At 66.6% G+C, this 56,659-nt stretch carries 50 protein-coding genes and 1 pseudogene (2 of these 51 cut by a window edge); 31 read left to right on the top strand and 20 right to left on the bottom strand.

The window, feature by feature from the left end; all coding sequences use genetic code 11:
* Window positions 1-594, top strand: partial view of a pyrroloquinoline quinone biosynthesis protein PqqE gene (gene pqqE, locus HWX76_RS22530; protein ID WP_124638880.1) — the 3' portion only. 546 nt of this gene lie to the left of the window's left edge; only the last 594 of its 1,140 coding nucleotides appear in the window; the start codon falls outside the window, past its left edge; its stop codon occupies window positions 592-594.
* A 260-nt stretch (window positions 595-854) separates the two neighbouring features.
* Here the strand turns inward: pqqE and HWX76_RS22525 are convergent, their stop codons facing one another.
* A complete protein-coding gene (locus HWX76_RS22525; protein ID WP_050012264.1) occupies window positions 855-1,193 on the bottom strand; it encodes a helix-turn-helix transcriptional regulator in 339 nt (112 codons plus the stop codon).
* A gap of 79 nt (window positions 1,194-1,272) precedes the next feature.
* On the opposite strand from HWX76_RS22525, the gene HWX76_RS22520 reads away from it, so the two are divergent.
* Together HWX76_RS22520 and HWX76_RS22515 are read left to right on the top strand one after the other, a co-directional pair.
* Window positions 1,273-2,172, top strand: a complete 900-nt coding sequence (locus HWX76_RS22520; RefSeq protein ID WP_050012265.1) for a hypothetical protein — start codon at window positions 1,273-1,275, stop codon at window positions 2,170-2,172.
* A 207-nt stretch (window positions 2,173-2,379) separates the two neighbouring features.
* Window positions 2,380-2,610: a hypothetical protein gene (locus tag HWX76_RS22515; RefSeq protein WP_050012266.1), complete on the top strand. Its 231-nt coding sequence runs from the start codon at window positions 2,380-2,382 to the stop codon at window positions 2,608-2,610.
* A 28-nt stretch (window positions 2,611-2,638) separates the two neighbouring features.
* On the opposite strand, the gene HWX76_RS22510 is transcribed toward HWX76_RS22515, so the two are convergent.
* The 4 genes and pseudogenes from HWX76_RS22510 to HWX76_RS22500 all read right to left on the bottom strand — a co-directional run bounded on the left by HWX76_RS22510 (window position 2,639) and on the right by HWX76_RS22500 (window position 5,103).
* On the bottom strand, window positions 2,639-3,514 hold the full coding sequence (locus tag HWX76_RS22510; RefSeq protein WP_176016393.1) for an alpha/beta hydrolase family protein: 876 nt from the start codon (window positions 3,512-3,514) through the stop codon (window positions 2,639-2,641).
* Window positions 3,515-3,646: 132 nt separating this feature from the next.
* Window positions 3,647-3,757 (bottom strand): annotated as a pseudogene (locus HWX76_RS36730) (alpha/beta hydrolase); the annotation flags it as partial.
* On the bottom strand, window positions 3,754-4,560 hold the full coding sequence (locus HWX76_RS22505) for a DinB family protein (protein ID WP_089489646.1): 807 nt from the start codon (window positions 4,558-4,560) through the stop codon (window positions 3,754-3,756). The gene HWX76_RS22505 and the pseudogene HWX76_RS36730, both read right to left, overlap by 4 nt.
* Window positions 4,561-4,671: 111 nt before the next feature.
* Window positions 4,672-5,103 carry a YciI family protein gene (locus tag HWX76_RS22500; RefSeq protein WP_176016354.1) on the bottom strand — a complete coding sequence of 144 codons (432 nt, stop codon included), beginning with the start codon at window positions 5,101-5,103 and terminating at the stop codon, window positions 4,672-4,674.
* A 215-nt stretch (window positions 5,104-5,318) separates the two neighbouring features.
* Between HWX76_RS22500 and HWX76_RS22495 the strand changes: the two genes are divergently transcribed.
* Window positions 5,319-5,549 carry a hypothetical protein gene (locus HWX76_RS22495; protein WP_050012270.1) on the top strand — a complete coding sequence of 77 codons (231 nt, stop codon included), beginning with the start codon at window positions 5,319-5,321 and terminating at the stop codon, window positions 5,547-5,549.
* Between the two features lie 191 nt (window positions 5,550-5,740).
* On the opposite strand, the gene HWX76_RS22490 is transcribed toward HWX76_RS22495, so the two are convergent.
* The 3 genes from HWX76_RS22490 to HWX76_RS22480 form a co-directional block, all read right to left on the bottom strand.
* Entirely contained in the window at window positions 5,741-7,165 is a 1,425-nt protein-coding gene (locus tag HWX76_RS22490; protein WP_176016353.1) for an MFS transporter, read from the bottom strand.
* A gap of 161 nt (window positions 7,166-7,326) precedes the next feature.
* Window positions 7,327-8,088 (bottom strand): ABC transporter permease, encoded by a 762-nt coding sequence (locus HWX76_RS22485; protein ID WP_050012272.1) that lies wholly within the window; start codon window positions 8,086-8,088, stop codon window positions 7,327-7,329.
* Window positions 8,089-8,091: 3 nt separating this feature from the next.
* Window positions 8,092-9,036 carry an ABC transporter ATP-binding protein gene (locus HWX76_RS22480; RefSeq protein ID WP_050012273.1) on the bottom strand — a complete coding sequence of 315 codons (945 nt, stop codon included), beginning with the start codon at window positions 9,034-9,036 and terminating at the stop codon, window positions 8,092-8,094.
* A gap of 424 nt (window positions 9,037-9,460) precedes the next feature.
* On the opposite strand from HWX76_RS22480, the gene HWX76_RS22475 reads away from it, so the two are divergent.
* The 6 genes from HWX76_RS22475 to HWX76_RS22450 all read left to right on the top strand — a co-directional run bounded on the left by HWX76_RS22475 (window position 9,461) and on the right by HWX76_RS22450 (window position 16,195).
* On the top strand, window positions 9,461-9,757 hold the full coding sequence (locus HWX76_RS22475) for a cupin domain-containing protein (protein ID WP_050012274.1): 297 nt from the start codon (window positions 9,461-9,463) through the stop codon (window positions 9,755-9,757).
* 642 nt (window positions 9,758-10,399) lie between these two features.
* Window positions 10,400-12,004, top strand: a complete 1,605-nt coding sequence (locus HWX76_RS22470; RefSeq protein ID WP_050012275.1) for a DUF2957 domain-containing protein — start codon at window positions 10,400-10,402, stop codon at window positions 12,002-12,004.
* Window positions 12,005-12,075: 71 nt separating this feature from the next.
* Window positions 12,076-13,329, top strand: coding sequence for a DUF2957 domain-containing protein (locus HWX76_RS22465; RefSeq protein WP_124555524.1), 1,254 nt, complete (start codon window positions 12,076-12,078; stop codon window positions 13,327-13,329).
* Window positions 13,330-13,401: 72 nt separating this feature from the next.
* Window positions 13,402-14,226, top strand: coding sequence for an OmpW family outer membrane protein (locus HWX76_RS22460; RefSeq protein WP_050012277.1), 825 nt, complete (start codon window positions 13,402-13,404; stop codon window positions 14,224-14,226).
* Window positions 14,227-14,347: 121 nt separating this feature from the next.
* A complete protein-coding gene (locus tag HWX76_RS22455; protein ID WP_050012278.1) occupies window positions 14,348-14,851 on the top strand; it encodes a hypothetical protein in 504 nt (167 codons plus the stop codon).
* A gap of 240 nt (window positions 14,852-15,091) precedes the next feature.
* Entirely contained in the window at window positions 15,092-16,195 is a 1,104-nt protein-coding gene (locus tag HWX76_RS22450) for a hypothetical protein (RefSeq protein WP_050012279.1), read from the top strand.
* Window positions 16,196-16,269: 74 nt separating this feature from the next.
* Here HWX76_RS22450 and betA read toward each other — a convergent pair whose 3' ends face one another.
* The 3 genes from betA to betI are packed head-to-tail and all read right to left on the bottom strand — an operon-like array spanning window position 16,270 to window position 20,073.
* The gene (gene betA / locus HWX76_RS22445; RefSeq protein WP_050012280.1) at window positions 16,270-17,970 is read right to left on the bottom strand and encodes a choline dehydrogenase; all 1,701 of its coding nucleotides are present in this window, start codon (window positions 17,968-17,970) and stop codon (window positions 16,270-16,272) included.
* A 16-nt stretch (window positions 17,971-17,986) separates the two neighbouring features.
* Window positions 17,987-19,456 (bottom strand): betaine-aldehyde dehydrogenase, encoded by a 1,470-nt coding sequence (gene betB, locus HWX76_RS22440; RefSeq protein WP_050012281.1) that lies wholly within the window; start codon window positions 19,454-19,456, stop codon window positions 17,987-17,989.
* Window positions 19,457-19,488: 32 nt separating this feature from the next.
* Entirely contained in the window at window positions 19,489-20,073 is a 585-nt protein-coding gene (gene betI, locus HWX76_RS22435) for a transcriptional regulator BetI (RefSeq protein ID WP_050012282.1), read from the bottom strand.
* Between the two features lie 719 nt (window positions 20,074-20,792).
* Between betI and HWX76_RS22430 the strand changes: the two genes are divergently transcribed.
* The 8 genes from HWX76_RS22430 (at window position 20,793) to fdhA (ending at window position 30,656) form a co-directional block, all read left to right on the top strand.
* Window positions 20,793-21,695: an alpha/beta hydrolase gene (locus tag HWX76_RS22430; protein ID WP_050012283.1), complete on the top strand. Its 903-nt coding sequence runs from the start codon at window positions 20,793-20,795 to the stop codon at window positions 21,693-21,695.
* A 67-nt stretch (window positions 21,696-21,762) separates the two neighbouring features.
* Window positions 21,763-22,332, top strand: a complete 570-nt coding sequence (locus HWX76_RS22425; protein ID WP_050012284.1) for an isoprenylcysteine carboxylmethyltransferase family protein — start codon at window positions 21,763-21,765, stop codon at window positions 22,330-22,332.
* A 17-nt stretch (window positions 22,333-22,349) separates the two neighbouring features.
* Entirely contained in the window at window positions 22,350-23,633 is a 1,284-nt protein-coding gene (locus HWX76_RS22420; RefSeq protein WP_124631568.1) for a glycosyltransferase, read from the top strand.
* A complete protein-coding gene (locus HWX76_RS22415) occupies window positions 23,630-25,225 on the top strand; it encodes a DHA2 family efflux MFS transporter permease subunit (RefSeq protein WP_050012286.1) in 1,596 nt (531 codons plus the stop codon). The genes HWX76_RS22420 and HWX76_RS22415 overlap by 4 nt, the downstream gene beginning before the upstream one ends.
* A 10-nt stretch (window positions 25,226-25,235) precedes the next feature.
* Complete coding sequence (locus tag HWX76_RS22410; RefSeq protein ID WP_124631567.1) at window positions 25,236-26,174, top strand: glycosyltransferase family 2 protein; 939 nt, start codon at window positions 25,236-25,238, stop codon at window positions 26,172-26,174.
* A gap of 2 nt (window positions 26,175-26,176) precedes the next feature.
* Window positions 26,177-28,027 (top strand): efflux transporter outer membrane subunit, encoded by a 1,851-nt coding sequence (locus tag HWX76_RS22405; protein ID WP_176016352.1) that lies wholly within the window; start codon window positions 26,177-26,179, stop codon window positions 28,025-28,027.
* The gene (locus tag HWX76_RS22400; RefSeq protein WP_176016351.1) at window positions 28,027-29,217 is read left to right on the top strand and encodes an efflux RND transporter periplasmic adaptor subunit; all 1,191 of its coding nucleotides are present in this window, start codon (window positions 28,027-28,029) and stop codon (window positions 29,215-29,217) included. The genes HWX76_RS22405 and HWX76_RS22400 overlap by 1 nt, the downstream gene beginning before the upstream one ends.
* 242 nt (window positions 29,218-29,459) lie before the next feature.
* Window positions 29,460-30,656, top strand: a complete 1,197-nt coding sequence (fdhA, locus tag HWX76_RS22395; protein ID WP_011547090.1) for a formaldehyde dehydrogenase, glutathione-independent — start codon at window positions 29,460-29,462, stop codon at window positions 30,654-30,656.
* 129 nt (window positions 30,657-30,785) lie between these two features.
* Here fdhA and HWX76_RS22390 read toward each other — a convergent pair whose 3' ends face one another.
* On the bottom strand, window positions 30,786-31,544 hold the full coding sequence (locus HWX76_RS22390; RefSeq protein ID WP_176016350.1) for a hypothetical protein: 759 nt from the start codon (window positions 31,542-31,544) through the stop codon (window positions 30,786-30,788).
* A 188-nt stretch (window positions 31,545-31,732) separates the two neighbouring features.
* Window positions 31,733-33,169: a PLP-dependent aminotransferase family protein gene (locus HWX76_RS22385; protein WP_050012291.1), complete on the bottom strand. Its 1,437-nt coding sequence runs from the start codon at window positions 33,167-33,169 to the stop codon at window positions 31,733-31,735.
* A gap of 266 nt (window positions 33,170-33,435) precedes the next feature.
* On the opposite strand from HWX76_RS22385, the gene HWX76_RS22380 reads away from it, so the two are divergent.
* Window positions 33,436-34,845, top strand: coding sequence for a discoidin domain-containing protein (locus HWX76_RS22380; protein ID WP_050012292.1), 1,410 nt, complete (start codon window positions 33,436-33,438; stop codon window positions 34,843-34,845).
* A 75-nt stretch (window positions 34,846-34,920) separates the two neighbouring features.
* Here HWX76_RS22380 and HWX76_RS22375 read toward each other — a convergent pair whose 3' ends face one another.
* The 5 genes from HWX76_RS22375 to HWX76_RS22355 all read right to left on the bottom strand — a co-directional run bounded on the left by HWX76_RS22375 (window position 34,921) and on the right by HWX76_RS22355 (window position 38,865).
* Window positions 34,921-35,385, bottom strand: coding sequence for a hypothetical protein (locus HWX76_RS22375; protein WP_244137996.1), 465 nt, complete (start codon window positions 35,383-35,385; stop codon window positions 34,921-34,923).
* The gene (locus tag HWX76_RS22370; protein ID WP_060734308.1) at window positions 35,372-36,019 is read right to left on the bottom strand and encodes a M35 family metallo-endopeptidase; all 648 of its coding nucleotides are present in this window, start codon (window positions 36,017-36,019) and stop codon (window positions 35,372-35,374) included. Before HWX76_RS22370 ends, HWX76_RS22375 begins: the two co-directional genes overlap by 14 nt.
* 4 nt (window positions 36,020-36,023) lie before the next feature.
* Window positions 36,024-36,560, bottom strand: coding sequence for a PAAR domain-containing protein (locus HWX76_RS22365; RefSeq protein ID WP_060734309.1), 537 nt, complete (start codon window positions 36,558-36,560; stop codon window positions 36,024-36,026).
* A gap of 10 nt (window positions 36,561-36,570) precedes the next feature.
* Window positions 36,571-37,233, bottom strand: a complete 663-nt coding sequence (locus tag HWX76_RS22360; protein ID WP_244137995.1) for a hypothetical protein — start codon at window positions 37,231-37,233, stop codon at window positions 36,571-36,573.
* A gap of 516 nt (window positions 37,234-37,749) precedes the next feature.
* Window positions 37,750-38,865, bottom strand: coding sequence for a GlxA family transcriptional regulator (locus HWX76_RS22355; RefSeq protein WP_124594757.1), 1,116 nt, complete (start codon window positions 38,863-38,865; stop codon window positions 37,750-37,752).
* A 355-nt stretch (window positions 38,866-39,220) separates the two neighbouring features.
* Here HWX76_RS22355 and HWX76_RS22350 point away from each other — a divergent pair, with 355 nt between their 5' ends.
* The 11 genes from HWX76_RS22350 (at window position 39,221) to HWX76_RS22300 (ending at window position 53,554) form a co-directional block, all read left to right on the top strand.
* Entirely contained in the window at window positions 39,221-40,495 is a 1,275-nt protein-coding gene (locus tag HWX76_RS22350) for a serine hydroxymethyltransferase (RefSeq protein ID WP_176016348.1), read from the top strand.
* A 38-nt stretch (window positions 40,496-40,533) separates the two neighbouring features.
* Complete coding sequence (locus tag HWX76_RS22345) at window positions 40,534-41,505, top strand: dipeptidase (RefSeq protein ID WP_050012295.1); 972 nt, start codon at window positions 40,534-40,536, stop codon at window positions 41,503-41,505.
* Between the two features lie 138 nt (window positions 41,506-41,643).
* Window positions 41,644-42,177, top strand: a complete 534-nt coding sequence (locus tag HWX76_RS22340; protein WP_050012296.1) for a DUF5943 domain-containing protein — start codon at window positions 41,644-41,646, stop codon at window positions 42,175-42,177.
* 76 nt (window positions 42,178-42,253) lie between these two features.
* Complete coding sequence (locus tag HWX76_RS22335; protein WP_006488987.1) at window positions 42,254-44,317, top strand: NADH:flavin oxidoreductase; 2,064 nt, start codon at window positions 42,254-42,256, stop codon at window positions 44,315-44,317.
* A 3-nt stretch (window positions 44,318-44,320) separates the two neighbouring features.
* The gene (locus tag HWX76_RS22330; protein ID WP_050012297.1) at window positions 44,321-46,246 is read left to right on the top strand and encodes a (Fe-S)-binding protein; all 1,926 of its coding nucleotides are present in this window, start codon (window positions 44,321-44,323) and stop codon (window positions 46,244-46,246) included.
* Window positions 46,247-46,250: 4 nt separating this feature from the next.
* Window positions 46,251-47,420, top strand: coding sequence for an electron transfer flavoprotein subunit alpha/FixB family protein (locus HWX76_RS22325; RefSeq protein ID WP_176016347.1), 1,170 nt, complete (start codon window positions 46,251-46,253; stop codon window positions 47,418-47,420).
* Window positions 47,417-48,202, top strand: coding sequence for an electron transfer flavoprotein subunit beta/FixA family protein (locus HWX76_RS22320; protein WP_124555534.1), 786 nt, complete (start codon window positions 47,417-47,419; stop codon window positions 48,200-48,202). The genes HWX76_RS22325 and HWX76_RS22320 overlap by 4 nt, the downstream gene beginning before the upstream one ends.
* A 53-nt stretch (window positions 48,203-48,255) precedes the next feature.
* Complete coding sequence (locus HWX76_RS22315) at window positions 48,256-49,497, top strand: aromatic ring-hydroxylating dioxygenase subunit alpha (RefSeq protein WP_050012300.1); 1,242 nt, start codon at window positions 48,256-48,258, stop codon at window positions 49,495-49,497.
* A 29-nt stretch (window positions 49,498-49,526) separates the two neighbouring features.
* Window positions 49,527-50,675, top strand: a complete 1,149-nt coding sequence (locus tag HWX76_RS22310; RefSeq protein ID WP_050012301.1) for a hybrid-cluster NAD(P)-dependent oxidoreductase — start codon at window positions 49,527-49,529, stop codon at window positions 50,673-50,675.
* A gap of 134 nt (window positions 50,676-50,809) precedes the next feature.
* Window positions 50,810-51,673 carry a glycine betaine ABC transporter substrate-binding protein gene (locus HWX76_RS22305; RefSeq protein WP_050012302.1) on the top strand — a complete coding sequence of 288 codons (864 nt, stop codon included), beginning with the start codon at window positions 50,810-50,812 and terminating at the stop codon, window positions 51,671-51,673.
* A gap of 225 nt (window positions 51,674-51,898) precedes the next feature.
* Window positions 51,899-53,554: an APC family permease gene (locus tag HWX76_RS22300; protein ID WP_050012303.1), complete on the top strand. Its 1,656-nt coding sequence runs from the start codon at window positions 51,899-51,901 to the stop codon at window positions 53,552-53,554.
* Window positions 53,555-53,717: 163 nt separating this feature from the next.
* Here HWX76_RS22300 and purU read toward each other — a convergent pair whose 3' ends face one another.
* Window positions 53,718-54,602 (bottom strand): formyltetrahydrofolate deformylase, encoded by an 885-nt coding sequence (purU, locus tag HWX76_RS22295; protein WP_050012304.1) that lies wholly within the window; start codon window positions 54,600-54,602, stop codon window positions 53,718-53,720.
* 202 nt (window positions 54,603-54,804) lie between these two features.
* Entirely contained in the window at window positions 54,805-55,710 is a 906-nt protein-coding gene (locus tag HWX76_RS22290) for a LysR family transcriptional regulator (protein ID WP_050012305.1), read from the bottom strand.
* 240 nt (window positions 55,711-55,950) lie between these two features.
* Between HWX76_RS22290 and betC the strand changes: the two genes are divergently transcribed.
* Window positions 55,951-56,659 carry the 5' portion of a choline-sulfatase gene (betC, locus tag HWX76_RS22285; protein WP_050012306.1) on the top strand. Its footprint extends 827 nt past the window's final position, so 709 of the gene's 1,536 nt are visible here — the first part of the coding sequence; its start codon is at window positions 55,951-55,953; its stop codon lies off the right edge, out of view.

Genomic DNA, 56,659 nt, shown 5'->3' with positions numbered 1-56,659 from the left:
CTCGCGAACACGCAGTACTACGGCTGGGCGATGCTCAATCGCGACCAGTTGATGCCGACCGTCGAGCAGGTGCGCGAGGCCGAGGACACGGTCAACCGCTATCGGAAGCTGATCGGCGAGCGCTGCAAGATCCTGTTCGTCGTGCCCGACTATTTCGAGCGCCGCCCGAAGGCGTGCATGAACGGCTGGGGCTCGGTGTTCCTCGGCGTCGCGCCGGACGGCACCGCGCTGCCGTGCCATGCCGCGCGGTCGCTGCCGGGGCTTGCGCTGCCGAACGTGCGCGATCGCTCGCTGAGGGACATCTGGTACGACAGCGATGCGTTCAACGCGTTTCGCGGCGACGACTGGATGCGCGAGCCGTGTCGTACGTGCGACGAGCGGCATGCGGATCACGGTGGCTGCCGGTGTCAGGCCTACCTGCTGGCCGGCGATCCGAAGGAAGCCGATCCGGTGTGTGCGAAGTCGGCTCATCACGGTCAGATCGAACAGGCAGTGCAGTTCGCGCGACGTCGCGCGCCGCGTGACGAGCAGCCGCTGGTTTTTCGCAGCAAGGAGAATTCGCTCGCGCAATGCAGCGCGGCGTGCGACGGCTGACGGCTGACGCGGCGCCGCCAGGACGACGGCAGGGGCGAACACGGCACCGCGCTCGTCGAACTGGAAACCGATGCGCGGGCCGAATCGTCGCCGCGCATGTCATGACTGGCACCGGCTATCCGCGCCTCGATGCCGCGGCGCGCGATGTGATGCTCGCGAGCCGCTGCGCTGCGCATGGAGAAAACGGCGCGCCTGCGCCGATGCGGGCGCGCGCGCCGATCCCGTTCAATCCCGATGAATGACCGGGCACGTTGGCGACATCACCCGTCGTCCGCCTTCGCCTGCAAACCCTTCAGCCCCTGAATCACGACCAGCAGCGCGCGCCCGTGCTCGTCCGACCCGTCCCACGCGTCGACGATCGCGTCGCGCAGCAGGTCGTTGTACCGGCGCCGCGACGGCTCGGTATCGACGCCATAGAAACTGCATAGCTTGTTGAATGGCGCGCTGCGGCGCAGCCGGCGCCCGTTCGACAGCCGAAGGCGCGACACGGTTGGCTGGCTGACCCCGGAAAGTCGCGCAATTTCGCTGGACGAGCGTGTGTCTGCCATCAAGCGGCGCAACAGGTCTTGAACGGGAAAATCTTGGTCCGGGGCTTCCATGCGATGCATTATACCTATACAGTTACGGCTGTTGAATGGGCTTGCTGTCAGCAGCGAGGCTGTATCCCCGAGAAAGTTGATGACACTGAAACACCTCCCACCCACGTTCTGCTGGACCAAGATCGGCGCCGAGTCCGGCGAGGAATTGCCGACCGTCGTGCTCCGCAAGGAATGGGAGCGCCGGCTCGGCGGCGGGCGTTTTCTGTGGGGCATCAACCAGCCGCTCGGCAGCAGCGCGCAAGTCGCCGCGCATCGCACGGGTTCGCTGCTCGCATTGTTTTCGCCGGTCGCGTCGCGTCCGCGCGCGGGCGAGCGCAAGGACGCGCTGCTGTGGAATGCGTGGGTCGACGCAAGCGGTCAGGTGCGGCCGTTGCCGCCGCACACGTTCATCGCCAGCCGCTCGACGTTGCCGTCGGGCCGGCGTCGCGAGCAGCATTACGCGCTCGTGTGCGCGTCGTCCACCGCGCTGACGGTCGGTACGCAGTTGCGCGTGTTTCCCGACCATCTGCGCAGCGTGAGCACGGGCAGGCCGCTGGGCGCCGCGCAGGGCGCGGCCGTGGTTGACTGCATCGGGCGTGCGAAGGAGCAGACGGGCAAGAGCTATCCGCTCGCGCTGTCGGTCGAGCTCGAGGCACCGTATTTCGTGCGGCTCGCGCAGCCATGCGTGCTGAAGGCGCGCGATCTCGCGGAAGTGAACAAGGCCACGCGCGCGGGCGATTTCGATCGCTTCGTCGAGCTGGTCGCGCGCTTGCGCGGCCGTTCGCCGACCGACGCCGTGCGCGGCGTCACGCGCGATCTGTTCGACGTGCCGCCGCTCGAAACGGCGGCCGCGTACGTGGCGCCCACGCATGTCGCGCGCCTGCGCAACCGGCCGGCGGCCGAGCATCCGCGCGATCTCACCGGCGATCTGTTCGACCTGTCGCCGGGCGAGGCGGCCGCGTTCGCCGGGCTCGCGCATCCGCGCATCGGGCGCGCGTGACGCCGGGCGCGACGCCGTTCGCGCAAGAATTTGTTGCAATCTCGCCGTAGCGGATCGACGAGCGCGGAGCGACAATCGGCACGAAGCGCGCGGTGCGGCGGCCGATGCGTCGACACGCGACGGGTCGTGGTTCACGTCGCCGACATGCGTACCACGCACACTGGGCGTCGGCGTGCTTCACACTGCAATCCTGACGGAGGAGTGTCGATGTCGACCCACATCTGTTCGCCGGAAGCCCGGGCCGCACAACGCTTCGTCGAAGCGACGCGCAACGTCGATCAGGCGTTTCGCGCGGTGCGCGGCGAAAGCGACGACGACGGCTCGTCGGCCGAATACGCACGCGCGATGTCGCGTCTCGATCGCGCGCTCGACGAGCTGGCGCGTGCGCAGGAATTCTTCGATCGCGTCGTCGGCGCGGACACCACGCACGGCAACTGACGGCTTCGTCGTTTCTCTTTTTCGTGCGTCAGCCCGCGCGCGTCATACCCGGTGCAGGCGGCGCGGCACGGTACGCATAGCCGCGATGCTGGAACGACGTCGCGAAGAACCGCATCTGGTAGCGGATCGCATTCGCCCAGTAGTCCCACGTATGGCCGCCCGGCCGCTCCGCATAGTCGTGCGGCACGCCGAGCGCGACGAGCCGTTCGTGCAGCGTGCGGTTCGAGTCGACGAATGCGTCGTCGCGGCCGCAATCGATCGTCAGGTCGAGATGGGCGCGCACGAATGCCCGCGCGTTTTCGACGATCACGTTTCGGTTCCAGAACGACGGATGGCGATCGGGATCGCCGAACACGTGTGCGATCCCCGGCTCGTCCGTGCAGCAGCGCGGATCGACCGCGCCGCTGATGCTGCCCACCGCGCCGAACGTGTCGGGCCGGTCGAGCGCGATGCGCAGGGCGCCGAAGCCGCCCATGCTGAGCCCGGTGATCGCGCGCGCGTGCTGGGCGGCGATCGTGCGGAAATGCAGGTCGACATAGGACACGACTTCATCGCCGACGAAGGTCTCGTAGCGGCTGCCCGAATCGAACGGGCTGTCGATGTACCAGCTTTCATGTCCGCCGTCGGGCATCACGAGGATCACGCGATAGCGGTCGGCCAGCGCGGCGATGTGCGTGTTCGACGTCCAGTCGGTATGGTCGCCGCCCGAGCCGTGCAGCAGATAGACGACGGGGTAGCGCTCGCCGTGGTTGTCGCGTGCGTAATCGTCGGGCAGCACGATGGTGGCCTTCAGCGTTTCGCTCATCGCGGCGCTTGGAATCGCGACGACCCGCGCATGAAAGGCGAACGCAGGGCTCGTGACGGCGAGCAGCAGTAGCAGCCAGAAAGTACGTGCCAGGTTCATCGATCCTTGCATGTGTCGTTCCAGTCCGGGGCGGGAGGCCGGGAAAACCCTGTTGCGACGACTTTAGCAATCGCGCCTTTCAACCATATTTCGGCGAACCCTACGGGTTGTCAGGCGGACGGTTTGCATAGGATGCGCGCCGTAGCCGAGCAGGTCGGGGCAAAGAGGCGGGCCGTGCCAGCCGTGCACGTCGAACGTGCCGATGAAACCGTGAATGGAGACGACGGGCGCGGGCGCGATCATGCGGCCGCCGCTGCAGGCAGGGGCGGCAATTCGAGTTCGGCGAGGAGTTCGTCGAGTTCGAGCACGTGCGTGCGGTCGTGATCGAGCAGTTCGCGCACGAGTTCGTCGAGCGACATGCGGCGGATGCCGTCGCGCAGCCCGCACCGTTGGAGTTGCGCTGGCTCCAGCGCGGCCGCGGTGGCGCACAGCGCGGCGCGGCCACTGCCGAATGCCGCGACGGCGAGATCGAGCGGCTGCGCGAGATAGTCGCGTTGCGCGGCGAGCGCGGTGCCGTCGACGGATTCGATCGCGGGAAGCTCGGCCGTGCGCACGGCGTCGATGCGCGCGGCGAACACCGCATCGAGATCGCGCAGGTGGCACGCATGTTCGACCAGCGAGAAGCCGGTGCCGGCCGGGCGGCGCGTCGCCAGCGCGGCCGGTACGTGCGCGGCGTAAGCGGCGAGCCGGGCCGGCATGCGCGCCAGCGCGGCGACGATGTCGGCGAACGGCAGCCGGTGCGGGGATGCGCTGAACACCGCGCCATAGCTGAACAGCGCACCGCCGAGCCGCCCGCGCGCCTGCACGACCTCGTGGCCGTGGCGGCGCATGACGTCGGCGACCATCGCGCCGCAGAATTGGCGGGCCGTCGTGTCGGCTTCGATTTCGGGGAATTTGTGCGCGATCTCGTCCTGGATCGCGCCGATCGCGGCGACGCCGACGCGCGACAGCGCCGCGAACTCGAGATAGCGCTCGGGCTGTTCGATCAGCGCTTCGAGCTGGGCGCCGAGCGCGGTCAAGCGGAAACGGTCGAAACGGGAATGCATGACGAAGCCCCGGTCAGTAACGTGACAAAACGATACGTTACTGACCGGGGGTTCGTCAACCGGCTCATTGGGGTACACGCGGACCGCTCCCGCGCCGCCCGCTTGCCCCGCTCAGCGCTTCTGCCGCGTGCCGATTTCCGCGAGGATGTGCGCTTCCTGCTCCTGAAGCTCGGGCGTAAACGCGTCGCCGAATTCCTCGAGTTCGTACAGCGGGCGGATCTCGATGTCCGAGTCGCCGGGCATCGGGTTCGGGCAGCGCTTCACCCATTCGACGGCTTCCTCCATCGATTTCACCTGCCACAGCCAGTAGCCGGCGACGAGCTCCTTCGTTTCGGAGAACGGGCCGTCGACGACCGTGCGGTTCTTGCCGGAAAAGTGCACGCGCTTGCCGCGGCTGCTCGGGTGCAACCCGTCGGCGGCGAGCAGGATGCCGGCTTTCACGAGTGCCTCGTTGAACTGGCCCATCGCGGCCAGCATGTCGGTGTCGGGCAGCCGACCGGATTCGGAATCGGCGGTGGCTTTGACGATGACCATGACGCGCATTGTCGTCTCTCCTTGAAAGGGAACAGGGCGCTTGCCGACGGTGCGACGGCAAAACGATCGGTTACGACAACACGACGCGCGACGGCGACGCGAATCGACATCGCGGGCGAGAAATTTTCACGCGCGATGGAGTCGGTGCGCCGCGCGGCCGCTGTCACGGAGCGCATCGGCAAAACTGGTATGCTGGTCCGCATCACGTGTACGCGGAGGGCGCCATGGCTGCTAAGGAAGTCTCGAAGAAGAAGTATCTGAAAATCCTGAACAAACGCCTGCGCGCGGAGCCGGCGGCCCCGGCCGGCGCGTCGTTCGTCTTTTTCCCGCTGGGCGCGAAGGCGAAGCACGCGACGGGCGTCGTGTCCGGCGACACGCGCAGCAAGCGCGAGTTGGCCGTGATGGCCGCGGTCCAGCGCAAGGCGGCCGAAGAGTTCGTCGTCGCCGACGCCTGACGGGCGCCGCTGTACGCGTGCCGGATGACCGCCGCCGCGGCTTACGCGGCGGCGGCCTCGCACTGGACGATCGCGCGGCGAGCACGCGCGGAATGTCATGCGCGATCGCCGCGCCGTGCATCGGCAGGATGAGGTCGAGATCGAGGAGCACCTGGATTCGGCTCGAAACGGCCTGAAAACCCACCCGGCGATCAGGACGCCTCGTCCGCCGCCGCCGCCGGATACCGGCCGCTGCCGCCCGCGTCGTCGCCTGCCGCCAGTTGCTCCAGCGCGAGCCCCTTCGTCTCGATCCCGAGCGTCCACACGGCGATGGCCGCCGCGATGAACGACAGCGCGCCAAGCGTGAACACGCCGCCCTGGCCGAACACCGGCAACACCACGCCGACCACGTAAGGCCCGATCAGCGAGCCGATCCGGCCGATCGCCGACGCGAAGCCCGAACCCGTCGCGCGGGCGCCGGTGCCGTACAGCTCGGGCGTGTACGTGTACAGCGCCGCCCACATCCCGAACAGGAAGAACTGCATCGCGAGGCCCGTGACGATCAGCAGCGTCGTGCTGCCGCCGTACAGCGCGCTCTGGCCGTACGCGTACGCCATCGCGCCGCCGCCGATCAGCGACGCGATGCAGGTCGGCTTGCGGCCCCAACGCTCGACGAGCCACGCGGCGCACAGGAAGCCCGGCACGCCGCCGAGCGAGATCAGCACCGTGTAGAACACCGATTTCGTGACTTCGAAGCCGGCCTGCTGCAGCAGCGCGCCGAGCCACGACGTGAGGCCGTAGAAGCCGAGCAGCGCGAAGAACCACAGCAGCCACACCATCACCGTGCGGCGGCGGTACACGCCGCTCCAGATCTCGCGCAGCGCGCCGTGGCCGCGCGCGGCGGCCGGCTCGGCGAGCCGCGACGGCGGCGGCAGCGTCGTGACGCCGGCCGAGCGCATCACCTTCGCCTCGATCGTCTGCATCACCGTGTCGGCTTGCGCGTGCCGGCCCGCATGTTCGAGCCAGCGCGGCGATTCCGGCACGATGCGGCGCACGACCAGCACGAACACGGCCGGAATCGCGAGCAGCGCGAACACGGTGCGCCAGCCGAATTGCGGCAGCACGAAATACGCGACGATGCCGGCCGTGATGAAGCCGAGCGGCCAGAAGCCGTCCATCAGCGCGATCAGGCGGCCGCGCTTCTCGGTCGGCACGAATTCGGACAGCAGCGTCTGCGCGACCGGAAACTCCATCCCCATCCCGATGCCGAGCAGCACGCGGTAGACGATCAGCGCGTCGACGCTCTGCGCGGTCGAGCACAGGTACGACGCGGCGCCCCACAGCACCATGCTCCACTGGAACACGGGCCGGCGGCCGAAGCGGTCGGCGAGCAGGCCGGCCACGGCCGCGCCGAGCACCATCCCGAAGAAGCTCGCGCTCGCGACGAGGCCGGCGGCGGCCGTCGACAGCCCGAACTCCTTGCGGATCGAGCCGAGCACGAACGTCATCGTGCCGAGATCGACCGAGTCGAAGAAGAACGCGATCGCGATGATGAAGAAGATGCGCTTGTGATAGCCGGAGAACGGCAGGCGTTCGAGCCGGGCGGCGGCGGAGGCGGGAGCGGTGGCGGTGGGCATGGCGTCCTCTGAAATGAAAAAGGGGCCGCGCAGCGCATGCTCGACGGCCCCGATGCTTCGTATTCAGTAGACGCGACCACAAACTGCCGCATCGGAGGAAAAGCGCCGCCTGCTTGCCCAAATGCGTCATCGTCGGGCGGCGCGCGCGACGCTCGCCGGCGTCAATTCTTCAGTTTGTAGCCGGTGCGGAACATCCACGCGACGATCGCGAGCAGGATCACGAGGAACAGCGCGGTCGCGGCGAGGCTGATCCACACGTGCACGTCGGCGATCCCGTAGAACGACCAGCGAAAGCCGCTGATCAGGTAGACGATCGGATTGAACAGTGTGACGACGCGCCATGCGGGCGGCAGCATGTCGACCGAGTAGAAGCTGCCGCCGAGGAACGTGAGCGGCGTGATGATCAGCAGCGGCACGAGCTGCAGCTTCTCGAAGCTGTCGGCCCAGATGCCGATCACGAAGCCGAACAGGCTGAACGTGACAGCCGTCAGCACCAGGAACAGCACCATCCAGACCGGATGCAGAATGTGCAGCGGCACGAACAGGCCGGCCGTGGCGAGGATGATCACGCCGAGCAGGATCGACTTCGACGCGGCCGCGCCGACGTACGCGATCACGATCTCCCAATACGACACGGGCGCGGACAGGATCTCGTAGATCGTGCCGGTGAAGCGCGGGAAGTAGATGCCGAACGACGCATTCGAGATGCTCTGCGACAGCAGCGACAGCATCACGAGGCCCGGCACGATGAACGACCCGTAGCCGATGCCGTTCACGTCGCTGATGCGTGAGCCGATCGCGGAGCCGAACACGACGAAATACAGCGACGTCGAGATCACCGGCGCGATGATGCTCTGCATCAGCGTGCGGCGCGTGCGAGCCATTTCTGCGCGGTAGATCGCGCGGATTCCATGCCAGTTCATACGTCAGGCTCCTTGCACGCCGTTGCGGCGGTTGTCGATCAGGCTGACGAAAATGTCCTCGAGCGAACTCTGCGTCGTGTGCAGGTCGCGAAAGCCGATGCCGGCCGAGCCGAGCGCGTTGATCAGCTTCGCGATGCTCGCGTCGTCGCGCTGCGAGTCGTACGTATAGACGAGCGCGGCGCCGTCTTCCGCGCGTTCGAGCCCGAACGGCGCGAGCGCGGGCGGCACGTCCGCGAGCGGCTGCTCGAGCTGCACGGTGAGCTGTTTCTTGCCGAGCTTGCGCATCAGTTCGCGCTTTTCCTCGACGAGCACGAGCTCGCCGCCGAGGATGATGCCGATCCGGTCGGCCATTTCCTCCGCTTCCTCGATGTAGTGCGTGGTCAGCAGGATCGTCACGCCGCTTTCGCGCAGCGAATCGACGAGCTTCCACATGTCGCGGCGCAGCTCGACGTCGACGCCGGCCGTCGGTTCGTCGAGGAACAGGATGCGCGGCTCGTGCGACAGCGCCTTCGCGATCATCACGCGGCGCTTCATGCCACCCGACAGCGTCATCAGCTTGTTGTCGCGCTTGTCCCACAGCGACAGCGCCTTCAGCGTCTTCTCGATGTACGCGGGATCGGGCGCCTTGCCGAACAGGCCGCGGCTGAACGATACGGTGGCCCAGACGGATTCGAACGCGTCGGTGGTCAGCTCCTGCGGCACGAGGCCGATCATTTCGCGGGCCGCGCGGTATTGATCGCGGATGTCGTGGCCGCCGACCGTCACGCGGCCTTCGGTCGGCGTGACGATGCCGCAGATCGAGCCGATCAGCGTCGTCTTGCCGGCGCCGTTCGGCCCGAGCAGCGCGAAGATCTCGCCGGGGCGGATGTCGAGGGTCACGTGCTTCAGCGCCTGGAAGCCGGACGCGTAAGTCTTGGAGAGGTCGGAGACGGAAAGGATCGGTTGCATGCTCACGGATGGCACGGCCGGCCGGCGCGACGGCGGGCGCCGCGCGTGCCCGGCGCCGCCGCCGCTGCGAAGCGGCCGGGACCGGGGACGGCATGGCGAACGGGCGTCATGTCGAACGGCAGGGTAGTGCGGGATCGCGGGACCGCCATATTAGCAATCGGCAGATCGAAATGCATTCTGATGGAAAGGCCGGGTCGTGCCGGTGCCGAATTTGGCTGGATTGCGGTGATATTGCTCAATGATTCGGTGTTTTATTTGAGTGGCGCGAACAATTCCGGTCGTTTTCCGTCAATCGGCCCGCGCTCGCGTGGCCACCCGGCCGGCTGGCCGACTGTGCCGCCCGCCGGCCCTCGCGCCGTACCGGGACGACACGCGTGGCGCTCGCGATAATGCGTTCCTTTCCCGGCGATACGGAGCGGCGCGCATGTCTTTGATCGATTTGAAATCCGTGGCAAACGCGCAGGCCTGCGCATGGCAATCCACGATCGTCGGCGAAGTGGGTCCGGCCCGGATCAAGGTGCTGCGCATGGATGCCCAGCCTTACGAAGCGGAAGTGCACGACTACAACGAGGGGCTGCTGGTGCTCGACGGCACGTTGATGCTCGAGGTCGAAGCGGAAACGGTCGTGGTCGGCGCCGGGCAGATGTATCTCGCGCGCGCCGGCACGCGCCACGCGGTGCTGCCCGGCAGTCACGGCACGCTCGCGATCATCGACGTGTGAGGGTGCGCCGCAGCATGCATGCTGGCCGCGGAAGGCCGGCCGGCTTGGCCCGGCACGGATTCGCAGGGCCGTTCAAACGCGTGTTCCACGCGGCGTTTATTTGTCTGAGCAAATAAAATGAAGGCCGTTTGAAAATCTGTTAAATACCGTATAAACGCTAGGATCGCGCGGCGTCCGTCGTTTGGAACTCTGCATCCATTTACTTGCGGGAATGGTCCGATCATAGTCTCGACACACGACGCATCACGAAAACGAATCAAGCGTACGTATGGAGACCAACATCATGAGACGCCTATCCGCCGGGCCGGCGGGACTGCCGCTTCCCGATTTTTCGCTGAATGCAGGCGCGACGCAGGTCGCATGCCTGCGCCGTCACCTCGCCGTGTAGCGGCAGGCCGTAGCGGCGAGCCGTAGCGGCAAGCCACTTTCCGTTTCGATCGTTCCGACGGCGCCGTGCCGCATGACGGCGCCGCGGGAGCGCGTTTGTCCGCCGCCGCCGCGTGTGCCGCCTATGCCCGACCGGTTCGCGGCGGTCCCGCGTGCAGCGTCATGCGCCGCGCATTCGTGCGGCGGCGCGATACCAACCGGCAGGCCATGCAGCCCGGCCGGACGAGACTTGTCGTACCTGAAAAGGAGGGGTTGATGATTTGCATTCCTGAATGGCGGAAGGCGATCCTGTCGTGCGCGGTGCTGGTGCTGCCGTTCGTCGCCGGTTGCGGCGGCGGCGACGATCCGGGGCCGATCACCGTGCCGCAGTGCTCGGGCAGCGCATGCGGGCCGAGCGGCGCCGAAACGACGCCGCCCGTCGTGACGAAGCTGTGTCCGGACGCGCTCGATTACACGACGACGTATACGGGCGGCGCCGGCAGCGGCGAATACGTGAAGGTGAAGTTCGACACGACGAAGCTGACTTACCAGATGCAATTCATCGACTCGTCGGTGCCGACCTCGGCAGGGCAGATCAACGACACGCGCGCGGGCCTGACGATCAGCGGCGCGTTCCATCATCCGACCAACCTCCCGACGGCCGAGCAGAATCGTTGCGCGTTCGTGCTCGACAGCGGCGCGACGAGCGACGGCGCATATTCGGTGACGATCAATCGCGCCGATCCGCCGATGCTGTTCGTCGGCAACGGCGTGGTCGGCGGCGGCATTCCGGGCGCGACGATCGCGTTCCAGGGCATCGAACTCGCGCCGGGCTTCTTCCTCGGCTCGGTGCCGTCGCGCACGTTCGACTTCTATCCGTTCATCGGCTTTACCGATACCGAAACGGACTTCACGAAGGTGGCCGGCGTGTACAACGAAGTCGGCATTCATCTGTCGCCGACCGGCACCACCTATCAGACCACCACGCCGCAAGGCTGGCAGCCGGACGTCGTGAACTGGAACCAGACGCTCAATGCGGACGGCTCCTGCACGATCACGCAAGGCAGCGACTACTCGTGTCAGACGACCGGTTCGCCGTGGACCTTGCGCAAGAATGCGGACGGTACGCCTGACAACGTATTCGTCAGCCATGCGCAATCGGGGCAGGCCTATCCGTCGGCAGGCCAGGGACAGCCGCTCGTGATCCTCGTACCGAGCCAGGCGCACGGCGTGATGATCGTCGGCAAGCTGAACGGTGCGCTGGTGCCGGTCGTGATCCGCGTTGGGTATGCGTTTGCCGCACCGGGCAATCCGCTGGGCTCGGTGGCCGATGCGGAGGTCGGCATCTCGATGCTCGCGCCCGCCAAAGCCGTCGCGCCCAACGTGCTGAAGGGCGGGTTCATCGGGGCGACGAGCGCATCCGCATGCGGCGTGGTGACCAACAACGGGCCGTCGGGCAGCGCGGCAGGCCAGGGCCCGAGCTTCAATCCGTTCGTTCCGCATCCGGACCTGCCCGGCACGTTCAACACGACTTTCAATTACTTCACGCCGTCTGCCGGCAACTGCAGCGACGGCACCGCCGTGTCGACCATCGCGGCGAACTACACGTCGACGCTGTTCCAGGGCAATACCGCGGCGTTCATCGATCCGCAAACGTCGTCGCCGACCGCGCAGTTCGGGCTCGACTACACGCAGGCATCGCCCGGCAAGGTCAAGGTCACGGCCAACAGCGACTTCAACGCGAAGGGCGCGGCCGGCAACGTGGCGATCTTCAAGAAGGGCGATACGGGGTGGATCGTGACGGCCGGGAATGTCTACGCGATGGTCGTCAACAACAGCCAGGTCAACCCGTTCTTCACGGTCGGCGCGTTCGTCCAGTAACCCGGCATCGAACACGTCACACCGGCGGCGCATGCGCTGCCGCCGGTGAATCGAATTTCAAGAGGATTCCTATGAATTTTAAGCATTGGATGGCCGCGGCATCGGTCGCACCCGTGCTGGCCGCATGCGGCGGCGACGGCGACCCGCCGCCCGCGCCGGTGGTCCGGCTGTGCCCGCAGACGATCGACTACAACACGGTGTTCGTCGGAGGCTCCGGGTCGGGCGAGCTCGTGAAGGTGCAGCTCGACACGACGAAGATGACGTACCGGATGACCTACCTCGCGTCGCCGGTGCCGACCACCGCGGGCACCGTGCAGCCGACGCGCGACACCGCGCCCGCGAACGTGGTCGACGGCACGCTGGCCGACGAAACGGGGCTGCCCACGGTGAAGCTGAACCAGTGCACGTTCCGGATGCAGAACGCGAGCCTCGACCCGAGCCGGCCCGCGCGGCTGTTTCTCGGCGAAGGCGTGCTGGGCGGCGCGATCCCCGGCGCGACGATCCAGTTCGACGGCGTGATCGGCGTCGGCAAGATCCCGAAGACGACGTTCCCGTACTACCCGTTCATCAGCTTCTCGTCGCTCGAAACCGACCTGACGAAGATCGCCGGCACGTACAACCAGCTCGGCTATCACCAGGTGCCTTCGCAGAACTTCCAGCCGGTGGCGCTCGACCAGAAGGTGACGATCAACGCGGACGGCAGCTATACGGAAACCGACAACTTCGGCAAGAAGAACGGCGGGCAGCCGCTGGCGTCGAGCGCGACCGTGAACCAGCCGTTCACGCTGCGCCCGGATGCGCCGGCATTCCAGTCGCTCAACTACCAGCCGCAGATTCCGCCGACGCTCGCGGCGCTCGATCCGGCGAAGGCCGGCAAGGGGATCCTGATCGTCGGCAAGCTGCGCAACCAGCTCGTGCCGATCTTCATCCGCACCGGCGCCGCGAATGCGGACCTCACGCAAGGGGCGCCGAGCGCGGACGACGAATCGGGCATCTCGTTCCTGAGCCCGCAGACGGCGGTCTCCCAGGGCTCGCAGAACGGCGAGTACACGGGCGTCGACAGCGCGTTCAACTACCGCGCGACCGCGCTCGTCGGCGCGCAGGCCACGCTGCTCGATCCGTTCAATGCGTCGCAGGCCGCGCTCACGCGCGCGCTGAACCTCGACTACACGCAGACAGTGCCGGGCGTCGTGACGACCGTGCACGCGGACGCGGCGTCGGGGCCGGCGACCGGCAAGTTCGTGTTCACCGGCGGCGTGTTCGGGTTCCTCGACATGGCCGATACGAGCAATCCGTACTTCACGGTCGGCGCGTTCGTGCAGTGACCGCGTGTGGATGGAGACACGGCGGCGCCGCGCGCGAATGCGCGGCGCCCGACAGAATGAGGGGGAGACTTCATGAAGAAGCTGATTGTCGCGGGTGTCGTCGCAGGCGTGTCGACGCTCGCATCGGCCCAGCAGGCGGGCGACAACGTCGCGACGCTGGGCTGGCTGCACATCATGCCGCAGGATTCGACCAACGGGCTGACGACGAATCTTGCAAGCATGCCGATCAACGGGCCGCTGCGCCTGCCCGGTTCGTTCACGTCGCCGGGCACGAGCCTGACGGTCAACAACGCCGACACGGTCGGCCTCACGCTCACGCACTTCTTCACCGATCACATCGCGGTGACGTCGGTGCTCGGCGTGCCGCCGGAATTCACGCTGACCGGACACGGCGTGATCAGGCCGCCCGGCCCGGCCGGCGCGCTCGGCAACGTCGACATGGACAAGTCGGCGAACCAGCCGGCCGTGAAGAACGCGCGGCAGTGGAGCCCGACGGTCATTCTGCAGTACTACTTCAATTCGCCGACGGCGAAGTTCCGTCCGTTCGTCGGGATCGGCGTGGCCTACAGCTGGTTCAGCAACATCGAACTGAACGGCAACTTCGCGAAGGACATCAACGAGAACCTCGGCAGCGTGCTCGCGGCGGGCGCCGGCAAGCCGGGCGCGACGTCGGTCGAGGGCAAGGCGTCGTCGTCGTTCACGCCGGTCTACAACGTCGGCGCGAGCTATGCGATCGACAAGCACTGGGGGCTCACGGCGACGCTGACGTACATGCCGCTGAAGACCTACTCGTCGCTGGTGATCAAGGCGGCCGACGGTTCGACGCTCGCGACCACGCGCACGCGACTGAAGGCCGACCCGTTGATCACGTTCGTCGGGATTTCCTACAAGTTCTGAGCCGACCGGCGCGCATGACGCGTGCCGGCGGCTTCCTGCGACCGGCTGGCCGGAGGGTTCCGGCCGGAAGATCGCGTTCCTGGCGGCGTGCCGCCATTTGTGAAGAGAGGGGGCAGTTCAAATGAGCATTCGCAAAATCGTATCGCTTGTTGCTGCAGTGGCTTTCACCGCGGTTTCGGCCGCGCCTGCTTTCGCGGTCACCGTTTCGCGCGCGGACGGTCAGCCGATGAACCCGAACGGCGAGCCGTTCTCCGCATCGGGTCTCACGAACCTGAGCAAGGGGTCGATCACGGCGGCCTGTACCGCGACCTTCAACGGCACGATCACGTCGACCGGCATCGTCAACATCACGTCGACGACGTTCACGGGCGGCGCGACGTGCTCGCTGATCAGCGGCAGCGCGAGCAGCACGTCGCCGTGGACCGGGCAGGCCGACAGCACGACGCAGCTGTCAATCAACAACGTGAAGGTGAACGTTACGCTGCTCGGCGCGTGCGGGCCAAGCAAGGTCGTGACGGCGTGGAGCGATGCGAACTCGTCGCTGACGTTCAACAACGCGACGCTGACGCCGGACTGCACGGTGGGCGGCACGGTGCTGACGTCGCCGAAGTTCCACGTGCAGTAAGCGTCGCGCGATCGAAGCGGAACCCGCCGCGCGCGAGGGCCGTGCGGCAAGCGCGGCGGGTTTTCGCGGCTTCGATGCTTCGACGGGGTCGAGCCGTCGCGCGTATCGGCGCGGCGGCCGGTTGACCGCCCGTGTCGCGATCCGGCACGGGCGGCGTGGCAGGGCGGCGTCGCGTACTGCGCCGCCCGATTCGATTGAAACAAAACCAGGTCAATTAGCCAGAACCATCCCGGACGACCCATGCTTACCGATCCAGCAAAGTATGGCGACGCCCGCGGCGCGACGCCCGACCGGCTGCGCACGGCCGCGTGGCTGCAGTACCTGATCGAACATCTCGACGGGGCGGCTTGCGCCGGCGACCCGGTTGTCGTCCCGTCGCACGCGATACATGTGGGCGCTGGCGCGAGCCTGTCCCGCGAAGCGAGGGCCGTGCTTCACCGGCTGGTCCCGTGGATCGCGACGGACGGCAGCGGTTGCGCGTGCGATCCGGCCGATTCGCCCGGCGCATGCTCGCACGTGCCTTCCGCGCAGCAACTCGCGCAAGCCGAACGTTGCTGTCCGGGCTCGCGTGCCGTATTCGACACCGCGCACGGCGTGATCGATGCGTGCGCATTCGATGATCCCGAACTCGGCTGGGCCGCGCTCGAACGGATTGCCGGCGGCGTCGAACGCAGCGGCGACGACGCGGGCGCATGCATCGCGAACGAACACGACGGGCCGCGCGAGACGCCGCCTGCGAAGAACCTGAGAGAAAATCCGACGGCGGTCGCGACAACGGACACGGAAACGCCGGCCCGTCCCGGCGCCGTGATCGACGCGATCGTGCTGCGCGCCTGTGGCCCGCGCGACGACGCCGCGCGTATCGACGAGATGGCTGCGCTCGCGACGTTCTCCGCGGAGCTTGCGGCTGGCCACGGCGTTTCCGTTCAGGCGTACGGCGGTCAGCACAATCTCGTCGCGCGCGCGATCCGCGCGCATCGCGCCGATCTCGCATCGACGGACGGGCTGCTTGCCGCGCTCGCCGTGTGTCGGCTCGATCGGCTCGTCGGTGCGGGCAGCTTCTGGGCCTATTACCTGTTGGCGGGCATCGCGATCGCCGCACCGGATACGGTGCGGGAAATCGGCCGCAGGTTTCATGGCGACATCTGGCAGACGTGTGTCGACCACGTGCTCGCGTGGCCGGCGGTCAGCCGCTTCGGGCCGACGGAGGATGCCGCGTTCGAGCGCCTGCGTGACGCGATGAGCCTGACGTCGCGCTGGAACCCGATCGTCCGCGCCAAGCGGATGCGGACGCGGAGCGTGTCGGCCGCCCGGCCGCGCAGCGCAAACGAGCCGGCCCAATGAAACGCGGCTCGCGGCGAGAACGCCGCGAGCCGCAGGAGTGGTATCGCGGCGCCCGGTGCGGGCGGCCGCCTTCGTCAGACCGTCTCGGGCTGCCGCACGGCCTTCGCGACGTTGCGCGCCGGTGCGCCGTTCGCGACGAAGTACGGCACGTCGACACGCGCGAGCGGCGTGCGGCCGCGGATCTTGTCGGCGATCTTCTCGGCGATCATGATCGTCGGCGCGTTCAGGTTGCCGGTCGTGATGATCGGCATGATCGACGCATCGACGACACGCAGCCCGTCGAGCCCGTGCACGCGGCCTTCCTCGTCGACCACCGCCATGTCGTCGTAACCCATCTTGCACGAGCACGACGGATGGAACGCGGTTTCCGCGCGGGCGCGCACGAACGCGTCGAGTTCCTTGTCGCTCTTGCAATCGGCGCCCGGATTCAGCTCGCGGCCGCGATAGCGGTCGAGCGCCGGCTGCCGCATGATCTCGCGCGTCGCGCGGATCGCATCGCGGAACTCGCGCCAGTCGAGCGCTTCGGCCATGTAGTTGAACAGGATGCTCGGATGGTCGTTCGGGTCGCGCGAGCGCAGCTTCACGCGGCCGCGGCTCGGCGAGCGCATCGAGCCGACATGCGCCTGGAAGCCGTGCATCTCGATCGCGTTCGAGCCGTTGTAGTTGATCGCCACCGGCAGGAAGTGATACTGGATGTTCGGCCAGAGGTCGTCGTCGCGCGTGCGGATGAAGCCGCCCGCTTCGAAGTGGTTGCTCGCGCCGAGGCCCGTGCCGTTCAGCATCCATTCGAGGCCGATCTTCGGCTGGTTCCACCACTTGAGCGCCGGGTACAGCGACACCGGCTCCTTGCACTCGTACTGGATGTACATCTCCAGGTGGTCCTGCAGGTTCTGGCCGACGCCGGGCAGGTCTAGCACGACCGGAATGTCGAGTGCCTTCAGCCATGCGCCGGGGCCGACGCCCGAGCGCTGCAGCAGTTGCGGCGACGCGATCGCGCCGCTGCACACGAGCACTTCGCGGCGCGCATGCGCGGTCGCGCGCTCGCTGCCGCGCAGGTACGTGACGCCCGACGCGCGCTTGCCGTCGAACAGGATGCGATCGGCGAGCGCGTGCGTGACGATCTCGAGGTTCGGCCGCACCTTCGCCTGATCCAGATAGCCGCGCGCGGTGCTCGCACGGCGGCCCTTCGGCGTGACGGTGCGATCCATCGGGCCGAAGCCTTCCTGCTGATAGCCGTTCAGGTCGTCGGTGCGCGGATAGCCGGCCTGCACGCCCGCGTCGACCATCGCCTCGAACAGCGGGTTCGCGCCCGGCTTGCTGGTCGTGACCGACACGGGGCCGCTGCCGCCGTGATAGTCGTTCGGGCCGACGTCGCGCGTCTCGGCTTTCTTGAAGTACGGCAGGCAGTCGAGATACGTCCAGTTCTCGAGGCCCTTGTGCGTCGACCAGTTGTCGTAGTCGAGCGCGTTGCCGCGGATGTAGCACATCCCGTTGATCAGCGACGAGCCGCCGAGCCCCTTGCCGCGCCCGCACTCCATCCGGCGGTTGTCCATGTGCGGCTCGGGATCGGTTTCGTACGCCCAGTTGTAGCGGCGGCCCTGCAGCGGATAGGCGAGGGCGGCCGGCATCTGCGTGCGGAAGTCGAAGCGGTAGTCGGGACCGCCCGCTTCGAGCAGCAGCACCGTGACGTCCGGATCTTCCGTCAGGCGCGTTGCGAGCACGTTGCCCGCGGAACCCGCGCCGCAGATGATGTAATCGTATTCGCGTGTCGTCATGACGGATCTCCTTGTCTTAGAACACCGGGTTGTAGCGGCCGAGCTCGACCTGCACCGACTTGATTCGAGTGTAGTGCTCGAGCGTCGTGATGCCGTTCTCGCGCCCGACACCGGATTGCTTGTATCCGCCAACCGGCATTTCGGCCGGCGATTCGCCCCACGTGTTGATCCAGCAGATGCCGGCTTCGAGGCGATGGATCGTGCGGTGCGCGCGCGACAGGTTCTCGGTCACGACGCCGGCCGCGAGCCCGTAGTGCGTGTCGTTCGCACGCGCGATCACTTCGTCCTCCGATTCGAAATCGAGGATGCTCATCACCGGCCCGAAGATTTCCTCGCGCACGATCTTCATGTCGTCGCGGCAGTCGCCGAACACGGTCGGCGCGACGTACTGGCCGTTCGCGAAGTGGCCGTCGGTCAGGCGCGTGCCGCCCGCGAGCAGCTTCGCGCCTTCGGCCTTGCCGCTCTCGATGAAGCCGAGCACCTTGTCGAGTTGCGCGGCGGAGACGAGCGGACCGAAGTTGGTGTCGGCATCGGTCGGCTTGCCGACGCGGATGCGCTTCACGCGTTCGAGCACCTTCTGCGTGAACATGTCCTTGATCGAGCGGTGCACGAACACGCGCGTGCCGTTCGTGCAGACCTGGCCCGAGCTGAAGAAGTTGGCGGTGACCGCGATGTCGGCCGCGCGATCGAGATCCGCATCGTCGAACACGATCAGCGGCGACTTGCCGCCGAGTTCCATCGTCACTTCCTTCAGCGACGATGCGCCGGCGAGCGACATCACCTTCTTGCCGGTTTCGACGCCGCCGGTGAACGACACCTTCGCGATGTCCGGATGGCCGGTGAGCAGCGCGCCGACCGAGCCGTCGCCCTGCACGACGTTGAACACGCCGGCCGGCACGCCGGCTTCCGTATAGATTTCCGCGAGCTTGAGCGCGGTCAGCGGCGTGACTTCGCTCGGCTTGAACACCATCGCGTTGCCGGCCGCGAGCGCGGGCGCGGTCTTCCAGCACGCGATCTGGATCGGGTAGTTCCACGCGCCGATGCCCGCGCACACGCCGAGCGGCTCGCGGCGCGTGTAGACGAACGACTCGGCACGCAGCGGCACCTGCAGCCCTTCGATCGCAGTCGCGAGGCCCGCGTAGTACTCGATCACGTCCGCGCCGGTGACGATGTCGACCGCGAGCGTCTCGCCGATCGGCTTGCCGGTGTCGCGCGTTTCGATCGCTGCGAGTTCGTCGTTGCGCTCGCGCAGCAGGTCGACCGCGCGGCGCAGGATGCGCGAGCGCTGCATCGCGGTCATCGCGGCCCATTCGCGCTGGCCTTCCTGCGCGGACGCAACGGCGCGGTCGACGTCGGCCGCGCTCGCCTGCTGCACCTGCGCAAGCAGTTCGCCGGTGGCCGGATCGAAGGTGTCGAAAGTCTTGCCGCTGGTGGCATCGACGTAACCGCCGCCGATGTAGAGGCGCTGCAAACCGTATACGGACATGAGGATCTCCTTGAGGGCGACTGCGTCGCGCGTCAGTCGGACGCGAGCAGCAGGTCGATGTAATCGTGGGCGAGCTTCAAAGCAGCTCGGGTGTCGATCGGGCCGCCGGCGAGTGCGCCGCGCAGCCACAGGCCGTCGATCAGCGCGGCGAGGCCGCTGGCGGCTTCGCGCGCCTTCGCGAGCGGCAACGCCTTCGCGAATTCGGCGCACAGGTTCGAATGCAGGCGCCGCGTGTTCACGTGCTGCAGGCGCTTGAGCATCGGGTCGTGCATGCTCTGCGACCAGAACGCGAGCCACGTCTTCATCACGGGCGCGCTCACCTGCGTGACGTCGAAGTTCGCGGCGACGACCGCGCGCAACCGCGAACGCGGGTCTTTTCGTGCGGCGACGCGGCGGCGCGTGGTGGCCGACCACAGGTCGCGCAGTACGTGCCGCATCGTCGCTTCGAGCAGGCCGTCCTTGTCGCCGAAGTAATGGCTGACGATGCCCGTCGAGATGTTCGCGCGTTGCGCGACCGACGCGAGCGTCGTGCCGGGCAGGCCCGCTTCGTCGATCGAGCGCAGCGTGGCGTCGATCAACTGCGCGCGGCGTATTTCCCGCATTCCGACTTTCGGCATCGCGACTCCCTTCGCCCGGGCGGGCCGTCCATGGAAGTCGACAGCTTAGCGGTTTTTTATTGATCGTTCAATCAACAAAAAATCGGGGCCGAACGGCGGGCGGCGTTCCAAACGGGAAGGATCGTCGCCGCCGGAGCCATGTGCAGGTGCGGAAAAACGAGTTGAAAGAAGGTTAATTAAGTTTGAATCTGTTTAAAACGATTCGTGAAAACATGATGCAATTCGGAGGACCGTTTCCATGCTCGATTTCATTACAAATGGAAAGAATGTCGAAATCTGAAAAATAATTCACGATATGAAATCGTAAAATCGGATGGTGAAGGTGGGTGGTTTTGCGGAAACCGTTTTAATCCGCCGATTTAAACTTCATAACTCATTGATATTAATGAATAAGTATGGTTTTTTTAACGCTGAGGAGGATTGCTCGCAAACGATTGCCATCGTCTTTTTTGAGATTCTGCATACCATAGAAATCGACAAATAAATTTGAATCTGGCGGATTTCCGGGCCGAGTAGAGGGATTTTTGGAATGACTTGAGTGTGCAATATCGACCGTATTAGTATGGCGCCGCACCACGAGGAATGAATGGCGCCGCCGGCAATTGCCGCGGTGCGTCGGCAATCGGCGCGTCCATCGATCGCGCACGGGCCCGACGTCAGCCATTGCGCAGCTGCAGCATGCCGCGACGTCGAGACGCCGCATTCACCGGAGAACGACGATGCCGACCGAAAAACACGTGGTCCCGCTGCCGAATGGTCTGAAGGTTTATGTCGAACGGAACGTGTTCGATCCGGCCTTCGACACGGCGATGCTCGTCAACGGCGCGCTCGCGACGACCGCGTCGTTCGGCCAGACCGTCCAGTATCTCGGCGAGCGGATCAACACGATCTGCTTCGACCTGCCGTATGCGGGGCAGTCGCGCCAGCACAACCCCGGCTGCTCGATCCTGACCAAGGACGACGAAGCCGCGATCCTCCAGTACCTGGTCGAACACTTCGCGCCGGCGTTCCTCGTGTCGGTGTCGTGGGGCGGCGTCGCGTCGCTGTTCGCGCTCGCGCGCGGCTGCCCGAGCGTGCGGCGCGCGGCGATCTGTTCGTTCTCGCCGTTCCTGAACGACGCGATGATCGACTACGTGACGCGGGCCCGCGACCACATCGCGGCCGGCGAGAACCTGAAGGCCGCGCAGCTGCTGAACGACACGGTCGGCCGCTATCTGCCGCGCATCATGAAGCTGTACAACTACCGCTATCTCACGCGCCTGCCGCGCGACGAGCAGGACCAGGTCGCGTTCCACGTCGACCAGATCCTGTCGCTGCAGCCCGAGCGCTACTTCAGCGAGTTCTCGAACATCGGCTGCGAACTGCTGTTCCTGAACGGCGAGCGCGACGAATACACGACGCCGGCCGACGTGCGGCAGCTTGGCGCGCATGTGGCGCGCGCACGGTTCGCGACGGTGCCCGACGCAGGCCATTTCCTCGACATCGAAGGCCGCGCGCAGCGCGAAGCCACCCGTACCGCGCTGCTCGATTTCTTCTGCGGCGAAGCGCCCGCCGCGGCCGGCATCGCACGTGCCGCCGCGCACGCATGCGTGCCCGCGCCGATGCACGCGCTGTCGTCGTGACGCCGTCCGTCGAGCAGCGGGCACGTCCCGCGCATCCGAATTCCCATCCCAACGAGGCAGGCCAGCCGTGAATATCGTTCAGACCATCGCCATCGTCGTTCCGTGGGCCGCGTGGCTCGCTTACTGGATCGCCACGTCGCAGCGCGTCAAGACGACCGTACGCAAGGAGGCATCGCGCTCGCGCACGCTCCAGTCGATTCCGCTGATCGTCGGCGGCGCGCTGATCATCCTGCCCGATCCGTCGTGGCAGGCGCTCGCGCCCGACTGGCAGCGCTTCGGCCTGCAGGCGCAGTGCGGGCTCGCGGTGCTGGTGGCCGGCCTGCTGTTCTCGGTATGGGCGCGGCTGCATCTCGGCACGAACTGGAGCGTGTCGGTCACGCTGAAGGAAGACCACGAACTCGTGCGCACGGGGCCGTATGCGTTCGTACGTCACCCGATCTACACCGGCTGCCTGATCGCGCTGGTCGGCGCCGCGCTGATCGGCGGCGAATGGCGCGGCGCGCTCGGCGTGCTGCTCGTGTTCGCGTCGCTCGCGTACAAGGTGCGCGTCGAGGAGAGCTGGCTGACCGGGTATTTCGGGCCGGCCTATGCGCAGTACCGCCGCGAGGTCGCGGCGCTGATCCCCGGCTTCTACTGACCCCCGCGAGGCGCGCGATGGCGAAGATGATCGTGACCGCGATCGGTTCGGCGGGCGACGTGCATCCGTTGCTCGGCGTCGCGCGCACGCTCGCCGCGCGCGGTCACGACGTCGTGTTCTGCACGCACGCGCCGTTCGAGGCGGCCGTGCGCCGCTGCGGGTTCGCGTTCGTGCCGGTCGGCACCGCGGCCGACTACGACGCGGCGATGGCGAACCCCGCGCTGTGGGATCCGCGTACGTCGTTCCGCACGCTGTGGCAGGTGATCGCGCCGACGCTGCGCCCGCATTACGACGCGCTGCGCGCGCTGACCGATGCCGACACGGTGCTGGTCGGCACGCTATGGGCGTTCTCCGCGCGCTTCATGCAGGAATTGCACGGCACGCCGTACGTGTCGGTGCAGGTATCGCCGTCGACGCTGCTGTCCGCGCATGCGCCGCCGACTCATCCGCGCCTGACGATTCCGGCGCGCTGGCCGTTGCCGGTGAAGTCGGCGCTGATGACGCTGATCGAGCGGCAGGTGCTCGACCGCGTGTGCGGCCCGGCGCTCGACGCGGTGCGCCGCGAACTCGGGCTCGCGCCCGCGCGGCGCGTGCTCGGCCGCTGGCTGCATTCGACCGACGGCGTGCTGTGCCTGTTTCCCCAGTGGTTCGCGCCGCCGCAGCCGGACTGGCCGTCGAACCATCTGCAAAGCGGTTTTCCGCTGTTCAACGATATTTCGACCTCCGACGATGATGGGGCACTCGATGCGTTTCTCGCGGCAGGCGAAGCCCCGGTCGTGTTCACGGCCGGTTCGACCCTCGTCGATCACGCGGCGTATGCGCGTGCGGTGGCGGACACGCTGCGCGCGACCGGCGCGCGCGGCATCCTGCTGACGCCGCACGATGCGGCGCAGGATGGCGACCGGCTGCTCGTGCGCCGCTTCGTGCCGATGCGCACGCTGCTGCCGCGTTGCCGCGCGCTCGTGCATCACGGCGGGATCGGCACGGCGGCGCTCGCGTGCGAAGCCGGGATCGTGCAGGTCGTCACGCCGTTCGCGCACGATCAGTTCGACAACGCGCAACGCGTCGTCGCGAACGGTTGCGGCGTGCGGGTCGACGGGCCGCTCGACGGCGCGCGGCTCGGCGCGGCGCTCGCGCGCGTGCTCGACGAACCCGCGTTCGCGGTGCATGCGGCGCGTACGCGTGCGCTGCTCGCGGCCGCGCCGGACGGCTGCGGCGCGGCCGCCGATTTCATCGAACGCTTCGTGCCGAAGCGCGGGCGGGTGGCCGCGCGGGCCGATGTCGCGGTGGCCGGCACATGAGCACCGCATCGCCGCTGCACGACGGGCCCGTCGCGCCGTCCGCGCTCGACGTGTCGGCGCCGGTGCCCGCCGCGCAGCCGGTGCGCGGCATCCGGCTCGCGCTGCTGACGTTCGCGCTGTCGCTCGCGACCTTCATCGAAGTGCTCGACTCGACCGTGACCAACGTCGCGGTGCCGGCGATCTCCGGCAGTCTCGGCGTGTCGAACAGCCAGGGCACGTGGGTGATCAGCTCGTATTCGGTCGCGGCCGCGATCGCGGTGCCGCTCACCGGCTGGCTTGCGCGCCGCGTCGGCGAGTTGCGGCTGTTCGTCGGCGCGGTGCTGCTGTTTACGCTGACGTCGCTGCTGTGCGGGCTCGCGCGCGACTTGCACGTGCTCGTGATCTGCCGCGCGCTGCAGGGGTTGTGCTCGGGGCCGATGGTGCCGCTGTCGCAGACGATCCTGCTGCGCACCTTTCCTCCAACCCAACGCACGATCGCGCTCGCGCTGTGGGCGATGACGGTGCTGCTCGCGCCGATCTTCGGGCCGGTGGTCGGCGGGTGGATCGTCGACAACTTCTCGTGGCCGTGGATCTTCCTGATCAATTTGCCGATCGGGCTGTTCTCGTTCGCGGTGTGCACCGCGATGCTGCGCCCCGACGCGCAGCGCGGCGCGGCCGGTCCGATCGACGTGCCGGGCATCGTGCTGCTCGTGATCGGCGTCGGCTCGCTGCAGGCGATGCTCGATCTCGGCCACGACCGCGGCTGGTTCGATTCGCCGCTGATCGTCACGCTCGCGGTGGTCGCGGCGCTCGCGATCGTGTCGCTGCTGATCTGGGAAGCAGGCGAAGCGCATCCGGTGGTCGATCTGAGCCTGTTTCGCGACCGCACGTTCTCGTTCTGCGTGCTGATCATCTCGCTCGGGATGATGAGCTTCTCCGTGGTCGGCGTGGTGTTCCCGCTGTGGATGCAGGCCGTGATGGGCTACAACGCGTTTCATGCGGGGCTCGCGACCGCGTCGCTCGGCGTGCTCGCGCTCGTGTTCTCGATCCTCGTCGGGCTGCATGCGCACCGCTTCGACGCGCGCGTGCTCGCGACGTTCGGCTTCCTCGTGTTCGCGGCCGTGCTCGCCTGGGACGCCCATTTCACGCTGAAGATGACGTTCGCGCAGATCGCCGCACCCGGGCTGATCCAGGGGATCGGGCTGCCGTGCTTCTTCATTCCGCTGACCGCCGCGACGCTGTCGCGCATTCCGGACGACCGGCTCGCCGCCGCGTCGAGTCTGTCGAATTTCCTGCGCACGCTGTCGGCCGCGTTCGGCACCGCGATGAGCGTGACGCTGTGGGACAACCGCGCGACCTATCACTACGACGTCGTGTCGCAATCGGTCACGCACGCGTCGGCGAACACGCAACGCTTCGTGCATGCGCTGAACGCGATGGGCGTGGACGGCGTGCGCGAGCTGACGACGCTGCATCACGTCGTGATGCAGCAGGCCTACATGATGGCGACCAACGACATGTTCTGGATGGCGAGCATGACGTGTGTCGCACTCGCCGCGATGATGTGGCTGACGCGGCCGAAACGCGGCGCGGCCGCATCGTTCGGACATTGAGGAGCAGACCATGACGACACTCGGCGCACTCGTGATCCTGTATCACCCGAGCGACGCGCAGCTCGACGCGTTGCGCGGATGGCGGCACGCGTGCGACGTGCTGCTCGTCGTCGACAACACGCCGCAGCCCGATGCGCGGGCCCGTGAACTGTGCACACGCGAAGGCATCGCGCTGCTGCATCACGGCAATCGCGGCGGCATCGCGGGCGCGTACAACGCGGGGCTCGCGGCGCTGTTTCGCGACCGCATCGACGCGGTCGCGCTGTTCGACCAGGATTCGTCGGTGCCGGCTGCCTATTTTCCGACGATGCGCGACGTCTGCGCGGGGCTTGCCGGGCGTGCGTTCCTGGCCGGCCCGCGCATCTTCGACGAGAACGCACGCAGCTTCCTGCCCGAACTCGCGACGAACGGCATCGGCGTGCGCCGCCTGCACATCGACCCGGGCACGCCGATGCAGCGCTGCGCGTTCCTGATTTCGTCGGGCTGCGTCGTGTCGCGCGACGCGTTCGACGTGCTCGGCCGTTTCGACGAAACGCTGTTCATCGATCACGTCGATACCGAATACAGCTTCCGCGCGCTGTCGCGCAACGTGCCGCTCTATGTCGTGCCGTCGCTGGTGCTGACGCATCGGATCGGCGCAAAGCAGCGGCACGCGATCGGCCCTTTTGAAATGACGTCGATGAATCACTCGTGGCAACGGCGCTACTACAGCGCGCGCAATGCGGTGCAGCTCGGGATGCAGTACGGGCTGCGTTTTCCGGTGGCGCTCGTGCCGAACCTGCTGACCCTGTGGCAGGTCGTGCAGATCGCGCTGGTCGAGCGCGACAAGCGCGCGAAGCTGGCCGGCATCCTGTTCGGCGTCGCGGACGGCCTGTTCGGCCGGCTCGGCCCGCTCGAGCGCACGCGGCCGCGTCTGGCTGCGCGGGCGCAGCGCGTTCGGCAGGGGTGACGATGCGGCGTTCGACGAAAGCGGCAGGTTCGGCGCGTGGCGCGAAGGGCGGCTCGATGGTCGCGGCGGCGGCCATGCTGTTCGCGTTGGGCGGATGCGTGCCGTCGGGCTTCCTGCCGTCGCTGTCGCTGCGCGCGCCGGCCGACGATGCGCTCGCACGGACGGCCGGCCCCGGCGCGAACGGCGCGTGGCCGGCGCCCGACTGGGTGAAGCAGCTGCAGGACCCGCAGCTCGACGACCTGGTCGCGGAGGCGTCGCAGCACAGCCCCGATCTGCAGGTCGCACAGGCGCGGCTGCGGATCGCGCAGGCGCAGCTTCAGCAGTTCGATTCGCTGACCGGTTTGACCGGCACGGCCGGCGCGACGATCAGCCGGGCGCGGATGCCGAAACCCGGTGACATCGCCGACGTCACGGCCGGCGGCTATCGCGTGCCGGTGCAGATCTTCGGCGATCCGAACGTATCGCCGTCGTCGATCTTCGTCGGGCTGAACTACCAGCTCGACCTGTGGGGCAAGAACCGCGCGGCGACGAAGAGCCTGATGTCGCTGCGCGACGCGGCCGGCGTCGAGGCCGAACAGGTACGGCTCACGCTCGCCGTCGCGATCGTCACCGTGTATTGCCAGCTCGACCAGGCGTACGCGGTGCGCGACCTGTTGCAGCAGAAGCTGAAGATCAGCCAGCGCGTGACGGCGGTGCTGCGCGAGCGTACCGCGCGCGGCCTCGACAACGCGTACGATGCGAGCGACGCGTCGATCAAGCGCAGTCGACTGCTCGAGCAGATCGCGTTGAACGACGAGCAGATCAAGCTCGCGCAACTGCAACTCGGCGTGCTGTCGGGCCGTGGCCCGGAGCGCGGGCTCGCGCTGCAGCGGCCGCGCGTCGGCGCGTTCGCGGGCGGCGCGGTGCCCGCCCGGCTGCCGGCCGACCTGCTGGGCCGCCGGCCCGATATCGTCGCCGCGCGGCTGCGGGTCGAGGCCGCGTTCGCGAATGCCGACTCGACGCGTGCGCAGTTCTATCCGGACGTGAACCTCGTCGCGCTCGGCGGCGTGTTCGCGTTGACGCCCGCGTCGCTGTTCTCGCGCGATTCGCTCGCGGGCTCCGTCGGCCCCGCGATCTCGCTGCCGATCTTCGACCGCGGCCGGCTGAAGGCGAAGCTCGGCGCGGACGTCGCGCAGGCCGACGTCGCGATCGGGCTGTACAACAAGACCGTCGACGACGCGCTCGGGCAGGTCGCGCAGCTCGTCACGTCGCTGCAGACGTCGCAGACGCTCGTCGCGCAGCAGCAGGATGCGGTCGCGGCCGCGCAGAAGATCGTGCAGATCGCGACCGATCGGCATCGACGCGGCGTGCTGATGCAGAAGGACGTCGATGTCGCGGATCTCACGCTGATCGACGAGCGCGCGCAGATGATCGCGCTGCTCGGCAAGCAGCGGACATTGCGCGTCGGGTTGATCGGCGCGCTGGGCGGCGGGTTCGATGCGGGCGCAACGGTCGCGCAGGCGCAGGCGTCGGCCGTGCAGCGGGCGCGTAGCGGGGCGGCCCGGCGCGGGGCGGCCGTTGCCATGGCCGCGAACCGGGCTGCGGTGGCGGGCCCGTCGAACGACTCGCAAGCGGGGCGCACGGCAATGTCGCCGGCCGCTGCCACGACGCGGGCCGCGTCCGCGCCCGAATCCGTCCGACGCGACGACCCCGCGCGCCCGTCCACGGTCGGTGCCTCCCGCCCCGACACGATGCCGCGCAGCACGCCCGTTCTCGCGCGCACGGCCTCGGCGAGCCCGATGCCGGGCTCGGCGTCGACGCCCGCGATTCCCGTCTTCCAGCACGATCGTCTGATCGTTACGCAAAGCGACTGATGCACCACGACAACCTTCATTCCGCCGCGCCGCCGGCCGCGCTGAACGATCCGGCCCTCGACGCGCGCCGCGCGACGCGCCGCAAGCGCTTCACCGTGTTCTTCGCGATCGTGCTGCTGGCTGCGATTGCGTGGATCGCGTACTGGCTGTTGAGCGACCGGTACTACGAAGACACCGACGACGCATACCTCGCGGGCAGCATCGTTCAGGTCGCCGCGCAGATCCCGGGCGCGGTGACCGACGTGGTGGTTGCCGACACGCAGGCCGTGCGCGCGGGGCAGACGCTCGTGAAGCTCGACGACACCGAGGCGTCCGTCGCGTTCGCGCAGGCGAAGGCGCAGCTCGCGCAGGCCGTGCGCCAGGTCGCGAACGCGAGGATTTCGAACACGATGTACGTCGAGGCCGTGAATGCGCGGCGAGCCGACCTGTCGCTCGCGCAGCGCGCGCTCGCCGCGCGTTCGGGCGCATCGGTCGAGATCGTCGCGCCGGAAGAACTGGCGCGGGCGCGCGCGGCGGTGGCCGGCGCGCAGGCGAACCTCGCGGCCGCGCAGGCACAGCTCGATGCGGCGCGCGCGCTCGGCAGCAAGCTGCCCGTCGACGAAAGCCCGGCCGTCATGCAGGCGGCCGCGCAGTTCAAGCTCGCGTACCGAAACCTGAAGCGCACGACGATCGTCGCGCCCGTCGACGGCACGATCGGGCAGCGCTCGGTGCAGGTCGGCCAGCAGGTCGGGCCCGGCGTGCCGCTGATGTCGATCGTGCAGCTCAACCGGCTGTGGGTCGACGCGAATTTCAAGGAAGGGCAGATCCGCCACATGCGCGTCGGGCAGCCGGTCGAGGTCGTGTCGGATCTCTACGGCTCGCGCATCGCCTATCGCGGCCGCGTGCAGGGCTTCTCGGCCGGCACGGGCAGCGCGTTCTCGATGCTGCCGTCGCAGAACGCGGCCGGCAACTGGATCAAGGTCGTGCAGCGCGTGCCGGTCGTGATCGCGCTCGATCCGCGCGATCTCGCCGCGCATCCGCTGCGCGTCGGGCTGTCGATGCGCGCGACGGTCGACACGCACGACCGCAACGGCCACGCGCTCGACAGCGAGCCGCCGACGCCGGCCGTCAGCACGCGCGTGCACGACGGCGTCGCGGGCGACGCGGAAGCGGCCGCCGCCGCGATCATCCGCGAGAATCAGGGCGGATAGCGGCTGCCGGTCGGGGCGCGGCCGGCAGCAACGGCCGGTCCGGCCCCTGTGTGTCTCGCGCCCGGTAGATTCCCGCCCGACTTTCGTATTTCCGCCATCGATGTCGGCGCCGATCAAACGCATGTCGCGTTTGAGACATCGGCGCCCCTGCCTCCCGGACTACTCTCGAACAGCACGTTGCGCGTGCGCCGCATGGCGCCGGCGCGCCGCGGCGCCATCCAACGAGACATGGAGACAATACGATGAGCAGCAATCGAGGTGTCGTCTATCTTGGGCCGGGCCAGGTCGAAGTCCAGAAAATCGATTATCCGAAGATGGTCGACCCGAGCGGCCGCGCGATCGGCCACGGCGTAATCCTGAAAGTGGTCAGCACGAACATCTGCGGCTCCGACCAGCACATGGTGCGCGGCCGGACGACCGCGCCGGTCGGCCTCGTGCTCGGTCACGAGATCACCGGCGAAGTGGTCGAAGTGGGCCGCGACGTCGAGACGCTGAAGCTCGGCGATCTCGTGTCGGTGCCGTTCAACGTTGCGTGCGGCCGCTGCGCGATGTGCAAGGACACGCATACGGGCGTGTGCCTGAACGTGAATCCGTCGCGTGCGGGCGGCGCGTACGGCTATGTCGACATGGGCGGCTGGATCGGCGGCCAGGCCGAGTACGTGCTCGTGCCGTATGCCGATTTCAACCTGCTGAAATTCCCGGATCGCGACCAGGCGATGGCGAAGATCCGCGACCTGACCTGCCTGTCCGACATTCTGCCGACCGGTTATCACGGTGCGGTGAGCGCGGGCGTGAAGCCCGGCTCGACGGTCTACATCGCGGGCGCGGGCCCGGTCGGGATGGCGGCGGCCGCCTCGGCGCGCCTGCTCGGCGCGGCCGTGACGATCGTCGGCGACATGAACGCGGAACGCCTCGCGCATGCGCGGGCGATGGGCTTCGAGACGGTCGACCTGTCGAAGGACGCGTCGCTCGGCGAGCAGATCGAGCAGATTCTCGGCGTGCCCGAGATCGATTGCGCGGTCGACTGCGTCGGCTTCGAGGCGCACGGCCACGGCTCGTCGGGCCATTCGGAGGAAGCGCCCGCGACGGTACTGAACTCGCTGATGGAAATCACGCGCCCGGCCGGCGCGATCGGCATCCCGGGCCTGTACGTGACGGACGATCCGGGCGCGAAGGACAAGGCCGCGCAGCACGGCAGCCTGAGCATCCGCTTCGGCCTCGGCTGGGCGAAGTCGCATTCGTTCTTCACGGGCCAGACGCCGGTGCTGAAGTACAACCGCAACCTGATGCAGGCGATCCTGTTCGACCGGCTGCCGATCGCGAAGATCGTCAACGTCGAAGTGATCTCGCTCGACCAGGCGCCGGAAGGCTACAAGAAGTTCGACGGCGGCGCGCCGCGCAAATTCGTCATCGACCCGCACGGGTTGCTGGCGGCGTGATGCGCTAGCGTTCGACGCGCACCACGCGAAGCGGGCGGTTCCGGAAACGGGCCGCCCGTTTTTTCGTTGCGGGAGCGACGGTGACGGCAGTGCAACGCGACGACCGCTGAGCCCGAGCCCGGGTCACGCTCAGTGGCCGCGATAGAGCTTCGCGAGTTCGGCGTTGCTGGCCGCGGCGCGACGTGTGCGCCCGGTGTGCACGCTGACGCGGCGGATCGCACGCGTGCGATGGGCGGTGTCGCGGCTGCCTTTCCAGTCGGCCATGCGGACCGCGCCGGCGCGCGTCCGGTCAGGCGGGCGCAACGATGGCGCGGCTTGTGCAATGGCCATCTTGCGAGCAGGTTGGGCTACGAGTGGGGCGCCTGGTGGCAGACTGGCCGCCACTTGCGTTTCATCGGGCGAATGAAACGGGTAGACGGGTGCCGGCACGACCGGCAGCAACGGATCGTTCGACGCGGGCAGCATGGTTTCGGTCGCGACGGCGGCCGGCGCACCGGATCCGCGACAAACGGGATCGGCCTTGCAGGTCTGGTCGACCGCCACGTAGCCGCCGACCAGCAGCACGAGCGTAAGGATGCTCAGGATCGGCGCGCTCGACGCGCGCGGCCGCTGGAAAGCCGCGTTGCGCATCGCGCGGGCGATGCGTGACGACCACGTGTGAAACGATCGCGGCGCATGGGCGGCGTGCGCATCGGCCGACGTGTGTCGGATCGGTTCGAACGGCCCGTTCCATTGACCGCAGACGGGGCAGTGCTCGAGCGCGCGGAACGCCACGAAGCCGCATTCGCGGCAGCGGCAGCACGTCGCGTGCCGCGATTCGGCGCGCGCATTCAGCACGGCACGCCAGGCATCGCGCGCGCGGACGCTGCGGCTAGGCAGGACACGCATGTCAGCGACCGACGGGCGCGATCGTCGGGCTAGAGATCGGCGGTCGTTCGCATGCGGTGCTCATGGGATTCTCCATAACATCGGACGGGTGGAACCCGTTCGTCCACGTCTGCCTGCTGCTTCATTCTTGGTCGTTCGCGCACGAAACGCAAGGCGCATGTCGCGCATTCCGCTCCGTACGTTTCGTCCTAGCTGCCGTGCCGCTGTCGGGCCGCGAGCGTGCCGAGCGTCTCCAGCGCGCGCTCGACCGCCGGTGTCCACGGCCGACCGTAATTGAGTCGCAAATAGCGGCGGAAGCCGCCGGTCGTGGAGAAGATCGGTCCGGGTGCAATGCTCACGCCGTTCTCCATCGCATCGTCGAACAGGTGCATCGCATCCATGTGCGGCGGCAGTTCAATCCATAGAAAATATCCGCCGCGTGGCGCGAACACTTCGGTGTCAGCCGGAAAGTACGCGCGTACGGCCGACAGCATCTGCGCCTGGTGCGCGGCGAGATTGCGGCGCAGCTTGCGCAGGAAGCGGTCGTATGCGCCGTCGCGCAGGTAGCTCGAAATCGCCATCTGCGCGGGTACGTCGGCGGCCGGCGCGCTCGCGCCTTTGGCCTTGCGGATCTGCCGGACGAAGCGGCCTGCCGCGACCCAGCCGATCCGGAATCCGGGCGCGAGACATTTCGAGAACGACCCGCAATGCAGGACGAGCCCGCTGTCGTCATACAGTTTCGCGGGGCGCGTGGGCGCCGTGCCGAACTGCAATTCGCCATACACGTCGTCCTCGATCAGCGGCACGCCGCGGGACGCGAGCAGGTCGATCAGCGCGCGCTTGCGCTCGTCGGTCAGCGTCGCGCCGGTCGGGTTGTGGAACGACGTCATGAACCAGCACGCGCGCACCGGATGCGTGTCGAGCGCCTCGGCGAGCGCGTCGAGGTCGAGGCCCGTGCGCGGGTCGACCGGAATCTCGACCGCTTTCAGATGCAGGCTCTGAACGGCCTGCAGCACCGCGTGGAAGGCCGGCCGTTCGATCGCGACGATGTCGCCCGGGCGCGTCAGCGCCTGCAGGCTGAGCGTCAGCGCTTCGGTCGCGCCCGTCGTGATGACGATTTCCTCGAGCGGCAGCGACGCGCCCGCGTTCAGGTAGCGCAACGCGATCTGACGGCGCAGCGCTTCGTTGCCGGGCGGCAAGCCTTCGAGCAGTTTCGTGCGGTCCATGTGGCGCGCGGCCGACGCGACCTGGCGCCACAGGCTGCTCATCGGGAACAGCGAATAGCTCGCGAATGCCGAGCCGAGCGGCACGATGTCGTCGCATTTGAGCGAGTCGAGCAGACGGAACAGCGCATCGTCGTCGCCGGGTTGCGCGGCGTCGTTTTGCGCGGCGCCCGGCTTGCGCGGCGGATCGCGCGCGAACCGCACGTGCTTGTCCGCGACGTTCGCAACGAAATAGCCGGAGCGCGCCCGCGCGACGATCAGGCCCTCGCTTTCGAGCGCGTAGTACGCACGAAACACCGTGGAAGGACTCACGCGATGCGCGCGGCATGCGGCCCGCACGGTGGGGATGCGCGCGCCGGGCGCCAGATCGCCGCGCCGGATCGCGTCGGCGATCGTCTGTGCCAGCACCGCATAGCGCTTCATGCGCGTTCTCCCGGCCATCGACCTCGATGACAAAGAGTAGTACGGCAGCCGTCACGTGCAAGCGCGCCCCACATCGCTGATCCGTATGTTTTATCGGCGCTCTGATCCTGTTCTTTCGTCTGACAAACGGGCATCCTCTCGCAAGCTTTGTTCCCGCTGTCCGACCGATACGGAATTTACGCTGCCCGACCGCGAATCCGTGACGCCCGCGCGTGTCGCGCGAGTCATTTTCTGCGGCGTCCTTACCTTACCCGGAAGTATCCAGCGTGACATTGAAGACCCTCGTCGCGGGCCTCGCGGCCGGCATTGCCCTCAATCTGTTCAGCGGCGTGGCCGCCGCAGCCTGCGTCAACAATCCCGCCGCCCAGCCGAACGCGACGTTCCCCGCCGCGCTGACCGGCAAACTCGTCTATCACAGCTACGTCAAGTACGGCGACGGCACGAGCCAGTTGTTCCTCTACGATTTCTCGGCCCGTACGCTGACGCAACTCAGCAAGAGCGCGTGGGGCATCACCGATCCGATGAACGGCGTGTTCAGCCCCGACGGCAAGTGGCTCGCGTTCATGGGCATCCGCAACGGCGCATGGAACGTGTTCATGCTGCAGCTCGGCGCCGGCACGCCGCCCGTCAACATGACGAACAGCACGGGCGCCACGCGCAACGAAGACCCGAAGTTCAGCACGGACGGCAAGACGCTCGTGTTCAAGCAGAACGGCGACGTCAAGCAGGCGACGCTGTCGTACACGAGCGCGGGCCCGGTGTTCACGTCGGTCGTGAGCCTGACGAACGCGCCGGCCGGCGCCGAATACTCGATGCCGTTCCTCGCGCCGGACGCGAGCGCCGTGTACTACGCGACCGGCACCGGCTCGAACATGGGGCTGATGAAGCGCACGATCGCGACCGGCGCGACCGCCGTGTTCGATCGTCCGGCCGGGCTGCAGACGTACTACCCGACCGTGCGCGCGGACGGCATGGTGTACTACGCGCGCTGGAAGGACAGCGGCGGGGCCGACCAGATCTATGCGAAGACGGCGGACCCGGCCTCGACGCCGAGCGCGCTGGCGCTCAACGACTGCATGAGCAACAACTCGGACCCGGCGCCCGTCAGTGGTACGAACTACCTGTTCTTCTCGTCGACGACGGCCGGTGGTTATCAGCTCTACGTCGGCGACGTGACGACCGGCCAGCGGTGGAGCCTGTCGCAGTTCGGCGTGAATGCCGATGCGACGAAGGCGAAGCTCGGCGCGAACTACTACGGCGGCGCGGCCGCGGCACGCACGCTGCTGTCGCAGGGGCGGCCGGCCGCGGCATCGGCAAGCTACAACGCCTCGCTCACGCCGGACAAGGCATTCGACGGCAACACGACGAGCACGCGCTGGGATTCGCCGGAAGGCACTGGCGTCGATCCGCAATGGATCTCCGTCGATCTCGGCGCGACGAAGACCATCAGCAGCATCGATCTGTATTGGGATGCGGGCGCACTCGTCTACCAGATCCAGACGTCGAACGACAACGCGAACTGGACGACGATCTATTCGACGAGCAATGGCGTGTCGTATGGGCACGTGACGTTGCCGAACCTGAACGGGCAGGGCCGTTACGTACGGATGGTTGGCACGAAGCGGGCGACGCAGTGGGGGTATTCGCTCGATGAAATGCAGGTGTGGGGATCGTAAGCGGTAGCCGAAAGCCGTGAAGGGCAGGGGAAAGACGGCCCGCATTGTGCGGGCCGGTAAATTCACCGTGTCGTGTCAGTGCGTCTTGGGTATCGGGTTCAGGTTCGGGCAGCAGTGGTCAGGGCATCCCGGGCCGAACGTGATCTCGACGCGACGCCCCGTATCGTCGAACTCGCTCGCGGGAAACGGCAACTTATAGATCCGCGCGATGATGGAATTTCGTTCGCCATAAATCGAAAATTGATCCAACGCGGCCTTGACGTTCGCGGCACGTCGTTGAGCTAGAGCCTTCGGATCTTGCTCCGTCGATTCCGCCAGTCCGACAATCGACACCGCATCGATAATCGAAAAGCGGTTGCGCATGTCGGTCGACCATACTGACAGTTTCGCCAGTTCGGCGATGGATAGGTCGCTCGAATCCTTGCTGAATCGAACATCAAAATCCCAACCCGGCAAGTTCGACGGACCTTCACATGCCAATACCGATTGTGTGCAGCTCAACGCGAGCGCGAGCGCTGTTAGGAATTTAGTCAATGTCAACGACGTACCCCGCGATGCTGTCGGCGTTGTTGATTGATAACTTGGGATGTGATCGTCCCCACCCAGGGAGCAACGGGGTAATCGTGTATTGGTCATCGGTTGACGACATAGTGTCGTGGAAATGAGTCGCTTCGTGAATGATAGTTGATACGTGCGAATCGGCATTCGCGGTCCACGGGCGCATCGTGCAGAATCGCTCGCCAATCGCGATCGTATGCGTCGTTGTGTCAGGCGCACACACGTGAGCGGCCTCGTTAATCGTTCCGCGCGGATGAGGAGTGCAACCCGTCGCTAGATCGCCGGCGCTACCGCTCCGAACGACGTTGTTTTCATTGAATGCCCGAACTACGCCAAGTACCTTCGTTAAACCCGTGAGCAAATGCATTCGAGTTTTGTCGTCGTCTCGACCGAACCACTTGAACACGCGATCTTTGTCTTGCTTTGACCACTTTTTCAAGTCGGCGATGCGAATCGTCAATCGATCGACTGCGCGCCCCTGTGCTACCGCAAACATCTTGCGAAATTCCGAGTTCGTCATGTTTTCGCAGATCGGACGCAAGTCGACGTCTGCGAATCGCTGTGAGCCCTCAATGGTGTTTGTCGTTGTCTCGGCAACGGTAGTTTGGTTTCCCATCTTCTCAGTCCTCGATGACCAGCTTCAAAATTTGCGCGTCTTCGGTTTGCACGCGTGCGGTACAACCATGCCGATCGCTCACGCCCGTTGCAAGTACGTTTCCGGCTCGATCCTTGATCCAATAGCGCACGTTGCTTAATCGCTGCTTTGTCCGCACGTCGCGGATCACGAATTGGTCGTCGTGGATACCGGGTGCCGCCATGTGCCGCGTGGGCGCCACTGCCGAACCCGCAGCGAACCGGTTCGCTGCATTTCCGCTACCGCTGTCGCTATAGAAAATCGTGCTGTCGCTCCCCGCGATCAGTCGGTTTCGACCGCATGGGCACAATACGGCGTCACCCTCCAGCGCAACACATCGCCCGTGGTGAATCATGCGCTGTGCGCCGCCCACTATCGGGAACGCCCCTTCGCAATTTCCGCATGTCGCCTTGTCGCCATCCAAGGCTACCTGTTTGCCGTGATTGAACATCGTGGACGTCACCGCGATGACGACACCGCCCGTTGTCGTCGGATCCCCATTTCTTGCTGCTCGTCGACTCATGGTCGTTTCCTCAATCGAAGTTGGTAAAGATCCAGTCGACCGAATCGAGATCGTAAATCGCGTATTGATCGATCTCCGCGCCTTCAATGACGACGGTCGGTGGCATAGGTGCCAATGCTTCGGCCTCTGCATCGGCGATTTGCTCGGCGGTCCATGTATCCATCATGTCGAGCGTCTTGATGAACTCGGATAGTCCGGCTCGTGAATAGGCGGTTTCAATCCGATCGACCACGCTGTCGGGGAAGCGGATGGTGAAGTGGTCGCGATGCTCGACCGGCACGTCGAAGGATGCAAACGTGTAGGTCATCAACGGATAGCCTGCATCGGAAACCACCAGACGGCCTCCGGTCGCCGCATACGCATAGTTCACGGCGATCAACAGTCGGCCATGCTGTTCCATGAAATGACGGGTGTCGACCTGCCGGAAATCGATGGGCCAGAAGTGGTCATCGCCGCGCGCAAGCGTCCGCGAACCTATGACTGCATCAACGGGTGAAAGGTAGGTGCAAATGAACGGATCACTCGTGCAGATCATTTGCATGTTGCCGCTATATGCTGAATCGATCGTGCCGGGCGCATAGGGCCGCGTGGTGTTCAGGTGCTGAACCATCGCGTAAAGCTGGATCGACGAGTGAAGAAAATATGGGCAATCGGCTTGTTCTTCTTCTGTCATAGGCTCGGATACTTCATGCATGAACGAGCTATGAACGTTCGCCGGGAATTGTCGCCGTGTCTATCGGACGAGTATGATTTTAGTTTGGATTCCGACTGAAAAGAGTCGCCGTGACAATCGGCAATATTGAGTAGGCGTCAATTACTCGATTCCGAAGCGTGCTGTGCTTTGAATAAGCGACTCGCGAAAGCTTCCCGCCAACTTCGAACGCGTGATCGCGCTTATCGTCGCGCCGGACGACAGCGGGCGCGATTGCGCGATGGAATCGGAATATCCGCTAGCGGGAATTCCCAAGCGCGGACGGGCGGCGTGTTCAGTGCGCCCTCCGCCGATTTCCGGCGAACGCCTTCTTGTGGCAGGAGCGCACCGGGAAGAGGAAAGTCGGCGATTACAACGGTAATGCCGTCAGTTGAAGCGGCGCGAAAGCATCGCGCCGAAAGGATCAAACGTGCGCCTGGCGTTTTCGATCATGCCTTCGCAGTCGCTCGGCATGTTTCCTGCCGCACAGCGCCCGCCTCACGCATGCAGCACATGCGCCGGAAACGCCGGCCCAGCACTCGCCGCACCCTGCGCGAGCGGCGCCACCTGCTTGCGTCGCTCGCGCGTCGGCGCGACGCCGAACGCGTCGCGATAGCTCTTGCTGAAGTGGCATGCCGACTGGAAGCCGCACGCCATCGTGATATGCATGATCGACATGTCGGTCTGCAGCAGCAGCTCGCGCGCACGGCGCAGCCGCAGCGTCAGGTAGTAATGCGTCGGCGTCATCCCGAGATGCTCGCGGAAAAGACGCTGCAACTGCCGCTGCGACATGTTCGCGAGCCGCGCGAGCTCCTCGCGCGACAGCGGCTCCTCGATGTTGTTCTCCATCAGCGAGATCACTTCGAACAGCGACTTGTTCGCCGAGCCGAGGCGGGCGACGAGCGGCATGCGTTGCTGCGCGCTCGTGTCGCGCACATGTTCGACGATGAACTGCTCGGCGATCTGCGTGACGCGCGCGGTGCCGACGCGCGCGGCGATCAGGTTCAGCATCATGTCGAGCGGCGCGACGCCGCCCGTGCACGTGATGCGGTCTCGGTCGATCACGAACAGTTCTTTCAGGAAGCGCGTGTCCGGAAACTCTTCCTTCAGCGCCGACATGTTCTCCCAGTGGATCGCGCACGCGTAGCCCGCGAGCAGCCCCGACTTCGCGAGTGCATAGGTGCCCGTGCACAGGCTGCCGAGCGGGAGCCCCATGCGTGCGAAGCGACGCAGCGTCGACAGGTGGGCGGACGTCGTCGCGCGCTGCACGTCGACGCCGCCGCACACGAATACGATGTCGGGTTGCCCCACGCATTCCGCCGGCCCCGTGTCGACCGTGAGGCCGTTGCTCGCCGTGACCGGACCGCCGTCCGGGCTGATCACCGACCAGCGGTAGAGCGGCTGGCCGCTCAGGTAGTTCGCCATCCGAAGCACCTCGATCGCATTGGTGAACGCGATCATCGTGAAGTTCGGTAACGGCATGAACGCGAAGTGGGACAGCGACGCTGTGCGGTCGGGCGACATGGGGAGCGTTCCTTGAATCTCTAATAGCTTTTGGCCCGGGGCACGAATCGGGCTGCGGTATTGTGTGAGCGAGTGCAACAAGCGTGCCATACGGCTAAACCCTAGCTCCAAGCGTTGTCTGGGCATCGGGCCGTTGCTGCACTGCACCGTATCCGGGAGAAGCCGCACGCGAACGTGCGGCAAACGCACTGCCGGTGTGCGTGTCCATAGGTGAACCATCGATACCGTTTCGGGCGCTCGTCCCGAAAAGCACGACCGGTCACTTGTACAAAACGGACGCGCATGGCGGAAAAGGCAAAGAACGCGTCTAAATTCATCAATCCGCCGAAAATCCGAACGACAAGAATAGAGCCGTCGGCAGCCTTGCACTGGACGAGCGGGAAACCCAGTGATGGCGGGCCTTGAGCTTCGGTTGCAGCCCTTTATTCTTCGTCACGGACGCACTATGTCGAACACTCAGCCTTTCTTCTCGCAGCCCCTTGCCGAGCGCGACGCGCCGGTGCGCAGCGCCATCCTGAAGGAACTCGAGCGTCAGCAGTCGCAAGTCGAGCTGATCGCGTCGGAAAACATCGTGTCGCGCGCCGTGCTCGAGGCGCAGGGCTCGGTACTGACCAACAAATACGCGGAAGGCTATCCCGGCAAGCGCTACTACGGCGGCTGCGAATTCGCCGATGAAGTCGAGGCGCTCGCGATAGAACGCGTGAAGCAGATCTTCAACGCCGGCTATGCGAACGTGCAGCCGCACTCGGGCGCGCAGGCGAACGGCTCGGTGATGCTCGCGCTCGCCAAGCCGGGCGACACGGTGCTCGGCATGTCGCTCGACGCGGGCGGCCACCTGACGCACGGCGCGAAGCCGGCGCTGTCGGGCAAGTGGTTCAACGCGGTCCAGTACGGCGTGAACCGCGACACGCTGCGCATCGACTACGACCAGGTCGAGGCGCTCGCCCACGAGCACAAGCCGAATCTCATCATCGCCGGCTTCTCGGCGTACCCGCGCGCGCTCGACTTCGCACGCTTTCGCGCGATCGCCGACAGTGTCGGCGCGAAGCTGATGGTCGACATGGCGCACATCGCCGGCGTGATCGCCGCGGGTCGCCACGCGAACCCGGTCGAGCACGCGCACGTCGTCACGTCGACCACGCACAAGACGCTGCGCGGCCCGCGCGGCGGCTTCGTGCTGACCAACGACGAGGACATTGCAAAGAAGATCAACTCGGCCGTGTTCCCCGGCCTGCAGGGCGGCCCGCTGATGCACGTGATCGCCGGCAAGGCCGTCGCGTTCGGCGAAGTACTGCATGCGGACTTCAAGACCTACATCGACAGCGTGCTCGCGAACGCGCAGGCGCTCGGCGAAGTGCTGAAGGCCGGCGGCGTCGATCTCGTCACGGGCGGCACCGACAACCACCTGCTGCTGGTCGACCTGCGCCCGAAGGGCCTGAAGGGCGCGCCGGTCGAGCAGGCGCTGGAACGCGCGGGCATCACCTGCAACAAGAACGGCATTCCGTTCGACACCGAGAAGCCGACCGTCACGTCGGGCATTCGCCTCGGCACGCCGGCCGGCACGACGCGCGGCTTCGGCGTCGCGGAGTTCCGTGAAGTCGGCCGCCTGATCCTCGAAGTGTTCGACGCGCTGCGCGCGAACCCGGAAGGCGACCACGCGACCGAACAGCGCGTGCGCCGCGAGATCTTCGCGCTCTGCGAGCGCTTCCCGATCTACTGATCGTCCCCACAAGAACAGTCACACGAGCGAGAGCAGATATGAGCACGCTGCATCAGGACAGCATCATCATCGACGGACTGAACATCTCGAAGTTCGAGAAGCCGGTGTTCGAGGACATGCGCAAGGGCGGCATCACGGCCGCGAACTGCACGGTGTCGGTGTGGGAAAACTTCACCAAGACCGTCGACAACATCGGCGTGATGAAGAAGAAGATCCGCGACAACGGCGAGCTGCTGACGCTCGTGCGCACGACGGACGACATCTTCCGCGCGAAGCAGGAAGGCAAGACCGGGATCATCCTCGGCTTCCAGAACGCGCATGCGTTCGAGGACAACCTCGGCTACATCGAGGCGTTCGCCGACATGGGCGTGCGCGTCGTGCAGCTTTGCTACAACACGCAGAACCTGGTCGGCACCGGCTGCTACGAACGCGACGGCGGCCTGTCGGACTTCGGCCGCGAAGTGATCACCGAGATGAACCGCGTCGGCATCATGGTCGACCTGTCGCACGTGGGCGGCAACACGTCGTCGGAAGCGATCGCGTTCTCGAAGAAGCCGGTGTGCTATTCGCACTGCCTGCCGTCGGGCCTGAAGGAACATCCGCGCAACAAGAGCGACGCGCAGTTGAAGGAGATCGCCGATGCGGGCGGCTTCGTCGGCGTGACGATGTTCGCGCCGTTCCTGAAGCGCGGCATCGAGGCGAACATCGACGACTACATCGAGGCGATCGACTACGTCGTGAACCTGATCGGCGAAGACGCGGTCGGCATCGGCACGGACTTCACGCAGGATTTCGCGAAGGAATTCTTCGACATGCTGACGCACGACAAGGGCCGCTATCGCCAACTGACGAACTTCGGCAAGGTGATCAACCCGGACGGCATCCGCACGATCGGCGAATTCCCGAACCTGACCGCCGCGATGGAACGCCACGGCTGGAAGGAGTCGCGGATCCGCAAGATCATGGGCGAGAACTGGGTGCGCGTGTTCAAGGACGTGTGGGGCGCGTAAGCGCCCGCCGAGCCGAACCGCACTCGTCGTTTCAACATAAAAAAATCGGGACGTGCCAGCGCAAGCCGCGCGGGCACGCGGACGATGTCGCGCCTGCGCACTGAGCCGCGCGGCCACTTTCCTCACGGAGTCACCACGATGCAACCGCAACTGCCGATCAACGTCGATCCCGATACCGGCGTCTGGACCACCGACGCGCTGCCGATGCTGTACGTGCCGCGCCATTTCTTCACGAACAACCACGTCGCCGTCGAGGAAGCGCTCGGCGTCGATGCGTATGCCGAGATCCTCTACAAGGCCGGCTACAAATCCGCCTACCACTGGTGCGACAAGGAAGCCAAGCTGCACGGCCTGACCGGCATGGCCGTGTTCGAGCACTACCTGAAGCGCCTGTCGCAACGCGGCTGGGGCCTGTTCTCGATCATCGAGGCCGACCCGGCGAGCGCCCGCGCGAAGATCGAACTGCGCCACTCGTCGTTCGTGCTCCAGCAGCCGGGCAAGGAAGGCAAGCTCTGCTACATGTTCGCGGGCTGGTTCGCGGGCGCGATGGACTGGGTCAACGACACGACGCCGGAAGGCAAGGGCGCGCCGCGCGCATACTCGAAGGAAGTGCAATGTGCGGCCGAGCATCACGATCACTGCATCTTCGAAGTGTCGCCGATCGCGCACTGATGCACTGACGCATTGATTCACTGAAGCAGAACAACACCCGCAACACGAGACATTCGAACGCCAGAGGTCGCCAGCGATGCGTTATCCCCACCTGTTCAAACCCATGCAGCTGAACCAGCTGACGCTGCGCAACCGGATCGTCAGCACCGCGCACGCGGAGGTGTATGCCGAGCCGGGCGGCCTGCCGGGCGACCGCTATATCCGCTACTACGAAGAAAAGGCGAAGGGGGGCGTCGGCCTGGCCATCTGCGGCGGGTCGAGCCCGGTATCGATCGACAGCCCGCAAGGCTGGTGGAAATCGGTGAACCTGTCGACCGACAAGATCATCGATCCGCTCACGCGCCTGGCCGACACGATGCACAAGCACGGCGCGAAGATCATGATCCAGGCGACGCACATGGGCCGCCGCTCGTCGTTCCACGGCGAGCACTGGCCGCACCTGATGTCGCCGTCCGGCGTGCGCGAACCCGTGCACCGCGGCAACGCGAAGATCATCGAGATCGAGGAAATCCGCCGCATCATCGGCGATTTCGCGGCGGCCGCGAAGCGCGTGAAGGCGGCCGGCATGGACGGCATCGAAATCTCCGCCGCGCACCAGCACCTGATCGACCAGTTCTGGAGCAAGCGTTCGAACCACCGCACCGACGAATGGGGCGGCAGCCTCGAAAACCGCCTGCGCTTCGGCATCGAAGTGCTGACGGCCGTGCGCGAGGCGGTCGGCAAGGATTTCTGCGTCGGCCTGCGCATGTGCGGCGACGAATTCCACGAGGACGGCCTCGATCACGAAGCGTTGAAGGAAATCGCGCAGGCGATGTCGGAGACGGGCCTGATCGACTACCTGAGCGTGGTCGGCTCGGGGGGCGATACGCACAACACGATCGCCAACTGCATGCCGCCGATGGCGTTGCCGCCGGAGCCGTTCGTGCACCTCGCAGCCGGCATCAAGTCGGTCGTGAAGATTCCGGTGATGCATGCGCAGAGCATCCGCGATGCGGGCCAGGCCGAGCGCCTGCTCGCGAACGGCATGATCGACCTGGTCGGCATGACGCGCGCGCAGATCGCCGATCCGCACATGGTGATCAAGATCCGCGACGGCCGCGAGGACGAAATCAAGCAGTGCGTCGGCGCGAACTACTGCATCGACCGCCAGTACAACGGCCTCGACGTGCTGTGCATCCAGAACGCGGCGACGTCGCGCGAAGCGACGATGCCGCACATCATCGAGAAGTCGCGCGGCCCGAAGCGCAAGGTCGTGGTGGTCGGCGCCGGCCCCGCGGGCCTCGAGGCGGCGCGTGTCGCGAAGCTGCGCGGCCACGACGTCGTGCTGTTCGAGAAGAACGCGGAAGTCGGCGGCCAGGTGATGATTGCCGCGAAGGCGCCGCAGCGCGAGCAGATGTCGGGGATCATCCGCTGGTTCGACATGGAAACGAAGCGCCTGGGCGTCGACCGGCGTCTCGGCGTGGCCGCCGACGAGAAGATGATCATGGCCGAGAAGCCGGACATCGTCGTGCTCGCCACCGGCGGTTCGAGCTTCACGTGGCAGGTGCCGGCGTGGGGTGTGGCCGAAGGCCTCGCCGTCAGCTCGTGGGACATCCTGACCGGCAAGGTCGAGCCAAAGCAGAACGTGCTGCTGTTCGACGGCGTGAGCACGCATGCGGGCGCCGGCGTGGCCGATTTCATGGCGAGCCGCGGCTCGAAGGTCGAGGTCGTCACGCCGGACGTGAAGGTCGCCGACGACTGCGGCGGCACCACGTTCCCGATCTTCTATCGACGCCTGTACGCATTCGGCGTGATCCCGACGCCGAACACGATGCTCGATCGCGTCTATGAAGAGAACGGCAAGATGATCGCCGTGCTGCGCAACGAGTACACGGAAGAACTGGAAGAGCGCGCGGTCGACCAGGTGGTGATCGAGAACGGCTCGTCGCCGAACGACGAGCTGTACTGGAAGCTCAAGCCGGAATCGGTGAACCGCGGCCAGATCGATCCGCACACGCTGTTCGCGGCCGAGCCGCAGCCGTGCCTGTCGGAAGAACTCGGCAACGGCCGTTTCCTGCTGTTCCGTGTCGGCGACTGCATCTCGATGCACAACGTCCACGGCGCGATCTACGACTCGCTGCGTCTCGTGAAGGATTTCTAAAAGATGAACCCGTCCTTCCTCATTACCGCCCTGCTGTGGCTGTCGGTGGCGGGGCTCGCGTTCGCGGTCGCGAAGCGCTCGTCCTACTGGCGTCTGGGCCGCGCGACGGCGCCCGGCTCGTTCGGCGTCGCGAACCTGTTCGCGATTCCGAAGCGTTATTTCGTCGACCTGCACCACGTGGTCGCCCGCGATCCGTACATCGCGAAAACCCACGTCGCGACCGCCGGCGGCGCGATCGGCGCGCTCGCGCTGGTGTTCGTCAACTACGGCCTCGCGATCTACTCGCCGTGGCTCGACAAGCTGATCTTCCTCGCGGCGCTCGCGATGCTGGTCGGCGCGGTGTTCGTGTGGCGCCGACGCGCGGCGAAGGACGTGCCGGCGCGCCTGTCGCGCGGCCCGTGGAATACGCTGCCCTGGCTGCTCGGTTCGTTCGCGCTCGGCCTCGTGCTGTTCATGCTGGTGCCGACCGGCGCGATGTCGGGTGCGTTCGCGGTGCTCTGCGCGCTGCTGATCGGCGTCGGTGCGTTCACGATGACGGTCGGCGCCGCGAAGGGCGGCCCGATGAAGCATGCGATCGCCGGCCTGCTGCACCTCGCGTTCCACCCGCGCCAGGAGCGTTTCGCGGCCACGCGCGAATCGTTCACCGGCAACGGCACGGCCACGCCGCCGACCGCGCTGAAGCTGCCGGACATCGAGCATCAGGAGTACGGCGTCGCGAAGCCGGTCGAATTCCGCTGGAACCAGCTGCTGAGCTTCGACGCGTGCGTGCAGTGCGGCAAGTGCGAAGCCGCGTGCCCCGCGTTCGCGTCGGGCCAGCCGCTGAACCCGAAGAAGCTGATCCAGGATCTCGTCGTCGGGATGGCCGGCGGCACCGATGCGGCGTACGCGGGCAGCCCGTCGCCGGGCATCCCGGTCGGCCAGCATCGCGGCGAGCCGAACGGCCCGATCGTGTCGGGCCTGATCGAGGAGCAGACGCTGTGGTCGTGCACGACCTGCCGCGCGTGCGTGCAGGAATGCCCGATGCTGATCGAACACGTCGACGCGATCGTCGACATGCGCCGCAACCGCACGCTCGTGCACGGCACGGTGCCGGGCAAGGGCCAGGAAGTGCTCGCGAACCTGCGCGAGACCGGCACGATGGGCGGCTACGACACGGCCGCGCGCTACGACTGGTCGGTCGACCTCAGCGCGCCGGTCGCGCATCCGGCCAAGCCGGTCGACGTGCTGTTCGTCGCGGGCGAAGGCGCGTTCGACATGCGCTACCAGCGCACGCTGCGCGCGTTCGTGAAGGTGCTGAACAAGGCGGGCGTCGACTACGCGGTGCTCGGCCCGACGGAAACCGACACAGGCGACGTTGCCCGCCGGCTCGGCGACGAAGCGACGTTCCAGCAGATGGCGAAGCGTCTGATCGGCACGCTCGGCACGCTGTCGTACAAGCAGATCGTGACGGCCGACCCGCACGTGATGCACAGCCTGCGCAACGAATACCGCGCGCTCGGGCTGCGCGTGACGGTCAAGCATCACACGACCTATCTGGCCGAACTGGCCGACAGCGGCAAGATCGCGCCGAAGGCGGTCGAGGCGCTGCAGGAGAAGCGCACGACCTATCACGATCCGTGCTACCTCGGCCGCTACAACGGCGAGATCGAAGCGCCGCGCAAGCTGTTGAAGACGATCGGCATCCAGGTCGTCGAGATGGAGCGCAACGGCATGCGCGGCCGCTGCTGCGGCGGTGGCGGCGGTGCGCCGCTGACCGACATCCCCGGCAAGCAGCGCATCCCGGACATCCGCATTGCCGACGCGCGCACGATCGGCGCGGACGTGGTCGCGGTTGCGTGCCCGAACTGCACGGCCATGCTCGAAGGCGTCGTGGGCCCGCGCCCCGACGTGCTCGACGTCGCCGAACTCGTCGCCGCCTCGCTGGAGTGAATCGATGAATACGATCAAACGAATCGATCCGCGCCGGCCGTTCATCATCACGGCCGCCGGCCTGAAGCGCATCACGCTCGGCGAGGAAGGCAGCGCCGATGCGAACGCCGCGCAGTGGTCCGCCCACGGCCATGGCGTTGCGACCGCGAAGCCGCGCCGTGCGCTGCAGGACCCGAAGCACGTGATGCTGGTGGTCGCTCACAGCGAACGCGGCGCGCTCGACGACCATTCGCGTCAGGCGATTGCCGCCGCCGCGGTGCTCGCCGATGCGCAGACGGAAGTCGCGCTGCTCGCGTTCGGCGAATTGAAGGACGACGTGGCCGAACTCGGCGTCGACAAGCTGCTCGAGCTGACCGGCTTCGATCGCCGTGCGTTCGATCCCGAAAGCGAGCTGCAAGCATTGCAGGCGTGTGTTGCCGCGCTTGCCCCGAAACACGTGTTCGTGCCCGACAACGCGACGGGCGACGGCGATCTCGGCCGGCGTTACGCGGCGGCCGCCGGCGCGAGCGTCGCGACGCACGTCGTCGAAATCGACGCGAAGCACGTGGGGACGTATGCGCAGGCCGGGCGGGCGTTCGCGACCCGCGCGCTGCCCGACGTGATCCTGCTCGCGCAGAACGCGGTGGACGCGAAGCTGCCGTTCGTCGGCGCGGGCGAGCGCGTGGCGTCCGATTTCATCCGCCCGGCGCATGACGCCGCGCAGCCGTACCGCGATCTCGGTCTCGACGAAATCGACGCGGCCCAGGTCGCGCTCGAGGAAGCCGATTTCATCGTGTCGGCCGGCAACGGCGTGTCCGACATCGGCGCGTTCGAGCGGCTGGCCGGCGTATTCGGCGCGGCGATCGGCGCGAGCCGCGTCGCGGTCGACAACGGCCACTTCACGCGCGACAAGCAGGTCGGCGCGACCGGCAAGACGGTCGAGGCGAGCGTGTACATCGCGTTCGGCATCTCGGGCGCGGTGCAGCATTTGCAGGGGATCAAGGACTGCCGCCACGTGATCGCGGTGAACCTCGACGGCAGCGCGCCGATCGCGAAGCGCGCGAACCTGACGGTGGTCGGCGACGCGCAGGCGACGATCGCCGCGCTGATCGAACAGGTCCAGGCCGCGCGGGCCGCGCGCGGCGAATCGCCGGCCGCGGTCGGCACCCGTGAACCCGAAGGAGTCGCCGCATGAATGCCCCCCGCCCCTTGCAACGCATCGCGGTGCTCGTGTCCGTCGGCCGGCATCCGGTCAGCGGCATCGCGCGCTACAGCCGCAACGATGCGGCCGCGCTCGAAACCGGCCGCCAGCTCGCCGAGAAGCATCGCGCGACGCTCGACGTGATCCACGCGGGCGACCCCGCGAACGCGGCGCTGGCCGAGTATCTCGCGCTCGGCGCGCGGGAGGTCGAGGTGCTGGCCTGCCGCGACGGCGACGATGCCGTGCACGCGCTCGCCGCGCGTGTCGAAGGCTACGACCTCGTGCTGACCGGCACGCGCGCCGAGGGCGCGTACGACACCGGGATGCTGCCGTACCGCGTCGCCGCGGCGCTCGGCTATCCGCTCGTCGGCTCGGCCGTCGACGTGACGGTCGAAGGCGGCCGCGCGGCGGTCCGGCAATTTTTGCCGAAAGGGCTGCGACGGCGGGTCGACGCGGCGCTGCCGGCCGTCGTCGCCGTCCACCCGCTCGCCGGTGTCGAGCCGCGCTATGCGTATGCGCGGCTGCGCGCGGGCGCGATCCGTCCGGCGCTCGCGGCGAGCGGCGCGGACGCCGATGCGGCCGCGTGGACGGTCGGCCCGATCGAGCGTAAACCCGTAAAACTGGTCGCCGCCGAGAAGCGCTCCGGGCATGCCCGGATGCTGTCCGCGACGACGACCGAAAGCCGTGGCGGCAACGTCGTAAATGAAGGGAGTTCGGTCGAAAAAGCACAAGTGATCCTCGCGTATTTGCGCGAGCATCAGCTCATCGACTACTGATTTTGATGCCTGTCGGCAAGCAACCCAGGGATGCAAGGAATCCGGAGCAAACGATGAAAGTATCGGCAGACATTCGTGCACTGATCGAACGCCGCAAGGAAGGCCACAGCCTCGAAGCGCCGTTCTACACGAGCGAGGACATCTTCGCGCTCGACATGGAGGCGATTTTCCGCCAGCACTGGATCCAGGTGGCGATCGAACCGGACATTCCCGAGCCGGGCGATTACGTGACCGTGGAGCTGGGCAGCGATTCGATCCTGATCGTGCGTGACGACGACATGGCGATCCGCGCGTTCCACAACGTGTGCCGTCACCGCGGCGCGCGCCTGTGCAACGAAGACAAGGGCTCGGTCGGCAACATCGTGTGCCCGTACCACAGCTGGACGTACAACCTGACGGGCCAACTGATGTTCGCCGAGCACATGGGCGAGAAGTTCGACCGTTGCAAGCACAGCCTGAAGTCGGTGCACGTCGAGAACCTCGCGGGCCTGATCTTCATCTGCCTCGCCGACGAGCCGCCGGTCGATTTCGCGCAGATGCGCGCGGAGATGGAGCCGTACCTGCTGCCGCACGATCTGCCGAGCACGAAGATCGCCGCGCAGATCGACATCATCGAGGAAGGCAACTGGAAGCTCACGATGGAGAACAACCGCGAGTGCTATCACTGCGTCGCGAACCATCCGGAGCTGACGATCTCGCTGTACGAATACGGCTTCGGCTACCAGCGCTCCGACGCGAACGCCGAAGGCATGGACGCATTCGCTGAAACGTGCGTGCGGCGCGGCAAGGAGTGGGCCGAGATGGGCCTGCCGTCCGCCGAAATCGAAAAGCTGCTCGACGTGACGGGTTTCCGCACGCAGCGCCTGCCGCTCGACCGTCACGGCGAATCGCAGACGCTCGATGCGAAGATCGCGTCGAAGAAGCTGCTCGGCGGCTTCGACAAGGCCGACCTCGGCGGGCTGTCGTTCTGGACCCAGCCGAACTCGTGGCACCACTTCATGAGCGATCACATCGTGACGTTCTCGGTGATTCCGCTGTCGGCCGGCAAGACGCTCGTGCGTACGAAGTGGCTCGTGCACAAGGACGCGAAGGAAGGCATCGACTACGACGTGAAGAACCTGACGGCCGTGTGGAACGCGACCAACGACCAGGATCGCGCGCTCGTCGAATTCTCGCAGCGCGGCGCGACCAGCAGCGCGTACGAGCCGGGCCCGTATTCGCCGTACACGGAAGGTCTCGTCGAAAAATTCTCGGCCTGGTACATCGGCCGGCTCGCCGAAAAAACCGGCGCGTAGCACCCAGCAGCGTATAAGCGGAGCAAGACATGATGCGAGATGCGGCCAATTTCGAGCCGGCGGACAGCCGGGTGACGCACCCGGCCTTCTGGAACGCGCTGCCCGAGCGCTGGACGAGCGACGTCGAGGAAACGCTGGTGTGCTGCCACGTGCGGCAGGAAACCCACGACGTGAAGAGCTTCTTCTTCCGTTCACCGCAGGGCCGCACGTTCTCGTTCGAGCCCGGGCAGTTCATCACGCTCGAGCTCGACATCGACGGCGAGACGATCAACCGCTGCTACACGATTTCGTCGTCGCCGGCGCGGCCGCACACGATCTCGATCACGGTGAAGCGCGTGCCGGGCGGCAAGGTGTCGAACTGGCTGCACGACAACCTGCAGCCGGGCGCATCGGTGCGCGTGCTCGGCCCGGCCGGCGAATTCACGTGCGCGCGGCATCCGGCACGCAAGTACCTGTTCCTGTCGGCCGGCTCGGGCATCACGCCGCTGATGTCGATGAGCCGCGCGCACCATGATCTCGCGGAAGACCGCGATATCCTGTTCGTGCACAGCGCACGCACGCCGGACGACATCATCTTCGCGCGCGAGCTCGACCTGATCGCGTCGAACCACACGAATTTCCGCACGTCGTTCGTCGTCGAGCGCGTCGGCGCACGCACCAACTGGCCGGGCGTCACGGGCTTCCTGACGCTGCCGCTGCTGAAGCTGATTGCGCCGGATTTCATGGAACGCGAGATCTTCACGTGCGGCCCCGCGCCGTACATGAAGGCCGTGCGCGACCTGCTCGACGAAGCCGGTTTCGATCGCAAGCAGTATCACGAGGAAAGCTTCTCGTTCGAAACGCTCGCGCAGACCGCGAGCGATGAAGTGCTCGCCGAACTCGTGCCGCCGGCGGAAGGCGGCGACGCCGCGACGAAGCAGTACACGGTCAGCTTCGCGAAGAGCAACCGCGAGATTTCGTGCGGCTCGGAGCAGCACGTGCTCGACGCGGCGCGCCAGTCGGGCGTGCGGCTGCCCGCATCGTGCACGCAGGGCATGTGCGGCACCTGCAAGGTGAAGCTCGTGTCGGGGCAGGTCGAGATGAAACACAACGGCGGTATCCGCCAGCGCGAAATCGATCAGGGAATGGTGCTGCTGTGCTGCAGCAAGCCGCTGTCGGATCTCGTGATCGACAAGTAGTCGAAACGCGTCATCGGCTGTCCGGGCGCGTCGCGTCCGGACAAGCATCTGTCGGAAAACAACGATACCGCGGATTTGTGGTTGAAGAACCTAGAGAGACAACGCGCACGGTGCGCAGACCAAGGAGATCGACCATGAAATTGTTCGGAAAACTGTTTTGGACCGGCACCCTGTCGGCGATGGTGGCATTGAGCGCATCGGCGCTCGCCGATACGAAGCCGACGCTGAAAATCGGCTACGTCGAAGGCTGGGACGACAGCGTCGCGACGTCGAACGTCGCGGCCCGCGTGATCGAGAAGAAGCTCGGCTACGAGGTGAAGCTCGTGCCGGTCGCTGCCGGGATCATGTGGCAGGGCGTCGCGCGCGGCGATCTCGATGCGACGCTGTCCGCGTGGCTGCCGGTCACGCACGGCTCGTACTGGAGCGAATACAAGAGCAAGGTCGTCGACGTCGGCGCGAACTTCCCCGACGCGAAGATCGGCCTGATCGTCCCGGATTACGTGAAGGCGAAGAGCATCGACGACCTGAATGCGGAGAAGGCCAGCTTCGGCGGCCGCATCGTCGGCATCGATGCCGGTGCGGGCGTGATGCGCAAGACCGACGAAGCGATCAAGAACTACGGGCTGAGCTACACGCTGATGCCGAGCTCGGGCAGCGCGATGACGGCCGAGTTGTCGCGTTCGGTCGGCGCGAACAAGCCGGTGATCGTGACCGGCTGGGCGCCGCACTGGATGTTCGCGAAGTGGAAGCTGCGCTTCCTCGAGGATCCGAAGAAGGTGTTCGGCGGCGCCGAGCATGTCGACAGCGTCGTGAATCCGGGGCTCGAAACCAAGGCGAAGCCGGTCGTCGCGTTCCTGAAGAAATTCCAGTGGAAGCCCGGTGAAATCGACAGCGTGATGCTGGCGATCCAGAACGGCTCGAAGCCGGAAGCCGCTGCGGATGCGTGGATTGCAGCGCATGCCGACCGCGTGAATGCGTGGACGGAAGGCGCGCAGTAAGCATCGCGACATACGTCGTACGAGTCATCATAAAAACACGCCGGGAATGGCACGCAGGAATCCGAAATAATCAGGATGCAATGCGGCCATATCCCGGTTTTATTTTGCTGATTCTGCAAAAAAGCCCGTAAATTGTTACACTACGGCCCTTGTGCGGAATCATCTGCTTTGCATCGGACCAGAGTAAGCGCTGAAGCGCCAACTCTGATCGAGAGGAGGAATTGGATGAGTCAAGCAGGACTGCGTGCGAATCGCACCAGTGATGTTGAGGCAACGATCTCACATGATTCGACGGGCCACACGCTGCATCGTGGCCTGACCTGGAAAGACGCTTTTTGGGTGACGAGCGGCGTGCCGGCAGGCGTGCTGTTCACGATCGGCGGCGTATGCGCGACGATCGGCCAGCCCGCGTGGGCGATCTGGATCGCCGCGATCACGATGGGGCTGATTCAAAGCGCGACTTATGCGGAAATATCGGGGCTATTTCCCCATAAATCGGGCGGCGCGTCGGTGTACGGCGCGATTGGCTGGGTCCGTTACAGCAAGCTGATTGCCCCGGTTTCCGTGTGGTGCAACTGGCTCGCGTGGTCGCCGATGCTTGCGCTCGGCTGCGGCCTCGCGGCGAGCTATGCGCTCACGAGTCTCTTTCCCGCCAATGCGGCGGTGCTGCACTGGCAGCTCAAGGTGGCGGATCTCGGTTTCATCAAGCCCGGTCTCTCCCTGCGAATCAACGCGACGTTCATCATCGCGACGATTCTGCTTCTCATCACGTTCAAGCTTCAGCACAGCGGTGCGTCAAAGGCTGCACGTACGCAGCGCATTCTCGGCATTGCGTCGCTCACGCCGCTCTTGATCGTCGGCATCGTGCCGTTCGTCACCGGCGACGTGCCGATGTCGAACCTGCTGCCGCTCTTGCCGCTCGGTCACGACGCGCAGGGCAACCTCACGGCCGCGACGTTCGGCTCGTGGAACGGGCAGGGCGTGACGATGGCGCTCGGCGCGATGTTCATGGCCGGCTGGGCGTCGTACGGTTTCGAGACGGCCGTCTGCTACACGCGTGAATTCCGCGATCCGCGGCGCGATACGGCCAAGGCGATCTTCTGGTCGGGTGCGCTGTGTCTGGTCGTGATGACGCTCGTCCCGCTCGCGTTCCAGGGCGCGCTCGGCACGCAGGCGATGCTCGATCCGGCGATCGGCGACGGCACCGGCGTCGCGGCCGCGATGGCGAAGATCGTCGGCGGCGGCGCGTGGGTCGCGAATGCGGTCGTCGTGATGCTGATGCTGTCGATCCTGCTGATCGTGATGACGTCGATGATGGGCTCGTCGCGCACGCTGTACCAGGCATCGGTCGACGGCTGGCTGCCGAAGTACCTGTCGCACGTGAACGAGCACGGCTCGCCCACGCGCGCGATGTGGACCGACCTCGGCTTCAACCTCGTGTTGCTGATGATGTCGGACTACATGACGGTGCTGTCGATTTCGAACGTCTGCTACATGCTGTTCGTATTCCTGAATCTTCAGTCCGGCTGGATCCACCGGATGGATCGCGGCAACTGGGATCGGCCGTTCCGTTGTCCGACCTGGCTGCTCGTCGGCGGCGCGATTTGCGGGTACGCGAACCTCGTCTACGTCGGCGCGGGTGCGAACCTGCAAGGCGAAGGCACGCTGCGCAACGGGCTGATCGCGATGCTGCTGATCGTGCCGGTGTTCCTCTATCGCCACTACTGGCAGGATCGCGGCCGCTTCCCCGCGCAGATGCAGCGCGACATGGAGCTGGAAGTGCCGAAGCGCGCGCTGTGGCTGAGCCTGATGCCGTATGCGGCGCTGATCGGTGCGGGGTTGACGATCGGGTTGTCGTATTACTTCGCGTGGGTGAAGTGACGCGGTAATGCGTGCGTGTCGGGGCACGCGATGGCTTCGGAAACCGCACACGGGGCCATCGCGCGAAGCGCCGGCGCAGCGCGACGACAAAAAAGGCCCGACCGGTTACACGCCGGTCGGGCCTTGTTCGTTGACGCCGCGTTCGAGCGCAGCTGCGATCCGCTTACGGAAATACCACCGTCCGGTCGCCATTCAAAAACACCCGCCGCTCGATGAACGCCTTCACCGCGCGCGCGAGCGTGAGGCTTTCGACGTCGCGCCCCACCGCGAGCAGTTGCTCCGGTCGCAGCGCATGATCGACGCGCTCGACGACCTGCTCGATGATCGGGCCTTCGTCGAGATCGTCGGTGACGAAGTGCGCGGTCGCGCCGATCAGCTTCACGCCGCGCGCATGGGCCTGGTGATACGGCTTCGCGCCCTTGAAGCCGGGCAGGAACGAGTGATGGATGTTGATCGCGCGGTTCGCGAGCTTCGCGCTCGTCTCCTGCGACAGCACCTGCATGTAGCGTGCGAGGATCACGAGCTCGGCGCCGCTCGATTCGAAGAAGTCGAGCCATTGCGCTTCCTGCTGCGCCTTGGTGTCGGCCGTGATCGGGAAGTGCCGGAACGGCAGCCCGTGCTGCACGGCGAGCGGCTCGAAGTCGGGGTGGTTCGACACGATGCCGACGATGTCCATCTTCAGCTCGCCCATCCGCCAGCGGAACAGCAGATCCGCGAGGCAGTGCTCGAGCTTCGACACCATGATCAGCACCTTCGGCCGCGCATTGACGTCGTGGATCGCCCACTGGATGTCGCCGTCGCGGCCGCCGAGTCCGGCCGCGATCGGCCCGAATTCCTGACGCAGCGCGTCGATCTGCAACGTCTCATCCGTCGGATGAAAGACGCAGCGCACGAAGAAGCGGTTGCTGAGATCGTCGTCGAACACGTTCAGCGCATCGACGTAGCAGCGATGGCGATCGAGAAAGCCGACGACGGCGGCGACCTGACCGGCCGCGCTCGGGCACGACAGTGTCAGGACGAATTGATCGGGGCGGTGCTCGGCGGTCATGAGACTCCTCGGATGGCGTGGGGCGCACGGCCGCGCGACGGCGCACGACAGCGCCGCGCCGCGCGGGTAGCGGGAGGCTCAAGTAAATCAGGACGATTCCGGGGCGGATAGAACCAACGCGCCGTGTGGCTGGTATCGGCGCGCCAGCGGGCGCGGGCCCGGGAGCGGGGAAGGGGGACGGAAACGGGGCGGGCGCGCCGCGTCAGGCCGCCGCGCACGCGTCGAGCAGCCAGCGCCGGAACACGTGGGTCGCGTCCGGCTCGGGCCGCTGCGGCGGGCGCACCAGGAAGTAGCCGCGCGACGTGACGACGGGCGCGTCGACCAGCTTCACGAGCTGGCCGGACGCGACGAGTTCGTCGACGAGCGGCGCCCAGCCGAGCGCGACGCCTTCGCCGAGCAGTGCCGCATGGATCACGAGCGCATAGCTGTTGAAGGTCACGCCGCGCGCGGCGGCCGGCGGTTCGAGCCCGTGCGCGTCGAACCAGCCCGACCACGACAGCCAGCGCTCGGGGCGCGTCGGCTGCACGTGCAGCAGCGGCAGCGCAAGCAAATGGTCGGCCCGCGCGACGTCCGGGTGCGCGTCGCGGAACGCGGGCGAGCAGACCGGCGTGACGGATTCCGGAAACAGCCGCGCGGCCGTGCACGACGGCCAGTGGCCGTCGCCGAACAGGATCGCGATGTCGCCATGGTCGCGCTGCGCGTCGTAATCCTGTGACGTGACGACGCGCACGTCGACGTCCGGCATCACGTGCTTCAGCCCGGCCAGGCGCGGCATCAGCCAGTAGGTCGCGAAACCGAAATCGGTGACGATCGTGAGCGCGCCGTGCTCGCGGCGCGCACGCAGCGTCGCGGTCGCGCCGCGCAGCGTGTCGAGGCTCAGCCGCACGGCTTCGTACAGGCACTGGCCGTCGGCCGTCAGCGTGACGCCGCGCGGGCTGCGTTCGAACAGCGGCACGCCGAGTTCGGCTTCGAGCTGGAACACCTGCTGGCTCACGGCCGGCTGCGTCGAGCCGAGCTCGCGCGCGGCGGCCGTGAAGCTCGCGAGCCGGGCGGCCGATTCGAACGCGCGCAGCGCCTGCATCGACGGTAACGGTTCGGATTTCGACATAAGTCCCTCTAATGGCCCCATAAGGGCCGGACGCCTACCCGCGCGAATTCGGGCGGGCGATAGTGCAGCGGACGGTGCGGCAGATGCGCTTCATGCGCCAGCGCGCCACGCATTCCGCGATTCTAGCCAGCGCGGCCCCCGCGCGCGGCGGTTTCTGCGGATCGCCTCCGTCATGCCGGACGTCTCGCTGCCAAAGCGGCGCGCCGTTCCATTCGAACACCGCTTTCCCCACGATCGCCGATGACGAACCCGACACCCAACATCCTGATCCTGATGGCCGACCAGCTCACGCCGTTCGCGCTGCCCGCGTACGGCAACCGCGTCGCCCGCACGCCGACGCTCGACCGGCTCGCCGCCGAAGGCGTGGTGTTCGACGCCGCGTACTGCGCGAGCCCGCTGTGCGCGCCGTCGCGCTTCTCGCTGCTGACCGGCAAGCTGCCGTCGGGCATCGGCGCCTACGATAACGCCGCCGAATTGCCGGCGCAAACGCTGACGTTCGCGCATTACCTGCGCGCGGGCGGCTACCGGACGATGCTGTCCGGCAAGATGCATTTCTGCGGGCCCGATCAGTTGCACGGCTTCGAGGAGCGACTCACGACCGACATCTATCCGGCCGATTTCGGCTGGGTGCCGAACTGGGACAGCCCGACGGAGCGGCCGAGCTGGTATCACAACATGAGCTCGGTGCTCGATGCGGGCCCCTGCGTGCGCACGAATCAGCTCGACTTCGACGACGAAGTGACGTTCGCCGCGAAGCAGAAGCTGTACGACGTCGCGCGCGAACGCGCGGCCGGGCACGATGCGCGGCCGTTCTGCATGGTCGTGTCGTTGACCCATCCGCACGACCCGTATGCGATCACGCGCGAATACTGGGATCTGTACGGCGACGAAGAAATCGACATGCCGGCCGTGCGGCTCGATGCGGCCGAAAGCGATCCGCATTCGCAGC

Source organism: Burkholderia sp. BCC0398, from assembly GCF_902833245.1.
Classification (GTDB): domain Bacteria; phylum Pseudomonadota; class Gammaproteobacteria; order Burkholderiales; family Burkholderiaceae; genus Burkholderia; species Burkholderia sola.
Note: the sequence above shows the minus strand (reverse complement) of the source record. Positions and strands in the feature narration are given on the sequence as shown.

Excerpts from the sequence above, each read along its gene's own strand:
- HWX76_RS22525 (WP_050012264.1), bottom strand. The coding sequence starts at position 1,193 with ATGGAAGCCCCGGACCAAGATTTTCCCGTTCAAGACCTGTTGCGCCGC.
- HWX76_RS22520 (WP_050012265.1), top strand. The coding sequence starts at position 1,273 with ATGACACTGAAACACCTCCCACCCACGTTCTGCTGGACCAAGATCGGC.
- HWX76_RS22515 (WP_050012266.1), top strand. The coding sequence starts at position 2,380 with ATGTCGACCCACATCTGTTCGCCGGAAGCCCGGGCCGCACAACGCTTC.
- HWX76_RS22510 (WP_176016393.1), bottom strand. The coding sequence starts at position 3,514 with ATGAACCTGGCACGTACTTTCTGGCTGCTACTGCTGCTCGCCGTCACG.
- HWX76_RS22505 (WP_089489646.1), bottom strand. The coding sequence starts at position 4,560 with ATGCATTCCCGTTTCGACCGTTTCCGCTTGACCGCGCTCGGCGCCCAG.
- HWX76_RS22500 (WP_176016354.1), bottom strand. The coding sequence starts at position 5,103 with ATGCGCGTCATGGTCATCGTCAAAGCCACCGCCGATTCCGAATCCGGT.
- HWX76_RS22495 (WP_050012270.1), top strand. The coding sequence starts at position 5,319 with ATGGCTGCTAAGGAAGTCTCGAAGAAGAAGTATCTGAAAATCCTGAAC.
- HWX76_RS22490 (WP_176016353.1), bottom strand. The coding sequence starts at position 7,165 with ATGCCCACCGCCACCGCTCCCGCCTCCGCCGCCGCCCGGCTCGAACGC.
- HWX76_RS22485 (WP_050012272.1), bottom strand. The coding sequence starts at position 8,088 with ATGAACTGGCATGGAATCCGCGCGATCTACCGCGCAGAAATGGCTCGC.
- HWX76_RS22480 (WP_050012273.1), bottom strand. The coding sequence starts at position 9,036 with ATGCAACCGATCCTTTCCGTCTCCGACCTCTCCAAGACTTACGCGTCC.
- HWX76_RS22475 (WP_050012274.1), top strand. The coding sequence starts at position 9,461 with ATGTCTTTGATCGATTTGAAATCCGTGGCAAACGCGCAGGCCTGCGCA.
- HWX76_RS22470 (WP_050012275.1), top strand. The coding sequence starts at position 10,400 with ATGATTTGCATTCCTGAATGGCGGAAGGCGATCCTGTCGTGCGCGGTG.
- HWX76_RS22465 (WP_124555524.1), top strand. The coding sequence starts at position 12,076 with ATGAATTTTAAGCATTGGATGGCCGCGGCATCGGTCGCACCCGTGCTG.
- HWX76_RS22460 (WP_050012277.1), top strand. The coding sequence starts at position 13,402 with ATGAAGAAGCTGATTGTCGCGGGTGTCGTCGCAGGCGTGTCGACGCTC.
- HWX76_RS22455 (WP_050012278.1), top strand. The coding sequence starts at position 14,348 with ATGAGCATTCGCAAAATCGTATCGCTTGTTGCTGCAGTGGCTTTCACC.
- HWX76_RS22450 (WP_050012279.1), top strand. The coding sequence starts at position 15,092 with ATGCTTACCGATCCAGCAAAGTATGGCGACGCCCGCGGCGCGACGCCC.
- betA (WP_050012280.1), bottom strand. The coding sequence starts at position 17,970 with ATGACGACACGCGAATACGATTACATCATCTGCGGCGCGGGTTCCGCG.
- betB (WP_050012281.1), bottom strand. The coding sequence starts at position 19,456 with ATGTCCGTATACGGTTTGCAGCGCCTCTACATCGGCGGCGGTTACGTC.
- betI (WP_050012282.1), bottom strand. The coding sequence starts at position 20,073 with ATGCCGAAAGTCGGAATGCGGGAAATACGCCGCGCGCAGTTGATCGAC.
- HWX76_RS22430 (WP_050012283.1), top strand. The coding sequence starts at position 20,793 with ATGCCGACCGAAAAACACGTGGTCCCGCTGCCGAATGGTCTGAAGGTT.
- HWX76_RS22420 (WP_124631568.1), top strand. The coding sequence starts at position 22,350 with ATGGCGAAGATGATCGTGACCGCGATCGGTTCGGCGGGCGACGTGCAT.
- HWX76_RS22415 (WP_050012286.1), top strand. The coding sequence starts at position 23,630 with ATGAGCACCGCATCGCCGCTGCACGACGGGCCCGTCGCGCCGTCCGCG.
- HWX76_RS22410 (WP_124631567.1), top strand. The coding sequence starts at position 25,236 with ATGACGACACTCGGCGCACTCGTGATCCTGTATCACCCGAGCGACGCG.
- HWX76_RS22405 (WP_176016352.1), top strand. The coding sequence starts at position 26,177 with ATGCGGCGTTCGACGAAAGCGGCAGGTTCGGCGCGTGGCGCGAAGGGC.
- HWX76_RS22400 (WP_176016351.1), top strand. The coding sequence starts at position 28,027 with ATGCACCACGACAACCTTCATTCCGCCGCGCCGCCGGCCGCGCTGAAC.
- fdhA (WP_011547090.1), top strand. The coding sequence starts at position 29,460 with ATGAGCAGCAATCGAGGTGTCGTCTATCTTGGGCCGGGCCAGGTCGAA.
- HWX76_RS22390 (WP_176016350.1), bottom strand. The coding sequence starts at position 31,544 with ATGCGTGTCCTGCCTAGCCGCAGCGTCCGCGCGCGCGATGCCTGGCGT.
- HWX76_RS22385 (WP_050012291.1), bottom strand. The coding sequence starts at position 33,169 with ATGAAGCGCTATGCGGTGCTGGCACAGACGATCGCCGACGCGATCCGG.
- HWX76_RS22370 (WP_060734308.1), bottom strand. The coding sequence starts at position 36,019 with ATGGGAAACCAAACTACCGTTGCCGAGACAACGACAAACACCATTGAG.
- HWX76_RS22365 (WP_060734309.1), bottom strand. The coding sequence starts at position 36,560 with ATGAGTCGACGAGCAGCAAGAAATGGGGATCCGACGACAACGGGCGGT.
- HWX76_RS22360 (WP_244137995.1), bottom strand. The coding sequence starts at position 37,233 with ATGACAGAAGAAGAACAAGCCGATTGCCCATATTTTCTTCACTCGTCG.
- HWX76_RS22355 (WP_124594757.1), bottom strand. The coding sequence starts at position 38,865 with ATGGCACGCTTGTTGCACTCGCTCACACAATACCGCAGCCCGATTCGT.
- HWX76_RS22350 (WP_176016348.1), top strand. The coding sequence starts at position 39,221 with ATGTCGAACACTCAGCCTTTCTTCTCGCAGCCCCTTGCCGAGCGCGAC.
- HWX76_RS22345 (WP_050012295.1), top strand. The coding sequence starts at position 40,534 with ATGAGCACGCTGCATCAGGACAGCATCATCATCGACGGACTGAACATC.
- HWX76_RS22340 (WP_050012296.1), top strand. The coding sequence starts at position 41,644 with ATGCAACCGCAACTGCCGATCAACGTCGATCCCGATACCGGCGTCTGG.
- HWX76_RS22335 (WP_006488987.1), top strand. The coding sequence starts at position 42,254 with ATGCGTTATCCCCACCTGTTCAAACCCATGCAGCTGAACCAGCTGACG.
- HWX76_RS22330 (WP_050012297.1), top strand. The coding sequence starts at position 44,321 with ATGAACCCGTCCTTCCTCATTACCGCCCTGCTGTGGCTGTCGGTGGCG.
- HWX76_RS22325 (WP_176016347.1), top strand. The coding sequence starts at position 46,251 with ATGAATACGATCAAACGAATCGATCCGCGCCGGCCGTTCATCATCACG.
- HWX76_RS22320 (WP_124555534.1), top strand. The coding sequence starts at position 47,417 with ATGAATGCCCCCCGCCCCTTGCAACGCATCGCGGTGCTCGTGTCCGTC.
- HWX76_RS22315 (WP_050012300.1), top strand. The coding sequence starts at position 48,256 with ATGAAAGTATCGGCAGACATTCGTGCACTGATCGAACGCCGCAAGGAA.
- HWX76_RS22310 (WP_050012301.1), top strand. The coding sequence starts at position 49,527 with ATGATGCGAGATGCGGCCAATTTCGAGCCGGCGGACAGCCGGGTGACG.
- HWX76_RS22305 (WP_050012302.1), top strand. The coding sequence starts at position 50,810 with ATGAAATTGTTCGGAAAACTGTTTTGGACCGGCACCCTGTCGGCGATG.
- HWX76_RS22300 (WP_050012303.1), top strand. The coding sequence starts at position 51,899 with ATGAGTCAAGCAGGACTGCGTGCGAATCGCACCAGTGATGTTGAGGCA.
- purU (WP_050012304.1), bottom strand. The coding sequence starts at position 54,602 with ATGACCGCCGAGCACCGCCCCGATCAATTCGTCCTGACACTGTCGTGC.
- HWX76_RS22290 (WP_050012305.1), bottom strand. The coding sequence starts at position 55,710 with ATGTCGAAATCCGAACCGTTACCGTCGATGCAGGCGCTGCGCGCGTTC.